Genomic DNA, 57,671 nt, shown 5'->3' on the forward strand with positions numbered 1-57,671 from the left:
TCCGCAAAACAGGCGAAATGAGGAGCCAAAAGCAAGTCGTGTCATCAAGCTTCCTCTATTCGCATGGGAAAAGCTAAAACCCCTGTCGGAAAGGGGGAATAGAGGGACGAGGATGCCACAAAGAGGCTGAACACAATGAAAAAGAGCAAATAGAGGACCGAGGAACCGCACGCGTAAAAAGGGACTCCTCATTCCGCAAAACAGGCGAAATGAGGAGCCGAAAGCAAGTCGTGTCACCGAGCTTCCGCTATTTACAAAGGGAGAGCTAAAACCCCTGTCGGAAAGGGGGGATAGAGGAACGAGGATGCCGCAAAGAGGCTGAGCATAACGAAAAAGAGCAAATAGCGGACCGAGGAACCGCACGCGTAAAAAAGGGACTCCTCATGCCGAAAAATCGACAGAACTAGGATACCGCATGCGCAAAATCAAGTAGCTTACAGTTGCTCTCTCTCTCGCAGGTTTACGTAGTCAATTGGTAAATGGCATAACCCCATTTATCTATCGTAACCGTTTCTTCAAATGAAACCGGATCATTAGTCCATAAATCGATCGCGCTCTGACCGTTGTAATGTGGCGGGAGGGGAATGGTTATTGCTCGTTCCTGTCGATTTAAGATAAAAAGTAGATCCTGCTTCTCGTAAACAATGACATCCAACTTCGCGGCGTCTGTATAAAAGCGAAGACCTTCATTACTACGGAATGCTTTGTGTTCTTTACGCAATGAAATTAATGTCTTCATAAACGTAAGCATGTCTTGATCTTGGTTTTGTTCCTCCCACTGCATACATTTCCTACAGCCTGGATCTTGATCTCCTGTCATCGCAATTTCATCACCATAATAAATGCAAGGTGTGCCTGCCATAGAAAAAAGTAGGGTCATTTGTAGCTTAACGAGTGACGTACGTTCATCGCTAACGGTTAAAATTCTTGGTGTATCATGGCTGCCTAATAAATTGAATTGAACGTCATTGACAGTCTCTGGATATGAATTTCGTACCGCATGAATTGAATGCATTAGCTGATTGGCATCAATTGTTTGATGAGCAAAATAGTCGATGATCGATGAAGTGAAGCGGTAATTCATAACAGCATCAAATTGATCACCTTGAAGCCATGGCATCGAATCGTGCCAAATTTCACCTAGTATAAAAAGTTCAGGCTTGATGGCGCGAACCTCTTTGCGAAAGTCGCGCCAAAAGGCATGATCGACTTCGTTGGCCACATCAAGCCGCCACCCATCGATATCAAACTCCTCAATCCAGTAACGAGCGACCTTTAGTAAATAATCTTTTACATCTTTATTTTCTGTATTGAGCTTAGGCATAGTTGGAACGTAGGCGAATGTATCATAATTTGCAGGTTCGTCAGCTTGGACTGGGAACTCGTGAATATGAAACCAATCTTTGTATCGTGATGCTTCCCCTTTTTCAAGTACATCTTGAAACGGTGGAAAATAGAAGCCGCTATGATTAAAAACGGCATCTAGCATGACGCGTATACCGCGTTGATGGCATTCGTTGATTAGTCGTTTAAAGGTGTGTTTATCACCAAATTGTGGGTCAATTTCTAAATAATCAATTGTGTCATATTTATGATTTGAATATGCTTTAAAGATTGGTGTGAAATAAATTCCTGTTATACCAAGTTCGTGTAGATAATCGAGATGGTCGATTACCCCTTGAAAATCCCCACCGAAGAAATTCGTTGTCGACGGCTCCTCTGACCCCCAGTCAAGTGTTTCTGGTGGATTAATCGAAGTATCTCCGTTGGCAAATCTTTCAGGAAAAATTTGATACCACACAGTGTTTTTTACCCAATTGGGTGCTGAGAAAACATCTATCTGATTTAAAAATGGAAAACAAAAATAATAGCTTGCATCTAAAGGTTCTTCACGATAAAAGCCTTTTTCTGTATAGACTAAAGCGTCTTGACTATTTACTAGCTTAAAGCCATAACGTAGTCGTCGGTGCTCTGGTTCAATGGAAACGAGCCAATAATCATATAGGTCATCATTTCCGTTATGAGTCATTTCCTTCTCCTTCTTAATCCAGCATTCCTCTTTTGCGTTATAATCGTAAGGATCTCCGTGGATGAGAATGGCTTGCTGCACATCCTTTTTCTTCGTACGTATACGAATGTGGATCGTTCGTTCGTCAATTGCATAAGCAAATTCATTTTTAGGCCGATGATAAATGGCTTCCTTTAACATGGAATCACGCTCCTGTTCATATGAGATTAATCAGCTTTCTTCAATATCGTACTTCCGTTATCATTAAACATACTAATGAAAAAAACAAGTGTCAAGCGTTTGCATGAGTTGCACGATTTTGTCGAAAAAATAACTTGGGAGTATATAAGGAGTTAAAATTATTTTAAAAAAAGTGTTGATAATAATATAATATGCTTATATAATGAGTGTAATCAATCAAGTGCAATCGCTTTCACAAATAAGAAATGAACGGTTGTTCTTTTTTATTATTGATTGTGCAAACGATTGCTCTTTATTGCGCTGATTTCCCCTAAGTAATGACGTTCGAATGAGGTGTTAGGAAAAGGGGGAACAGTAAGTTTATGAAAAAACATTCATTTTGGGGGGATACGAACATGTTACGAAAAAACAAATGGTTGATGATGATTGCAGTAGTCGTGATGATCGCTTTACTGGCAGCTTGTGGTCCTGATCGTGATGAGGAACCAACTCCAGCACCAGAGGATAGTGGCGAGGAGACAACAGGCAATGGTGAAGAAGCGACAGCGGATAAGCCTGAATTGTTAAAAATGTGGGTGAATGATGAGGAATCACAGTTAGATGCCTATGAAGAAATTACGGCACGTTATGAAGAGGAAACAGGTATTGCTGTAGAGATCATTCCGTTTTCGATGTTAGAGCAAATTGATGCATTGTCGTTAGATGGCCCATCTGGTACAGGTCCTGACCTGTTCTTCCAGCCTCATGATCGTTTAGGGGAAGTGTATTTGCAAGGTCTTGCTGCTGAACTTGAATTAACGGCTGAACAGTTAGATGGTTACACTGAGGGTGCAATTGATGCTTTTTCATATGAAGGAGGTCAATATGGAATTCCGGCTGTAACGGAGACGTATGGACTCTTTTATAATAAGGCTCTTGTTCCAGATGCACCAGAAACAATGGATGACTTAATGGACATTGCTGAACAATTAACAAATGCCAGCAGTGATGAGTATGGCTTCTTAATGGAAGCGGGGAACTTCTATTTTAACTACCCATTCCTAACAGCTCATGGTGGTTACGTATTTGGTGAGGATGCGGATGGTGCGTTAAATGCTGATGATGTTGGCCTTGCGACGGATCCGGTTGTTGAAGGTGCTGAAATGATTCAATCTTGGTATGAAAATCAGTACATTCCTCAAGGGATTAATATGGATATCATTAATGGTTTATTCCAGGATGGAAAAGTAGGAGCTGTTGTAACAGGTCCATGGGCGATTCCTGATTATAGCGGAGCACTTGGTGATGACCTTGGTGTAGCACCGCTTCCAACGATGAATGGTCAAGCGCTTAACTCCTTCTCAGGTGTGAAAGGCTGGTTAGTATCTGAGTATAGTGAGAATAAAGAGTGGGCAACTGACTTAGCATTATTTATTACAAATGCAGAAAATTCATTTACGTATTATGAGACAGCGGGTGAATTACCAGCTCGTACAGATGTTGAAATAGACGATGAATTCCGTGCGCCGATTTTAGAGCAAGCTGAGCATGCCATTCCGATGCCGAACATTCCTGAGATGTCTCAAGTTTGGGATCCGATGGCAGATGCTTTTGAGTTTATTTCGCAAGGTGAAGATGTAAGAGAGGTATTAGAAGAAGCGGTTGAAGATATCGAGTTACAAATTTCTTCAATGGGATCCGGAGAATAAAGGGATCGTTCTCGCATTGGGTTTGTCTTGAAGGGTTGGTTTGACCTTTTAAGACAAACCTTCAATATTTAAGCAGGGGGAAGCTGAAATGGCTAATAAGCAAGATCAATCAATAGCTGTTGAAAAAACACAGCGACATCATAATCCGAAAGTAGCAACATTCCTTTCGGTTATTCCGGGAATCGGACAAATGTATAATCGAAGGTTTATAAAAGGTTCTATCTTATTTATTCTCTTTGCTGCTTTTTTTATTGTATTTATGCAGTTTTTGGAAATGGGATATTGGGGACTGCTTACTCTTGGGACTCACCCTGGACTTGATGATTCTCGTGTTTTACTGTCTCAAGGGATATTAGCTCTGATCTTAACAGGGTTTGCTGCGACGTTTTATGTGGCGAATTTGATGGATGCGTATAAGGACGCGAAGAGAATACAGGAAGGTTGGACTGTTACGACACTGAGAGAAGGGTTTCGTAACGCGTGGGATAAGGGGTTCCCGTACTTAATTGTTGGACCGGGACTTTTATTGCTTATTTTTGTTGTTGTGTTTCCGTTGTTGTTTATGTTTTTCTTAGCATTTACAAACTATAATCTATACAATGCCCCGCCGCGTAATGTACTTGATTGGGTCGGTTTTGAGAACTTTATTGCGCTCGTTCAAGTGCCGATTTGGCGTGATACGTTTTTCTCTGTTTTAGCTTGGACATTAATTTGGACGTTTTTCGCAACAACTTTGCAAATTGCGCTCGCTTTATTTCTGGCGTTAATTGTGAATGATCCACGTGTGAAGTTTAAACGCCTGATTCGTACCGTATTCATCTTACCGTGGGCGGTGCCTGCTTTTGTAACGATCTTAATTTTTGCGGCATTGTTTAATGATAATTTTGGTGCAGTTAATCGAGATATTTTAATTCCGTTATTCGGCTCTGGTTTGCCGTGGATGTCTGATCCATTTTGGGCGAAAACAGCGCTTATTATGATCCAGACGTGGCTCGGTTTTCCATTTGTATTTGCTCTATTTACAGGAGTGTTGCAAAGCATTTCTTCAGATTGGTATGAGGCAGCTGATATGGACGGGGCTTCTCGTTGGCAGAAGTTCTTAAATATTACGTTCCCACACATGATGTTTGCAACGGCACCACTATTAATCATGCAATATGCGGGGAATTTTAATAACTTTAATATTATTTATTTATTCAATCAAGGGGGGCCGCCGGTACGAGGACAGAATGCTGGTGGTACCGACATCTTAATTTCATGGGTGTATGGCTTAACGTTTGAAACGCAGAACTATAATATGGCTGCAGCGATTTCAATTATTATTGGGTTAATGGTTGCTACATTTGCTTTCTTCCAGTTCCGTCGTACGCGTTCCTTTAAAGAAGAGGGGGAAATCTAATGTCAAGCAAATTGAAAAATAGATTAGAGCTTGCGGGTATTTACTTGATCATTATCGCGATGTTTGTCGTCATCGGCTATCCGTTGCTATGGACAATAGGTCTTTCATTAAATCCAGGTACAAGTTTATATGGTGCGAGTATGATTCCGGAAAATTGGTCGTTTGATCATTATAAGTGGTTGTTCCTTGATCCGCGAAGTAATTATTTGACATGGTACAAAAATACGCTAATTGTCGCAACGGCGACTTCGTTGTTATCGGTCGTGTTTGTTTCATTAACGGCTTACGCGTTTTCACGCTATCGTTTTGTTGGAAGGAAAAACGGCTTATATGCCTTTTTGCTTTTGCAAATGTTCCCGGTTTTAATGGCGATGGTTGCGTTGTATATTCTCCTTAATACGGTGAATCTATTAGATACCTTAACAGGGTTGATCATCATTTATGCCGGTGGGGCAATTCCGATGAATGCCTTTTTAGTAAAAGGCTATTTTGATACGATTCCTCGCGAATTAGATGAATCGGCTAAAATTGATGGTGCTGGGCATTTTCGAATCTTATTTACAATTATGCTACCATTAGCGAAGCCTATTTTAGCTGTTGTTGCGTTATTTAATTTTATGGCACCTTTTATGGATTTCATCTTACCGCGGATTATTTTGCGCAGTCCGGAGAATTTCACGTTGGCGCTAGGTCTGTTCAATTTTGTGAATGACCAATTTGCGAATAACTTTACGCGTTTTGCAGCAGGCGCTATCTTGATTGCCATCCCAATTGCAGCTGTATTCTTATTCTTGCAACGTTATCTCATTTCAGGACTAACAGCTGGAGCGACAAAAGGATAGAAAAACAGTGGAAAAGTTGTTTAAGGAGATTGAGGCTGGGACATAACAAAAGTGTTTAGCAGAGAATCCGAACACCTAAAGAATGCAGAGAAGTATATTTTGGCAGCGGCTTATTTGCATCGCTAGTATTTGTCGGATTCTTATTGGTTAAAGCATTTTTGTCCTAGCCTCTTCTCCTTTGTCGTGAATCAAGGTGATGTCGTCTTTGTGTGTTTACACGTTATTCTTTTAAAGAAGTTCCAAGAAAAGCTATTGTGTTTATAAGGGGACATCGTTAAAATAAATGACAAATGGTTGAATGTGAAGGAGGTCGATACCGATGGCGGTAACCATAAAGGAAGTCGCTAAACGGGCTAATGTTGCACCGTCCACGGTATCTCGAGTTATCGCAAATAGCTCAAGAATTAGTGAGAAGACGAAGGAACGTGTCCGAGAAGCAATGACGGAGTTAGGCTACCATCCTAACTACAATGCAAGAAGTTTAGCGAACAAAAGCACGAAAACAATAGGGATTGTCATGCCGAATTCAGCTAAAGTGTCATTCCAGAATCCCTTTTTTCCTGAAGTTATTCGTGGCATTAGTATGAAAGCGTATCAATCGGGATACGGCTTATATTTATCTACAGGTCATACGGAGGAAGAAATTTTAGAAGAAGTGAAGCAAATGGTATTCGGAGGACGTGTTGATGGGATTGTTCTCCTATACTCTCGTGTGAATGATCAAGTGATGCCATTCTTGATTGAGCAAAAGTTTCCATTTGTTTTAATTGGTCGTCCGTATCAAGTGGATGAAAGCCTTGTGACGTATGTGAACAATGACAATTTCAAAGCGGCCAAGCTTGTGACGGAATATTTACTTCTTTTAGGTCATGAAAAAATTGGTTTCATCGGCGGCAACTTAGATTTTGTCGTGACGATTGATCATATGAATGGCTATGAGCAAGCATTGAAGAATGCCAACATTACGGTGAATGAGAGCTACAAAGTGTACCATGATGAATTAAAGGAGGGTGGGCAGGATGCAGTCATTGAATTAATGTCGAATGAGCACCCCCCAACCGCTTTAATTGTAGCTGATGATATTATGACCTTCGGTGTTATTCGCATGCTAGAGGATATGAATATGAAAGTTCCTCATGATATGTCTATTGTGAGCTTTAATAATGTGATGATCTCTGAACTATCTTCACCTCCTATGACAACGGTGGATATTCATATTTATGATCTTGGGTTTAAGGCGACTGAATTGCTCATGCATCAGTTGGAAGATCCGACGATTGGTGTGGAGCATGTGATTATTCCTCATAAATTAGTGAAGCGACAAACGTGTAAGCTGGATCATGGTGCGTCGAGGGGATAGTGAGCGTCCCTCTAAGTATGAAAGCGTACGTGGTTCTTTTTTATCAATAAGAGGGGTATTGGGAAAGTTTGTGTACGGAGGTCGCTGAAGTACAACGACTTTTTCAATACTCTTAATGCTGTTTTGACGGATAAATATAGTAAAAGTAGTTGAAAGTTGGCTAGTTTCGTAGTATGTTGAGATCGAGGAAAGCGTTTGCATTTAAAGAGGGGTAACGACTGAAATCGATAAGCAACATCTATTATTTTTTTATCCTATAGTGCAAACGTTTCCGCAAAAAACGAAAGAAAGGGTGATTGAAGTGATGAGAAACAAACAGTTACAAAAAGGAATGTCAGTCATGTTAGCCGCTTTACTAGTTGTGAGTCTATTCATCGGCTACATACCACAAATGGTCGCTCATAGTGGTCAGGGAAGTCCGGTTGTAAATGAGGATCGCTCGGTAGAGTTTAACTTGGTAGCCGGACAGGCGGAACGTGTACGGGTCGCTGGTAGTTTCACAGAATGGCAGGAGCATGCACTTGATATGGAGCGAATGGACGGACAGAAATGGCATACGATAACGGAACCGCTCATACCAGATGTATATGAATATAAGTTTATTATTGATGGCGATGAGTGGGTTGTAGATCCGTTAAATAAAGAAGAACGTAATGGAAATAGCGTTTTGATCGTACCAGGTTTAAACCTCGAAGGAAATGCTTCTTTCATGTCTGTCGGAAGTGATTATGCATTAAGTGCTACTTATGTTTCTCCAAATGGAGAGATGAATAGAGTAGACGAGGTGACATGGTCATTAATTGAAGCGACTGAAGGAGTAGAGCTTCGCGGCGCAAACTTACACATTGGTGAGGAAGCGAAAGTTAGTTCAACGGTCATCGTTGCGGCTGAATATGAGGATTATGTAGCGACGAAAGAAATTGAGTTAACGGATTTAATGTATACGTTTACAGTTCATTATCATAGATTGAACAATGATTTTGTAGGTTGGGAGGATATGTGGATTTATAATAGTGGATTCGACCCAGCGGCATATCAATTTCAATCGATTTACGGTGAGGATTATCAGTTTACTACAGCTACGCATATGTTTCCAGAAGAAGAGATTGAGCTCATTCCACGAAAAGGAAATTGGGAAGCGCAGGATCTTAATAGAGTGGTCTCCATTCCAAATGGCGAACTAGAAGTGGAGGCTTGGATCATAGAAGGTGATCCAACCGTTTATACAAGTGAAGAAGAAGCGATTGCTTCTTTAATAGGAACAGCTCCAGTAGAACGATATATTCGCTTCTTGTACGATCGCCCCGAGCGTGATTATGATGGTTGGAACTTGTGGGTATGGGGAACTGGGAAGCAGGATGATCAGATTGATTTCACCGATTGGTTAGGCGAGTTAGCGGTTGCTACGATTGAAGTTGGTGCAGCTACTGAACGTGTTGGCTTTGTCTTGAGAGGTTCAGACGATTGGGATATAGCAGAAAAAGATGTCGATGTTGATCGCTTTATTCAAGTAAACCGTCATGATCCAGTCACAAAGGTGGTTGTGAAAAGTGGTGAAGTCGATTTCCATACTGTCCCTGAAGTGATAGGACCTGTTGTAGCGAATGGAGATGTCACCTTCTACTATCGTGACCCTGAGCTATATGTAGCAGATCAGATGGACACGATTGACCATGTGGAGCTTGCCATTTTCGGTGAGCGTTATCCGATGGTTTATGAAGAAAAGAACGAGCGGTACGTCTTTACGTATGAACAAATTGAACATGGGACACATGAATATACATTTTTCGTTACGATAGATGGCCAAGAATATGAGGTGACCGATCCTTATCATACTGTAGATGGGAAGTCGGTTGTTTCTTATATGATTTCAGATGTGACGTTGTCTGGTTCTGCCTATCCACAAGCAGTTGATTACAATGAAAATGCTGTTCTGACCATTGACATCGAAAAGGATGATGAGCTTTCAATTCGAGAGCTCTATGTTGATTTACGTGAGGTTGGTGGTCCAGAGAGAATGGAGGTAGATTTAGAGCTAGAGGAAGTGACGATCGCCATTGATGATTCCACGACAGCAGGCTTGAAAGTGCTGCCTATCGTTGCGGTAGATCAGTTTGGATATACTCATGATGGAGAAATAGAGGTAGAGGTAAAGGCACGACAATTTGTAGGTGAAGCGGATTTTGATTGGGATGAGGCGAGAATTTACTTCTTGTTAACGGATCGCTTCTTTGATGGTGATCCGACGAATAACGATCCGTACGGTATAGGTTACGATACTGATAAGCGTGGATCCTATCAAGGTGGGGATTTTCAAGGGATTACGGCTAAGCTCGATTACTTGGATGAGCTCGGTATTAATACGATTTGGATCAATCCAATAGTTGAGAATATTCGCTATGATGTTCGTCACGACCATCCAGATACACCTTATTATGGTTACCACGGCTATTGGGCGAGCAACTTTGAACAATTAAATCCACATTTTGGATCGATGGAGGACTTCCATGAATTAATTGATGAAGCAGATGAGCGTGGAATGAAAATAATGATCGATGTCGTTCTTAATCATACAGGCTATGGACTTAAACCGGAAGATGCTCTGCTTGATGGAACGATCCCGCACTTTCCAACGAATGCAGAACGTGACCGCTTTGCTGGTATGTTACGAGATGGTGGGACAGACACGATTCAAGGGGAGCTAGCAGGTTTGCCAGACTTTTTAACAGAGGTTCCTGAGGTTCGTGAGCAGGTGATCCAATGGCAAGTGGATTGGATTGAAAGATCACGTACAGAAAAAGGGAACACGATTGATTATTTCCGAGTCGATACAGTCAAGCATGTTGAAGATACGACGTGGATGGCATTTAAAAATGAATTAACGAAAGTGATGCCTAAATTCAAAATGATTGGAGAGTCATGGGGGGCAGGACCGCATGATGACCATGGCTATTTACAGTCAGGAATGATGGATTCCTTGCTTGATTTTGATTTCAAATATCAAGCGCATGATTTCGTCGAAGGGAAAATCGAACGAGTACAGACACAGTTGGAACAACGTAATGCTCAGCTGTCAAATCAAGCAACGTTAGGACAGTTTCTAGGTAGTCATGATGAGGAAGGCTTTCTTTATTCTGTTGGAGGAGATGAAGCAAGCTGAAGCTAGCCGCTGCACTGCAAATAACAGCCAAAGGTCAGCCTGTTATTTATTATGGTGAGGAGCTGGGATTGTCTGGAGCGGATAATTATCCTTATTATGATAACCGTTATGATATGGATTGGGATATAGTCGAGGGAAACCATATTCTCGCACATTACCAAACATTGATGAATATACGTGCGGAGTATTCGCAGATTTTTTCAAAAGGAGATCGTTCTAAGCTGGCTGGTGATGATGATAACGGGTATCTCATCTTTGAACGGTCGTATGAGGGAGAGTCGATTGTTGTAGGATTAAATACGAATGAGGAGGAAGAAACAGTAACCATTCCCGTTCCATTTACAGGTGAGGCTGTCGATCTATACTCAGGGATAACAGCTCCTGTAGAGAGTGGTCAAGTGACCATAGACATACCAAGTATGGCTTATGGTGGAACGGTCGTATTAGCAGAGCTGTCTGAGGAACCGATTGAAGAACCGAAGCCAACTGAACCTGAAGAAAAAGAGAAACAAAAGGATAAGCCTATACAAAAAATAGACGAAAATGATCAAATCGTTGATGATACAGGTTTTGGCGACAATGAAAAAAATCCACCCAATGAAACATTACCACATACAGCAACAGATCTTTATCGTTGGTTATTAGTCGGCATGATCCTTCTTGCTGCTGGACTCATAATGATTGAACTGAAAAGACGACAGCAAGTTGGTTAAATGAAAGACAGGAAAGGGATTTTGACTGAATCAGAATAGTTAAGTGCATCCTTCTGAATGTGTTCTTGTTTGTGGCGTCTCCCCGTATAATCGCATATCGTACGCAGTGGGTCATGAAATATCGTTTGCTGGCAAAAATAATGCAAAATAGTGCAATCGGTTGCATAAAACGATAAAATATGCTATTTTATAAAGTAAGAGGGGGATGCTTTATGAATAAAACATGGTGGAAAGAAGCGGTTGCGTATCAAATTTACCCTAGGAGCTTTAAGGATTCCAATGGTGATGGAATTGGTGATTTACAAGGGGTAATAGAGAAATTAGATTATTTAAATGAGCTAGGGATCGATGTTATTTGGATTTGTCCGATGTATCGTTCGCCTAATGATGATAACGGTTACGATATAAGTGATTATCAAGATATTATGGAAGATTTCGGAACGATGGCTGATTTCGATCAGCTTTTGAAAGCGGTGCACGAGCGCGGGATGAAGCTAATATTAGATTTAGTAATTAATCATACATCAGATGAACATCAGTGGTTTGTTGAATCACGCTCATCAAAATCTAATCCTTATCGTGACTATTATATTTGGCACCCTGGTAAAGATGGGAAAGAGCCGAATAACTGGGAGTCGATCTTCGGCGGCTCAGCATGGGAATATGATAAGGAAACAAAAGAGTATTATATGCACGTATTCTCACGTAAGCAACCAGATTTAAATTGGGAAAATAAGGACGTGCGTGATGCGTTATATGAAATGGTCAATTGGTGGCTTGATAAAGGGATCGATGGCTTCCGGGTTGATGCGATTTCTCATATTAAAAAGGTGGCAGGTTATCCAGATTTACCGAATCCAGACAAGAAGAAGTATGTTCCATCGTTTGAAGGTCATATGAACCGTGAAGGCATTCAAGAATTTCTTGAAGAGCTGAAGCGAGAAACATTTGCGAAGTATGACATTATGACGGTTGGCGAAGCAAATGGTGTAAGTGTTGATGAAGCGGAGCAATGGGTAGGAGAAGAAGATGGCTGTTTTAATATGATCTTTCAATTTGAACATTTAAGTCTATGGGGGAGGAGTGCAACGGGTGGACTTGACCTACCGTCATTAAAGGAAACATTGACGAGATGGCAAGAAGGCTTAGAAGGCATTGGCTGGAATGCCTTATTTCTTGAAAATCACGATCAGCCTCGTTCTGTTTCAACGTGGGGCAATGATGGAAAGTACCGGATTTTATCAGCGAAGTCATTAGCCGCACTTTATTTCTTTATGAAGGGAACTCCTTTTATTTATCAAGGTCAGGAAATTGGCATGACGAACGTCCAGTTTGATTCGATTGATGATTACAATGATGTTGCCATTAAGAATTTATATCGACATGAACGTGAGGAAGGGAAATCACACGAAGAGATTATGAAGGTCATTTGGAAAAATGGTCGTGATAATTCGCGAACACCAATGCAATGGAATGATAAGGAGAACGGCGGATTCACAACAGGCACTCCATGGCTGAAGGTGAATCCGAATTACAAAGAAGTTAATGTTGAGAAGGAAATTTCTGCTCCGAATTCGATCTATCATTTTTATAAGAAGATGATCGAGCTGCGTAAGCAATCAGAAGCGTTGACGTATGGGACATATACGTTAATCGAGAAAGATCATCCATCTGTCTATGCGTACACCCGAACAACGGAGGAGGAAGAGATTCTCGTCATCTGTCATTTATTTGCGACGGAGACTGAATTTGAGTTCCCTCATTTGTGGAAGGAGAGAGAACGTGAATTGTTGCTTCATAATTATGATGTAGCAGAAATCGGTTCGAGCATGAAGCTACGTCCTTATGAAACGAGAGTCTATCGTTTGAAATAAGAATAGAGTGTCAACCTCCTGTAAAATGGGAGGTTGACTGATCATGAAGGTCGCTGAAAAAGGGTTCTTTTTCAGTGATCCTATCATGCATAGGGGGAGCAAAATGAAAAGAATAGCAATCTTTCACACAGCCATAAAAAAGAGGCTACTCGGTACAATGATGAGGAAAATGGCGGTTTTAATGACAATATTATTTATTGTTGCTACATTATCTTGCTTATTTTTAATCACAACGAATTCATCCATTGACCAATCAATCGAACATGCGGATCATTACCTTGAAGTAGAAGAAGAATATCGCGTCATGATGCGTGATTTAAATCGGGTCATGTCTATCCAATACGATATGATGGCAACAGGGTATTCGCGACAGAAAAGTACAACGATCGATCGCATGTTTGAAACCGTATCCGACTGGGAGCGGGCAAGGCAATTTTTAATAGATGAAGGTCTACATACATATGTACAACAGCTAGAAGACACTCGTGATGAATTAGCTATGCTACAGGAAGAATACTTTCAATCGTATCAATCCAATTGGGAGCAAATCGTGCGTAGTGAGATTGAGCCGGTTATAACACCAATTGAATCTCACCTTACCCGCATTGATGATAATGTTAGCCAATACATTCGTGAAGTGAACGAACAAAATCATTTGCAAGTCTCTGAAACGATTGAAACCGGTACAACTCGTATGATTTTCTTAATCGTTCTATTATTTATTGTGCCAACTTTGTCGCTATTTTTATTTGCACGTGATTTGAAACAAGGGGTCTCTCAGTTAAAAAGGAGAATGGCTCTTTATGAACAAGGTGATTTCTCTAGTTCAACTGTTATAAATCGTGTTGATGAAATAGGAGAGCTGGAGCAGGCGCTTGAGCAAATGAGAGAGCGAATTGCTGATAATTTAAAAGAAAGTCAGATGATTAGTCAAGGTGTCGTGCATACATCAAAGGATATTGAACGTGAACGAGAGCAGTTAGCTGTTCAACATCAAGAAATGGATGAAGTCGTTGCGAGGCAGAAAGCGCTTATTGATATTCAACAACAAAAAGCGATGGCTATTTCGGCTGTAACGGAGCAATCGGCAGCCAATGTAATGAGTATTCATCAAGCGTTAGAGCGTTTAAAGAACGGTATGGAAACGATGACAACTTCAGCAGCAACAGGTGTACAATCTATTTCCGAGACTGATGATCAGATGAATACAGTTGCCGATATGCTTCATTTTTTTGCTCGACAGTTGCAAGATGTGAATGAGTGCACGAACGATATTCAAGAAGGAATGCAGCATATTTTTTCGATTTCGAATCAAACGAATTTATTGGCGATTAATGCTTCGATTGAAGCAGCACGAGCAGGAGAACATGGAAAGGGGTTTAAAGTAGTAGCGGAAGAGGTGCAGAAGCTTTCGCAGCAAACCAATTCTTTTTCAGAAACAATTACGAATCAATTAACGCGCATTCATCAAAGTGTAAACAATTCGTTTGAACGATTTCAACAGCTTGAACAATCGATCAAACTGACAAAAGCGCGAGCAATCGATACATCCAATCAATTTCATCAAGTATCAAATCAAAGTCAGCATATGCAGCAGCAAGTGCATGAGGTGACGCAAACGATGGAGGAAATCTCTAAGGGAACGAACGAAATCGTCAGTGAAATTAATGAGTTAGCCGAGCAGGCTTCGATCAATGAAGAAAGTATTGCAGCCATTTCAGAAGTGGCTGTCACTCAAGGTCAAACGACTTATACATTAAAAAATTCAGTCGACCAGCTTATCGAATTAGCGCAAAAGCTGCAAAAACAGGAGAAAAGATTTCAAAGACGTTGATATGAATAGAAGACGCTGAAAAAAGTGAGTAATAAGACTTTTTTTAGCGTCTTTATTAAGGGGAAGTGTGCGTTTTTGCCGAGGCTTGTCATATGAGCGCTTACACTTGTTTTTAGAGCGTTTTTATCCGTTTTAAAGTCATTACCCGAGCGAAAGAAAGCGTATTCACTCATAATTAAAACGCTTTCGCCGAAAAGAAACCTCTCGCAATTATACAATCACTACATAAACCGCTTATCCTGTCTCATGTTCACTTTATGATGTCAATATAGTGCACTTTTTTCGTCAATAGAGTGAGTGTTCAGAGTACGGAGACGCCCTCTATAATAGTAAATATGAAAGCGATTACAAAAGTGAAGGCGGTGATTCATATGAGCACAGTAGCAAAAACAAGTCAGACAGATACAAATGTTCAAGCTGAACGCCAACGTGCGAAAGCGAAATTAAAGTGGAAAAAAGTATTGGCGTACTTAGCATTTGTCGGTCCTGCACTTCTCTTTTTCGTCGTGATTCAAATTATCCCATTTTTCATGGGAGTTTATTATTCCTTTACATCTTGGAATGGCATAAGCTCAGCGAGTGAATGGGTTGGATTTGATAACTATATACGAATCTTTACAAACGATGAGCGTTTCTTTGATTCCTTCTTATTTACGACGAAATTTATGTTAGCGGCAGTGGTCATTAGTAATATCATTGGGTTTTCGTTAGCCCTCTTATTAAATACAGCAATCAAATCAAGAAACATATTAAGGACGGCCTTTTTCTTACCGAATGTGATTGGTGGTCTTTTGCTAGGATTTATCTGGCAGTTCATCTTCGTTCGCGGTTTTGCAGCAGTTGGAGAAATGACTGGGATTCCAGTGTTTCAGCTTGCCTGGCTAGGAGATTCAACGACAGCATTCTGGGGAATTGTCATCGTTTTTGCTTGGCAAATTAGTGGCTACATGATGGTCATTTACATTGCAGCATTGCAAGGGGTTGATACATCGTTACTGGAAGCAGCAAAGATTGATGGAGCCAATGCTTTTACGGTGCTACGACGCATCATCATTCCGCTCATTTTACCAGCATTTACAATTTGCTTCTTCTTAACGATTTCGATGGCGTTTAAGATCTTTGACTTAAACCTTTCCTTAACAGGTGGTGGGCCGTTTAACTCGACCCAATCTGTTGCGATTAATATTTATCAAGAAGCCTTTACAAACAACAACTATGGAGTTGGTTCAGCGAAAGCGAATATTTTCTTCATTGTTGTGATGATCTTTACAGTTGTTCAAGTATCGTTGACAAAGAAAAAGGAGGTTGAAGCGTAATGAACAAATACACGAAACGCACATTTACACTTGAGATATTTGCGATTTTGCTTGCAATCTTCTTTCTCATTCCGTTTTACTTTGTCATCGTTAACTCATTAAAAAGCTTTTCAGAAATTTTAATTGATGCTGCGGCTCTACCGACAGAAATCATGTTCTCGAACTATGCGGAAGTATGGCGCATACTCGATTTTCCGAAAGCGTTCTGGAACTCTTTTCTAATTACCGTATTTAGTAATATCGGCATTGTCATCATTAGCTCGATGGCAGCATGGAAGCTTGTACGAACTCCATCAAAGATAAGTAAATTTTTATTTTTATTCTTTGTGGCAGCGATGGTCATTCCGTTTCAAACGGTGATGATTCCACTTGTGAAAATTGGTGGAATGTTAGGGCTCATTAATAGTATTCCTGGCATCATCATTATGTATTTCGGCTTTGGTGTTCCGCTTTCGTTGTTCCTTTATCATGGATTTGTGAAAACGGTGCCAATTGAAGTCGAGGAATCAGCGCAAATTGATGGCTGTTCACAGTTTGGATTGTTTTGGCGTATCGTCTTCCCGTTGTTGAAGCCGATTACGATTACAGTGATTATTTTAAATACATTATGGATTTGGAATGATTATTTACTTCCATTACTTGTCTTGCAGGATGCATCCTTACGAACAATTCCACTAGCAACAAGCTCATTCTTTGCACAATATACGAAGCAATGGGATATGGGGCTTGCCGCACTTGTTCTTGGGATTACGCCTATTATTATTTTCTTCTTATTTTTGCAGAAGCATATTATTAAAGGCATTGCCTCAGGTTCGATCAAATAACGTTATTCACTTTGCAGACTAGCACTGCAAATAAAAGATATACTAAAAAAGGGGAATAAAAGGAGGAGCAATTTCATGAAAAAAGCATGGATTCTTTGGTTATCATTACTTCTATTTGTTGGGATTTTAGCAGCTTGTGGATCAGACGATTCGAGCAATGAGCCATCAGAAAATGATGTGTCGAGTGAAGAAACAAATGACGATGCAGTAGCAGGTGGCGACGACCCTGAGGAAGTCACATTGAACTTCTTCCAATTTAAAGTCGAAATTGCCGATGAACTACAAGCGATGCTAGATGAATTTGAAGCAGAGCATCCTCATATTACAGTTAACCTTGAAACAGTAGGTGGAGGTGCTGACTACGGTGCGGCATTACGAGCGAAATTTGCTTCAGGAGAAACACCAGACATTTTCAATAATGGTGGCTTTAATGAATTAGAGCTTTGGAAAGAGCATTTAGCTGATTTATCTGATGAGCCTTGGGTCGAGAATCTACTTGACATTGGTCGTGTGCCGATGACAGATGAGGACGGTACATTATACGGTATGCCAGTAAACCTAGAAGGATATGGTTTCATTTATAATATTGATTTATTCGAAGAGGCAGGTATTACGGAGCCACCAACGACGTGGTCTGAGTTAGAGGAAGCAGTTCAAGCGTTAGAGGAAGCAGGAATTACAGCCTTTTCAGCTGGATACGGTGAATGGTGGGTGATCGGTCAGCATTTGTTAAATATCCCATTTGCGCAGCAGGCTGATCCTGTGGCATTCATTGAGGAGTTAAATGCTGGAGAAGGTTCGTTCACTGGAAATACTCAATTTGAACAGTTTCAACAAGTGATCGATTTAGAAATCGAATACGGCAACCCGAATCCGTTAACGACAGATTATAATACACAAGTGACGTTATTCGCATCTGGTGAAACAGCCATGCTCCAACAAGGAAACTGGACAGAGAATATGATCTATGAAATTAACCCAGATATGAATATGGCTTTCTTACCGATTCCATTAAATGATGATGCTGATGCAGGTCGCATTCCGGTTGGAGTACCGAACAACTGGGCTGTAAACAAAAATTCGGAGCACTTAGAAGAAGCGAAATATTTGCTTGAATGGATGGTTTCTTCTGAAACAGGACAACGTTATATGACAGAGGAATTCGCTTTTATTCCAGCGTTCGATAACATCGAGCCAGCAGGACTGGGTGCATTAGGTGAGTCAATCCTTGAGTACTCAGTAGCAGAGCAAACGATTCCATGGACATGGTTTAGATGGCCAGATGGTGCCAACCAAGATTTTGCAGCAGCCATTCAAGAGTACGTAGCTGGGCAAATCAGCTATGAAGAAATGCTTGAAAAAATGGAGCAAACGTGGGAAAGTTTAAAGTAAACAAATAGAGAGGAGCAGCCCAAAAGAAGTGTTATGCATTCTTTTGGGTTCTCCTGTTTCATAGGGGAGTTAGCCTCAGAGCTGAGAGAAATCCATACATGTCAAGCACCTAAAAAAGGGGGTTACCAAATGAAAATGAGCATCCGCAATAAATTAATTATACTTTTATTACTTATAACGGTCATTCCATTTGGAAGTTCCCTTGTTGTGACGTTTATGTACACGAAGGAGTCTTTGAAGGATCAAGCGATTCAGGAAAATAAGCACCTTCTCTATCAAGGGAAGATGAACATGGAAACGTATTTGCGCGATCTAAGTTTTGGGATGATTGCTCTTTATAATAATAGTGATTTTATGAACTATTTGCGCAAAAGTGAGGCCAATAATTATGTCTCGCGTGGAGTTGTACACAATGTTATCAATACGCTTTTGTATAGTGATGAAAGTGTTTTTCAAATTTCGATGGCTCTTGTCAATACCGGAGAACGCCTAACTGCTTCAAGAAGGTCTACCGTTGTGTATACGTATGATATGGATGACATCGCCTTTTATGAAGAACAGTTAATGAAAAGTAAAACGAATCTTTATATTGAACCTCCTAATGAGGCAGGACGATTGACGATTCACCGGGCATTTAAAGATATACCGTCTGATGATGACTTAGCATTTATTACAATGGAAGTATCTATGAATAAGATCGATGAGCTTAGTCAGCATTTGTATCATGATGGTCAGGAGGAGCTTTATATTTTTACAAGGGAAGGCGATCTGATCTTTCGCTCGACAGTGGTACAGCCTGGAGATGATTCAATACAATGGATCGCTAATTTGCTGGATCGCGATGAATTTAGTGGCACAATGGTATGGGAGGATGAATCCTTTGACGGGGTGATCGTCTATGATACATTAGCGGAGTCAGCTGGAGGCTGGGTGCTTGCGAAACGCATCCCTTCACCGACGTTATACGAAAGTGCGTATGGTGTGGCGATGATCAATATATTCTTTGGATTAATTGGCTTATCGCTTGTCATCATGGCGACACTGTTTGTCTCTTTCAAAATTACATCACCGATTCGGGTACTCGTCCAAAATATTAAGCAAATTGAAGCAGGGAATATGAAGACGCAATTCGGCTCTCTTGGGAATGATGAAATTGGTGTACTTGGGGAACGATTCAAATCAATGATTGCAAAAATCAACATGCTTATTAATCGTGAATATAAGCTCGAGCTAGAAAATAAAACGAATCAATTAAAAGTGCTTCATTCACAAGTGAATCCGCATTTTCTCTACAATACATTACAATCGATTGGGACGACAGCGTTGAAAAAGCAAGTACCTGAAGTATATACATCGTTAACAGAGCTATCCCATATTATGCGTTATAGCATGAATATGGAGGAGGATGTTGTTAGTCTTGAGCAAGAATTAAATTATACGAAAGCTTATTTGCTATTGCAGAAGCAGCGCTTTGATGATAGCTTTCATTATCAGGTTGATGTCGCAAGTGAGGTTATGTCGTGGCGTGTGCCGAAAATGATTTTACAACCGATTATTGAAAATTACTTTAAGCATGGTTTCGATATGAGGGAGCAGGCTGGTTCACTTATGATCGAAGGGCTTAAGGAAGAAGCAGAGCTGACATTGAAGGTGTCTGATAATGGAGCGGGCATTTCGGAGGAGCGATTGACGGAAATTTGTTCTTATATTTTTTCAAATCAAAAGCCTGAGGAAGATGGTTCAAACATCGGATTGAAAAATATTTATGCACGATTGCAGTTATATTATGGAGGAAGAGCAGAGCTGCTGTTGGAAAATCACACTGAAGGTGGTTTTGTTGTGAAAATGAGGCTTCCAAAGGAAATGGAGGGGTGGCAATATGAAAGCGATGATCGTCGATGATGAGAAGCATGTTCGTGAAGGTTTACGCTTACTGGCGGAGTGGGAACGTTTTGGCATTAAGACAGTGCTTGAGGCCGAAGATGGTGAAGAAGCGATGCAGGTTATTGCGAAGGAGCACCCACAAATTATTTTTACGGATATGCGTATGCCGAAAAAGGATGGTGTTGCTTTAATGAAATGGTTGTACACCTCCAATTGGAAGGCGAAAACGATTGTCGTGAGTGGCTATGATGATTTTCGTTATTTAAAGGAAACGATTACGTACCAAGGGTTTGACTATTTGCTTAAGCCGATTAACCCGACCGAACTCAATGAAACGTTGCAGCGAGCCGTAAGTGCATGGAATGAGCAGTATGGCGACGATTTGCAAACGTTCATTGATGAATCGAACTATCAAAAGGAGCCAAGCACGGTTCACACGATTGCCGACTATCTTCGCAAAAATTATAAACAAGAGTTGAAGCTTCAAGATATTGCCGATCGTTTTTATTTAAGCCGTGAATATATATCTCGCCGCTTTAAGCAGGAATATCATCAAACGATTACCGATTTCATAACGAGCATTCGAATGGAGAAGGCGAAGGAGCTGCTACGTAACCCCGATTTAAAAGTTTACGAAATCGCCGATGCGGTTGGCTATCCTAACGATAAATATTTTGCTAAGCTCTTCAAAAAGCAGGAAGCATGAGCCGAAGGAGTATAGGCAGCAGAATAGATAGATGTGCGAGAAGTGATGTAAGAGGGAGGAGAGCTGGCAGGTTGTCACAAATTGTGTCGGTAAATGTCAGGTGAGCGTTTTTATAAAAAAATGAAGCGTTTTCAATGATATAACGCTCACTCTGGAGATGAAAATGAGCGTTTTCACCAATAAAAAGAGCGCTTACAACATTTTCTCTCCTCTTTCAAAAAACTTCTCACTTTCTCTATTGTCATCTTACGTATTATCCAGTAAAATAAAAATATAGGTAATGAGAAAGCGTTACCACATGAGAGGAGGGACTATGGCGACGATAGAGGATGTAGCGAAATTAGCTGGGTTGTCTCGGTCGACGGTTTCTCGTGTGATTAACAACCATCCATATGTCACTGAAAAAAAGCGGCAGCTCGTATATGATGCGATGCGGCAGCTAGAGTATCATCCGAACTCTTCGGCGCAGCGGTTACGAACTCAGAAAACGAATACGATTGCGGTATTAGTACCACGTCTAACGAATCCGTTCTTTCCATTATTAGTGGAAGGTCTTGAAGAGGTTGCAGTCGAAAATGGCTTTCAATTGCTCATTTGTCAGACGCAAGCAAACGAAGAGAAGGAATTAAGTTTCTTGCATATGTTAACGACCAAACAAGTTGATGGGCTTATATTCACCTCGATTGAGAATGAATGGTCGACAGTTGAGCCATATATGCAAAGTGGTCCAATGGTGCTTTGTAATGAGTATAGGTCAGATGTAAATGTGTCGATTGTTCGTCTGGACCAAGTGAAAGGAAGCTATTTGGGGGCACAATATCTTATTGATAAAGGCCACCAAGCGATTGCGTATTGTGGTGCAACAACCAGTGAGCTCGGTCGGGATCGTGAAAAAGGATTTATTCAAGCGTTAGCAGAAGCTGGTCTATCCTTGAAGAAGGAATGGTATTTTGATAATTTGTACAGCATTGATTGTGGAAAACGAGTGCTACGTAACATCTTGGAAATGGATCCGAATGACCGACCAACTGCGGTTTTTACCGGTAGTGATGAGGTTGCTGCTGGCATCATGAAGGAAGCAAGGCAAAAAGGACTATCGATACCTAAGGACTTAGCGGTTATTGGTTTTGATGATCAGCCGATTGCTGAATTGCTGGAGCCGTCATTAACGACGATTCGCCAGCCGACGAAGGATATGGGAAGACAGACGATGGAAGTCATGCTGTCGATGCTTACGAATGAGCAGAAGAAACACCCTTATGAACGAAAGGTTGTCGAATTACCTATTGAATTGATTAAAAGAGAATCAGTATAGTGGTTATGAGAACGATCTCATATTCAAATGTGAAGTTAACGTCCCTTGATATGACATGATTGGATGAAAGAGTTCCTACTTTCATCCAACCTTAAAGTCATAGGGTCAAGTAAGGGAAGCATGTCAAGGACTCTTTATGAGATCGATTTCAGGTCGCTATTTTGATAGAGTTGACTAACAAGAAGGGGGAATAAATAATGACAACAAGAGTAACGGTATGGAATGAAAACCGCCATGAAAACAAAAATCCCGTCGTTCGTGACATTTATCCAGAAGGAATTCACGGAGCAATCGCGAATGCATTAAAAGGTGCGGGCTACGATACGAAAACAGCAACGTTAGATGAGCCTGAGCATGGTTTGACAGATGAGGTTTTAAACGAAACGGACGTTCTAATATGGTGGGGACACCTTGCTCATCATGAAGTCGCTGATGAGGTCGTTGAAAAGGTGAAAAAGCGCGTGCTAGAGGGGATGGGATTAATCGTTCTCCATTCAGGGCATTTTTCAAAAATTTTCAAAAGCTTAATGGGAACATCATGTGATTTAAAATGGCGTGAAGCAGATGATAAGGAGCGATTATGGGTCGTTGATCCGAGTCACCCGATTGTCAAAGGGGTGGGCGAATACATCGAGCTTGAAAAAGAAGAAATGTACGGGGAGCATTTTGATATTCCAGCACCAGACCAGCTCGTATTCATTAGTTGGTTTGAAGGCGGAGAGGTATTCCGTAGTGGCTGCACATATCAGCGCGGTAACGGAAAGATCTTTTATTTCCGCCCAGGGCATGAAACATATCCAACGTATCACAATGAACAAATTCAACGTGTTATTAGTAATGCTGTTGAATGGGCAGCGCCAGTTGGTCGTAAGTATCCTCAATACGGTAATGCAAAGCCGTTAGAGGCGATTAAGGATAAATAATCACTTTAAAAATTGAGAGGAGAATGTCAAATGAGTAAAGTAAAAGTTGGAGTCATTGGTTGTGGGAGTATTTCAAAATATCGTCATATTCCCGAGTATGCGAATAATGAACAAGTAGAAATTGTTGCGGTATGTGACGTAATCGAAGAGCGTGTGAATGAATTTGCCGAACAGTATGAAGCTAAAGCATATACGAGCTATGAGGAATTACTTGCGAATGATGAAATCGATGCAGTAAGCGTCTGCTTACCGAATGCTCTGCATGCACCAGTGTCAATTGCTGCATTACAGGCTGGCAAGCATGTGCTTTGTGAAAAGCCAATGGCAACATCAAAGGAAGAAGGAGAGGCGATGATTGCCGCAGCGAAGGAAAGCGGTAAGAAATTGATGATTGGACATAACCAACGCTTCGTTCCTTCACACCAGAAGGCGCGTGAGATGATTGCTAACGGTGAGCTAGGAAAAATCTATAGCTTCCGTACGGCATTCGGTCACGGTGGTCCAGAACGCTGGAGTGTGGACGGTAAGGATAGCTGGTTCTTCCGGAAAGAAGATGCCTTCATTGGTGCAATGGGAGACTTGGGCGTTCACAAAACAGATGTAATTCGCTATGTTTTAGGTGAAGAAATGACAGAAGTCGGTGCTTTTGTTGAAACGGGCGCTAAGGAAAACTCGGATGTCGACGATAATGCTGTATGTGTGTTAAAAACAGAAAGTGGAATCATCGGTACGCTTGCAGCGAGCTGGTCTTACGTACCGAAAGAAGACAACTCAACGATAATTTATGGTGAAAAAGGAATCATTCGTTTAGAAGATGATCCGGTGAACTCGATGGTTGTTCAATATAAAACAGGTGAAGTCGTGAAATATGAGCTTGGTGGCATTCAAACAAATGAGTCAGGTGGTCAAACGAGCTCACAAGTGATTGATCACTTCGTTGATGCAATCATAAATGATACTGAGCCTTTAATTACGGGTGAAGAAGGATTGAAATCATTAGAGGTTGTTCTTGCTGCACTTGAATCAAGTGATACGAAGAAAATAACATCTCTATAAGATGTAGGTATTGAGAAAGGCACTGAAAAAGTAAAAACCAAACTTTTTCAGTGCCTTTGATATAGAAGATAAGAGAGATAAGTATGGCAGAAGTGGGATGCAAAGATTACGTGCTCGATGCGGTTCCTCATTCCTCTATTTCTCCTCTTATTCTCTGTTTCATGTCGTTACGGTATCCTCATTCTTCTATATTAGGCAAAATGAGTCCAAAAGGAGCCAAAAAAGCAAAATAACGGAATGAGGACTACCTTTTCATCCAGAAAGCGTTTCTTCTCTGATTTAGAGGAATGAGGATTACATTTGTTAGTTGGGACTGTGCAAGTAGGTTCGTGTAAGCTGTCGTCTACACTTGATACACGTACTTATGAGCTAAACCCTATTAACAGCTTCGCACACACCATTAAGAAAAGACGCTATCGCGTTATTTTTACATAGAGAAGAACGTTCTGCATAGAAGGCACGTTGTAACGACTATGCTGATCAAATTCATCAAAAAGGTGGGATAAAATATGAGTCAGTTACGCATTGGGGTAATCGGCGCTGGTGGAATTGCTCAAGATCGACATATTCCAGCATTAGCAACATTAGAGGAAGCGACGTTAGAGGCCGTATATGATCTGAATGAAGCGACTGCGCAATCCGTGCAGAAACGTTTCGGTTTTACTCGTGTCTGTGGCGATGTCAATGAACTACTTGACCAAGTCGATGCTGTGATCATTTGTACGCCAAATAAGTTTCATGCGAATTTAACTGTGCAGGCACTTGATGCAGGAGTCCATGTGTTCTGTGAGAAACCGATGGCGATGAACGCAATAGAATGTGAACAAATGATTCAAGCGTCCAAAAGAGCAGGAAAGGTGTTAACGATTGGCTACCATTATCGCTCAACAACAGAGGCGCAGGCGGCGAAAAAGCTCATTGAAGCAAATGAGATTGGTGAACCTCTTGTCGCGCGTGCCCATGCGATGCGGCGGCGTAAAGTACCTGGATGGGGTGTGTTTACGAATAAAGAACTGCAAGGCGGTGGCAGCTTAATCGACTGGGGCTGTCATTTCTTAGACTTGACGCTCTGGTTACTCGGTAACCCGAAACCTGTTTCTGTCAGTGGAAAGACGTACAATACGTTAAGTAAAATGACTGATCAAGTGAATGAATGGGGCAAGGTTGACCCTGCTACCTTTAACGTCGATGATCATGTGACAGCGTATATTACGTTTGAAAATGGCTTAAGTTTGTTGTTTGAAACGTCATGGGCAGCGAATGTCAAAGAAGACTCAGAAGGTGTTAGTATTTCTGGTACGACAGGGGGAATTGATCTGTTTCCGCTTGAAGTGAACCAAGCGAAACACGGACTTCTCCTTAATAGCCAGACAAATTATACACCAGGCGAAACGGATACAGGAGTGGCTCAACTTACGAATTTCCTCAGAGCGTGTCAAGGAAAAGAGGAGTTAGTCGTAAAGCCTGAACAAGCCGCGCAGGTGACGCAAATTATTGATGCCATTTATCGAAGTAGTGAAATTGGAAAGAGTGTAGAACTGTAAAAATCGCTTAAGACCAGGACTTAAATCCTGGTTTTAAGCGTTTTTTTTGCATGGCTGGTATCTTGGGATTATTCAAAAAAGACAAAAAACTCAAAAATTCGATTTTTTCAGCCGATATTTCATGTATACTAGTCCTTAAGAGAAGGGCACTGAAAAAGTTTGGTTTTAACTTTTATGCTGTCCTTTCAACAATGTGCGAAACCGTTGCCTATTTTGAAGGGTTGATACGAGTGGGTTTCTCGTATCAGGAGAGCAATGAGTGAAGCCATTGTTTGTCAAATTAAAGCCACTGTAAAAGTTGATTTATACTTTTTCAGTAGAGAGAGGTGAGGCAAATGAAGGACGTCATGAATTGTCCGAAATGCGGAAGTATTTTTGTTAAGGCATTTCGCCCTATTTGCTCGAATTGCTATCGAGAACAGGAAGCAAATTTTGAAAAGGTATCGAAATTTTTACGTAAAAAACAAAATCGAACGGCATCGGTCCAAGAGGTGCATGCCAAGACAGAAGTGCCCCTTGATTTAATTCACCAATTCGTTCGTGAAGGTCGTATATTACGAAGTCATTTTCCTAACTTAGGTTATCCGTGCGAGTCATGTGGAAATGAAATTCAACAAGGGCGCATTTGCGATCATTGTCGGGACAACATTACAGACGGACTTGATTCTATAAAGAAAACGGAACAGCTTAAAGAGCAGATAGCAGATCGTGAACGAGAAAAAATTCACACATACACAACATTACAAGATCGAATTGAGAAAAAAGATTAACAAATGATAGTAACGTGCCGATATATACTATGATATAGTCGGTACGTTTTTTTTTGTTACAGAATAAGAATTGAAAAAATTCGAGGAAAAGACATGTGGGAAAAGCATAGAGAATGTTGGCAAACGCAAAGGAGAGCGACGGCTTCGTACATTACATGTTTTTTTGAAAGAACTCCACTTTTAGAAAAACTGAAAACCGCTGTAAAGGTTCCGTATGCCGCTTTAAAGAATAGACGCTGTCGCGTTTTTCTTAATATGATAAAATACATGTCGTTTTAAATAGCATCTTAGTCATGATTGAAGTAGAACGTACGAAAGTAGTTTGAATTAAAAAAGAGGTGTAACGATGAAAGTCAACCCGTATCAATCCATACAACAGAATGTATATAAAAAACAAGTTGATAAGGTCGGAAAAGATGCAAATTCAAATAAGAAACAAGATGCAGTACAAATTTCTCGAGAAGCGTTACAGATGCAGCAAGAGACACAAGATCCAGAACGTATGAAGAAAGTTGAAGCGTTAAAGGAACAGATCGAATCAGGTAAATATAAGGTAGATCCGAAGGCTGTTGCTGCAACCTTTTATGATTATTGGAATCAATAAATTTAGGGGAGAGATTAAGCTATGTCGTTAAAGGCTCTCATTCAACTGATGGAACGTCTGGACGAAATCCAACAACAATTATTGATCATAGCAAAGCAAAAGGTGGAGCCGTTAAAAAAGGGAGAAATGAAGGCAGTTGAAGCGCTCGTGCGTGAAGAGTCTAAATGGATACATCAGCTTGAAATGACAGAAACATTAAGAACAAAAAAAGTAAGTGCTTTTTTACAAGAACAAGGTTTTGAAGATAAGGACGCAAGGATGGTCGATTTAGTACCATATGCGAATGAAGATGAGCAACGAAGGATGACCGAGGTTCAACAGTCTTTAGTTGACGTAACAGAACAGTTAAAGCAGCAAAATCAATTTAATCAGCAATTAATAGAAGAATCGCTTAAATTAGTGAGGACTTCACTTGATTTAATGATTCCAATGAAGGAAGACATCAGCTATAGTCCGAACGAAAAGCAGGAATCTCCGCTAGGTTCAGGACATTCATTATTTGATTCTAAAGCATAACGTTAGGGAGGAAGAAAATCAATGACATCAACCTTTCATGGGCTTGAAACTGCGCGCCGAGCATGATGACACAGCAATATGCACTTCAAACAGTAGGTCATAATATAGCAAATGCGAACACGGTAGGGTATACGAGGCAAAGAGTGAACCTCACTCCGACAGAGCCATTTCCGAATGCGGGAATGAATGCCCCTCGTATTCCTGGACATATCGGAACAGGGGTGAAGGCAGGCTCAATCCAACGAGTTCGCGATCAATTTATCGATGTGCAATTTCGTAATGAATATAATAAATTTGGTTATTGGGATACTCGCTATAAGTCGTTAGAGAAAATAGAAGATATTTTAAATGAGCCGTCGAATGAAGGGTTAAGTAACCAAATTGATGAATTTTGGAAAGCGTTGCAAGAGTTATCACTAGATCCTAGTGATTCAGGTGCTCGTCGAGTTGTCCAACAACAGGCCGTTGCTGTTGCTGAAACATTCAATCATGTTCATGATTCTCTTGTGAAAATCCAAAATGATTATAAAAATGAAATTGAAGTGACCGAAAAGAAGATCAATACATTATTAAATGAACTAGACAACATTAATCAGCAAATTCGCGAAACAGAACCACATGGCTATGTGACGAATGATCTATATGACCAACAGGACAATATTTTGGACCAACTTTCTCAAATGATGAACATTAAAGTCACTCGTGAGAAAAGTGGGGGGAATGCCAATTCTGTAGCTGAAGGTGCTGTAACGGTTACACTTATTAATGATTCTGGACAGCCGATGACCGATGCAAATGGAGATCCTATTGTTCTCGTTGACGGTACAGGACAAAGTGGACATAAGTCATTAGCGATTGAGTTTGATGAGGATGATCCGTTTGTGAGTGGTTTTACGTTCTTGGATGAAGACGGGGAGGTTGCTGTAGAGATTGATCTTGATTCGATGCCAAGAGGTGTGATGAAAGGTTTGGTTCAAGCTTATGGCTATGGCGAGGATGCTGATAGTGTTCAAGGTGTTCTTCCTGATATGATTAGTGAAATTAATGAAATGGCATTTGTCTTTGCGACAGAAATTAATAACGTTCATCAAATTGGATTCACTAAGCCTGACATCAATGGAAATGTTGCATTAGGTGGCTTGTTCTTCGATTTATCTGCGATGGCTGGCGGAGCAGGTGCAGCTAAAGCGATTAAAATCCATGATAATATTAGAAATCTAGATAATATTGCGGCTTCTGGTGTGAGTCTTGATCATATCGTTGATGGCCAGAAGGAAGTATATAAAGATCTTTTAAATGCAGATCGAGATGAAGATTACTATGATAATATTCGCAACTTCTTAGAGGATGGCTCGAACTTTGTTAATGGACAGCCAGTTGCTTATGAAGGGGACGCTACGAATGCGAGCCGTCTTGCTGATATTAAGGATTCTAAGCTATCATTTGGCGAAAGTTTTACAACAATTGGAAGCTTCTATCAATCGGTGATTGGTGATATGGCTGTTAATACGTCAGAAGCGAAGAGTATGAGAAATAACTCAGAAGGACTTATGCATAGTGTCGGCTATCATCGAGATGCGATTAGTAGTGTGTCCTTAGATGAGGAAATGACGATGTTGATTCAATTCCAGCATGCATATAATGCAGCGGCGCGGAACATAACGACGATTGATGAAATGTTAGACCGTATCATCAATGGTATGGGTATTGTCGGAAGATAAGATTAGGTAGGGGCTTGGGTTTGATTCTTTAATGTCTCTCAGATAAGAAGGGTAGGAGTTTCGTATGCGAGTCACACAATCAATGTTAACAAATAATACATTACGATATATTAATCAAGGCTATAACCAAATGGCGCGACTGCAGGATCAACTCGTCACTGGTAAAAAGATTACTCGTCCTTCACAAGACCCCGTTGTGGCAATGAAAGGGATGCGCTATCGTACAGAAGTGACAGAAATTGAGCAGTTTAAACGAAACATGGGTGATGCTCATAACTGGTTGGAAACAGCTGATTCAGCACTCGATCAAGCGAACCAAGTTATGCAACGAATTCGCGAGTTAGCAACGCAAGCTTCAAACGACTCGTATGATGCAGCAGAGCGAGCTAACATTTCCAAGGAGATCACGCAGTTGAGAGAGCATCTACAATCAATTGCGAATACAAAAAATAGTAATAAATATATTTTCAATGGGACAAATACAATGAATCCACCTGTGATTGATATGGAAGAGATGATGTATTTGCCTGAAGATTTGTTGAATGGAACGATTGATCCAGAGGAAGCGGATATAGTCTATAACGGACAAATCTATCGGTATGTTGGCGAAGTTGGTGGCGAACAAATTTATCAAGATGTCAGACAAACAGAGCCGGCATTTGGTGATCCGCAATTTGAAGAAGGGGCGTTTCGATTAACAGTAGACGGCAATGGAACGGTGAGACACATTAGACCGAATCCTACCGATGGTGGAGACCCGACGGTTAGCAAGACGTTAAGAGCGAACGATGTCGTTGTCGCTAATCGCCAAGCTGTGTCATTTAATACGCAAAATATTGATATTGAACTGACAAAAGGTGTGAAGATTCCGGTTAATGTCAACCCGGGTGAAGTGTTTAATAACGCCATCTTTGGAGATATTATTCGATTAGAGCGCGCCCTACAGGATGAGTCGGTAACTGGTGATGAGCTGACTTCCTATATTGATAATATGTTTGGACACGTCGATACGATTGTGTCGGTGCAAGCAGAGGTTGGTGCTCGAGTAAATCGACTTGAAATGATGGAAAATCGTATGTTAGATCAGGAAATTACGGCAAAGAGAATTATGTCGGATAATGAAGATGCAGATATTGAAATGGTCATTATGGAGCTGATGATGCAGGAAAACGTCCATATGGCTGCCCTTGCTTCTGGATCTAGAATTATTCAGCGATCACTAGTCGATTTCCTACGTTAATGGTGTAAGGAGAGGGTATAGATGCAGCTTGCTCAATTAAATATCTATCAAACCTTCGCTCAAACAGGTCTGCAAACGATACAGCCTACGATGAATGTAAAGCAACATCATGCCGATTTGCGAATCCAACAAGAGCATGCGAATCTTGTAGAAATTAGTACAACAGGACAACGACTGTACATTGATCAAACAGAGGCATTTGCCGATGCCCATTTAAAAAGTCCTCTTCGTCATAGTCTTGAATTTTACAATTCAACTAAGCAAAAAACGATGCAATATATTGCCAAAACGGCACAAGAAGGTGAGCAATTAAAGCGAATTGATCGAGGTGTTGATGCCATTCGTTCAATTGCGAAACAAAACTACGGTCCGTCACACCCTAGAGTCAACATTGCTTATATGCCTTCTTCGATGTCGAAAGTTGTGATCGATTACGAGCCAAGCGAAGTACACTATCATGTTCGAAAAAGTGAACCGAAAATTCAAATTATACGAAGAGAACCCGATATTACTATTCCGCGTTGGGAAACAAACGTGTACATACAACAAAAGAACGCGATTGCATTTGAAGCGACCGGTACAGCCATTGATCGGAATTTATAGAGAGTGCTTCAAAGGTTACAACACCTTTGAAACATTCTCTTTCTTTATAAAGAGAAAGAAACTAAATCATGCAAACTGGGTGTATCATCGTTTTGATTGTATGATACACTAACGACAGTTGTGATAATGAATGAAAGTAAAGCGAAATAATGAGGTGTGAACAATGAAAGTAGAAACAAAATACATTGGTGAGATTGATGTGAAAGAGGAACAAATCATTACATTTCCTACAGGAATCCCAGCATTTGACGATGAAACATCTTTTGTCCTTCATCCATTTGACGAGCAATCGCCCTTTCTCGTTTTGCAATCAACGAAGTCAGTCGAGATCGCCTTTATCCTTGTCAACCCATTCGATTTTGTTCAGCATTATGAAGTGAAGCTCCAAGATGCTACCAAAGAACAATTAAACATTGAAAAACCAGAAGAAGTCGCTACATATGTCCTGTTAACGGTGAAAGATCCATTCGAAGAAACGACAGCCAATCTCCAAGGTCCAATTATTATTAACGTCCGTACAAACAGTGCAAAACAAATTTTGATGAGCGACAGTAGCTATACGACGAAGCACCAAATCTTCAAACAAGCTACGAAAACCGGAAAGGGGGAGTAACGATGCTCGTACTCTCTCGAAAAGCCAAAGAAGCACTGAAAATTGGGGATGAAATTGAAATTAAAATCCTGTCGATTGACGGTGATCAAGTCAAAATAGGAATCGAGGCACCAAAGCACATAGACATTCACCGCAAAGAAGTATACATCCAAATTCAAGAAGAAAACCAAGCTGCGGCACAAACGGTATCGCTTGATGTGCTGAAGGGATTTGGGAAGAAATAATAAGTCACTCATTGCTTAAAAGGCACTGAAAAAGTTGATAACTAAACTTTTTCAGTGCCTTTGTTACGTCTTATTCATTCTTTTCGCAATAATCACCTAATTGCCCTAAGTATTTTGCTTGATTCCATTTCGTAATTAAGTCTTCCTCTGCTAGTTGCCCTAACCAATCATAAAATGGTGTTTGCCACGTTTCCTTTTGTTCTCTAGCTTGAAGGAAGTACCTTGATAAATAGTCATGTATATGAGCAGGTATCGAACAAACACGTAAGTGGCGATACACGATTTTCGCGTGAGCGTTAACATCTAACCTCATAAAGGTGATTAGGCGATGAGCGATCCATTTGTCGACAAAGAGTTCATCTACTTTTGAAGAAGGGTTTAATGGATAGCTATACACAAAGCTATCCTCCCCTTTGCCGATTTTAAAGAGGGGAATGAGAAAATGCTCTGTTTCCGTCTTCTTTTCAAATACAGCAATTTCGATCGGAGAATGATAAAGAACCTCTTCTCCCCTCTTTGACAATCCCTCTTCATATAGCTGAATAATCGAATAAGGCTCACTCTTGATTCCGACGAGACTGATCGTGTGATTCACAAATTCCGGGGGGATGTTACTGTTGTCCAAACATATATGTTGATTTACTTGTTCGATTTGCATATATAAGCCTCCGTATTGATGATAAAAATTGCTAAATTAGGCGTATAAATTTCCATGAACATAAGCAGAACGCCAAAGTTCTACATTTGAATGACAGCTGACGAACTCCAAAGCTTTTTGTTGTTTTTTGTTGAATTCACTTTCGCTTAATTCGACAAATCGTTCGATGATTTGAATAAACGAGTGTCGAACGCGATTTGGTATAACCATAAACCGAAAAGATTGAAACAGAGGAGCTCTTCGCCATTACCTGCTGAGTCATTGGCTGTGTGACTTACAATGATTAAATCGCATCTCACTAATTTCATAAGAAAGCTCTTGAGCTTTTCTACTGATTTAGGAATAAAATGATAATATTTTTCATCGGCTGCTTGACCGATTTTTAAGAGGAAAATGAGACTCTCTTTATCATCGCGATGTTGCTGACCAAGATGAATGCCTAATTCAATACTTCCCTTTCGCACCTCTTGATGCTGCTGTTCGTTTAACTGATTATCGTAAAGAGTCACCAATGCAACGGTGTCACGAGGACTTTCAATTGAAAAGGAGCCCTGCTCCACCACGTGTAAAGTCGGTTGTTTAATATGAAGATATGGATTAACCTTATGCACTAACATACAACCACCTCTAGAACTTATTTACTATGCAATATATCATACAAATGATAAAAAATCATAAAAAATTTAAAATATGGAAAAAGCGTAAGGAATAAAAAGGATATAAGAATGGAGTGAACCTTTGTTTAATTGCTATTTCTCCTTTTTGGTTACGCTTATTTTTATTAAGTCACAATGCTCACGAAAAAAGAACTATATTTTTTTAAAAAAACTATTAAACATCATAAAACATCTGCCGATATAATAAATAAGCGTGAAGCAAAGGGTGGACGGCCGCCATTTTTTGTGGATCTCTTATACTTATCCAACCACAAGGACGTGGGCGGAAACACATTCAAGGAGGAAGTTATATTATGATTATTAACAACAATTTATCTGCAATGAATGCACACCGTCAACTAGGTATTAACCAATTTGCTGGTGCGAAAGCTCAAGAAAAATTATCTTCAGGTCTTCGTATTAACCGTGCTGGTGACGATGCTGCTGGACTTGCAATCTCTGAAAAAATGCGTGCGCAAATTCGTGGTTTAGACCAAGCTAGCCGTAACGCACAAGATGGTATCTCAATGATCCAAACAGCTGAGGGAGCTCTTCAAGAAACTCACTCAATTCTACAACGTATGCGTGAGCTTGCTACACAAGCAGCGAATGATACGAACGTTGATGTAGACCGTGGTGAAATCCAGAAGGAAATCAATGCATTAACTTCTGAAATCAACCGTATTTCTAACACTACTGAATTCAACACTCAAAAGCTATTAAGTGGTGGCTCAAACGGTGGTGGATCATTTACTGCTAACTTCCAAATTGGTGCGAATCATGGACAAAGCATGCAAATCGAAATCTATAACATGAGTGCTGCTGCTCTTGGTTTAGAAGGTCAAGAGGGAACAGTTAATTTTGATGGTACAGTTGGTGCTTCAGTAAGTGGTTTAACTGGTAATGGTGCTGTAGGTAATGCTCAGTTCAGTGGAAATGGTGTTAATAACGGAACGAACAATACACCAACTGGTTCTGCACTAAGTGTATCTACTCATGAAAATGCAGCAGCTGCTATTGAGCAAATCAACCACGCTATCGAAACAGTTTCAGCGCAACGTTCTTCACTTGGTGCGTTCCAAAACCGTTTAGAGCACACAATCTCTAACTTGGACAACTCTTCTGAGAACTTACAAGCAGCTGAATCACGTATTCGTGACGTTGATATGGCGAAAGAAATTATGGAGTACACTCGTGCGAACATTCTTTCTCAAGCTTCTCAATCAATGCTTGCACAAGCAAACCAACAACCACAATCAGTTCTTCAACTTCTTGGATAATCGATTATTGGTTGAAAAAGACTCTGTATTTTTACAGGGTCTTTTTTTATGCAATGAAGTGTCCAGTAATTGACAGGAAGTCCTTTTCGTTAAGGCTAAACTTCTAAGTCTAAATGACGATATAATAGGTAGAAGAGTGTAGAAAGTTGAGGGTTATTTTATGAAATTGAAGATTTATGACGAAACGTATCAATATCATAATGAAATATCGGTATTAGAGGATGTTTTTAAAAAGATTAATGACATGATTGAACAATCGGACGAATTTTTTAGTCATTTAGAAGTAGATCAAGTTGAAGTTTATGAGAATCATGATGCTTATTTAGTGGAACATATTGCTACAGTCGAAGAAATTACAGTCATTATGAAAACGAAAATCGAAATATTAATCGAAACGATTCAAACGACAGAAGTCTATCTAACGGGAGCATTACCAGAGGTTGAAGCATTATCTGAAGCATTTTATCAAAATCCAACAGAGCAAACATGGGATACATTCGGACAATTAGTCGAAGGAATGAATTGGTTAATTCAATTAGTACAATCTATTAAACAAATTGATTTGGAAGTACCGTATATGGAGGAATATGTCGAATCATTAACGACGATGGAATCAGAGCTTCCTACTTTATTAGAGGCTGTAGAAAATAAAGATGCGATTTTGATTGCTGATGTTATTCATTATGAGGTGCTGCCTGCTTGGCAACAATTGAAATCGACAGCAACGAAGACGATTGATGAGATTGGCACTCGTCCTGAAGCTAACTAGAAAGAAGTGTTACGTATGTATAAAGGAAAGAAACTATTAATTATAGGTGGTACGGGAACAATTGGCCAGCATTTACTGCAGGAATTGTTAACGCATAACCCTGAAGTGATTAGAATATTTAGTCGGGATGAGTATAAGCAATTTGAAATGCAACAACAATTTCAAGAGTATCGGAACATTCGTTATCTTATCGGTGATATCCGCGATGCAAAAAGGGTCTCAAGAGCAATGGAGGATATTGACTATGTGTTCCATCTTGCGGCGATGAAGCATGTTCCGGCATGTGAATATAACCCTTTTGAAGCGGTGAAAACAAATGTGTTAGGTACTCAAAATGTCATACAAGCAGCATTAGAAAATGGTGTGAAGCGTGTCCTATTTACAAGTACGGATAAAGCGATTGCTCCATCCAATACATATGGGGCGACAAAGCTCACTGCTGAACGGTTGATTTCCGCCGCTCAATATCAAAAAGGACCGAAAGAGACGGTTTTCTCATCTGTTCGTTTTGGAAATGTGATGGGCTCTAGAGGTTCAGTTATCCCGCTATTTAAAAAACAAATTGTCGAAAAGGGACGAATTACGCTTACAGATGGTTCGATGATTCGCTATATGATGACTCCTTCGCAAGCGATACAGTTAATTTTAAAAGCGAATGAAATCGCTCAAGGTGGAGAAGTATTCGTATTGAAAATGCCTATTATTAAATTAAATCATCTAGCGGAAGTGATGATTGAAGAAGTAACAAAGAAATGCAGAATAAATAATAAAGTGGAAATAAAAGAAATAGGCTTACGACCTGGTGAGAAGCGGTATGAAGAGCTGATGACAGAGGATGAATCGAGAATCGCTTCGGAAATCGAAGAAATGTACATTCTTCCACCACCATATGGAGCAAAAAACAATTCGTATCAAGGTGAACGAAGCACCAATCATTACCAGCTTCCAAATGATTCGGAAGCTATCCCGAAGGAAACGGTTCGAAAATGGCTTATAGAGGAACAATTGATATAATTTTGCAGCTGATGAAGTGTACGGGAGGTTTAACATGTTAGTAGATAATATTCAATACTTACGAAAGCATTATCGTCACATTCGAGAATTAATACAAAAGTATGAACCTCAATTGAAGAAAGAAAAAATGGAATCGATCCAATCTCGTAAAGGATATCCTACCTTACAAATAACAACAAATGAACGTAAAACGTTCCTCCATAGTAAATATGATCCGTTAAATGAAGCGAATAAGTGGATCGAGCAATATGCTGACCAAGTTGATCAATATGAGCATGTTTTATTTTATGGAGTTGGATTTGGCTACCATATAGAAGAGTTTATGAAACGATGGCCACAGAAAACCTTCTCTTTATATGAACCAAGCCCAGCTGTTTTCTACCATTTTATGAACCAGCGAAAGCTAATAGATTTACCTATTCAACAAATGAGGCATCTATATATTGAATGGACACAAGAAAGTGGTAGTCAATTTGTTCAGCAGTTTGCAACAGAAGTAAGTGATAAAGTTCTCTTAATTCCATTACCAAGTTATGAACGGTTATTTCCAATTCAATACGAACAATTTCTAACAAATTATAAAAACTACGTACAGATGAAAAGCTATTCTCGTAGTGCAAGCTATTTCTTTGCTAAGCGATGGACAGTTAATAGCTTCATGAATCTACCTACTACGTTAAACACGCCTAATATTTTCGATAAGAAGGATGTGTTTAAAGGAAAACCAGTTCTGATTGTTTCTGCCGGGCCTTCATTACAGGATGAGTATGGAAATTTGCGCTATATTAAAGAAAATAAACTAGCGTATATAATCGCGGTAGGCTCTGCCAATCGAGCATTAATTGCTCAAGACATTATGCCTGATGCTGTTTGTACATATGATCCACAGCCTCATAACTTTACTGTTTTTAAACCTATGTATGAAAAGAATATGACCTCTGTACCGATGATCTATGGTACGACCGTTGGGTTTGAAACGTTAGATTATTACCAAGGCCCTAAGCTACACTTTGTGACAACACAAGATGCGGTAACCCCTCGTATTATTGGAGATGAGGCGATACCGAAAATAGAAGATGCTTTCTCTATTGCGATCGTAACATTACAATTAATGGCGACATTAGAGGCAAGTTCAATCATTCTAGTAGGACAGAACTTTGCATTTAGAGAGAACCTTTATTATTCCAAGGATATTAACCGTGGAAATGAAACTGCAGAGCTTCAAGAGAAGGATGTTAAAGAAAGTCTCTGCGTTGAAGATGTTTACGGCGGACAAGTGAAAACGAACGCAGCATTTAACCAAATGAGACTTTCGATGGAATCCTACATAAAACGATATACTGACGTGGAAATTGTAAATGCAACGAAGGATGGAGCGAAAATAGAAGGGGCATCTTTCACCCCACTTGAAAAGATCATACACGAAAGGCTCACAACGGCAGTCGTGAATGAAAATTGGTATGTAGGTGAGAACCATTACGAGGATGCAACGATTGCAGAATCCGTTCAAAGTATGTACCAATCGATTGACGATTTTATGGATGATTGTTCCAATGTGTTCACTTCCCTAGAAAACATTCAAAATAGCTTGAAGCAAAAGAGCCGTCCAAAGATAGAGCAAGCGTTTATAGAATATGACCACGCCTTTAAACAATTCATATCAAATCAGTACGGTCAATTGATCATCCAGCCGGCTACACGTGACGTATATAAAACATTTGTTGAACGTTTACAAACAATAAAACATAACCCTGATATTTTTAGTAAAGCAACTTCATTGCTAAAAGAATCTAGTTTGTATATGAGTGCGAGTCGCCAAATGTTTAATGAACTGACTCCATTTGTTAAAAGGCAGGTGCATCGAGGTCAAAATGAAGCAGTCACGTACCAAAGTAATTGTGGAGTCTTCAGCTATTCGAGTCGTTGGGAACGAGATTATTTATCTATAGTTGATGTAAACAGAAAAAAAGCAACTCATCTACCTATTGAACAGGCAACAAAAACAGGTGAAACGATAAAGTTTAACTTTAAAGGAACAACTCTTAAAGTAAAGGCATGTACAAGAGAGGATTATGCAGCAAATATACTCATTAAAATTGACGGTGTAGAAGAACCTTTTTCTACTAAAAACAAAGAGGTAAAGCAAAGCTATGTGTGTGAATATGATGAGGTTGTATATGATTGTGGGGAATTAGAGGATCAAATGCATCAGGTAGAGATTGAACTACTTGAGGATATGCCTTTTGTATTTACAGGAGTGGAAGTAGGAGAAGGACGAGTCTTTCATATTGATGAAGTAATAGATGTTGAGTCATTAGAAGTAGGAAAACGAATTCGATGTCATTATAAAGCTACTTATAATAAAGTAGGGGAGTTTTCTGACCTAGGAAAAGCAGTTGGAGCATTTATTCCACCAGAATCGTCAGCTTATCCAGATGGTGATTTTTATTTTATTATGGTTGATTTCGAAGATGGGAAGAAGAAGCTGATTGCGGATCGGAATGTGCAGCATAGTATTTCGTGGGATACGTTAGAATATTTTGGAATTCCTAAAGGGAAAAAACTGAATTTAGATCGTGAAGAAGCATTTATAAGATTACTTTTGGGAGGAAGTGCTTTTATAGATCAAAATAATAACAAAAGCTATGGCAATCAGCAATTAGGCGCTTGGCCACATACAAATGAGTGGGATCAATTTGTAAATATAAATGATTTTAATATAAAAGAGATTGCAAGTTGGTGTAAAGATAAGGCTGAGATAGGACTAGAAAATACATGGTATATTGGTAATGAATTTACTACAACGATCATTACAGAAGAAAAAAGACAAAATGGAAGAATTCTTAGAGGGAACATTGATCACAAGTATTTATTATCATTAAATCGAAAGTTAATAAGAGAAAGTGAAGGTTTTAGACCTTTGATTTTAATACAGGGGCAATGTAATAAATAAAAGGGAGTTGAGTCCAACTGAAAGGTGTAATACTTGCTGGGGGAAAGGGAACAAGGCTTTATCCTTTAACTAAAGTGACAAACAAACATTTATTACCAGTCGGTCAAGAGCCAATGATATACAATCCAATTAAGCAGCTTATTTCAGCAGGAATAAATGATATTTTAGTAGTTACAAGTACAGAGCATATGGGACATGTAGTTAACCTGCTAGGAAGTGGCAATCAATTTAAATGTGAATTTACTTATAAAGTTCAAGAAGAAGCGGCTGGAATTGCAGATGCTCTATTATTAGCAGAAGGTTTTGCAAACGGAGAGAAGATTGTAGTGATTTTAGGAGACAATATTTGTGACACTTCGATAAAAAGAAATGTACAAGCTTTTGAAAAGCAAGATAGGGGAGCGAGGGTATTACTAAAAAAAGTAGGTGATCCTGAGCGATATGGGGTAGCGGCTATAGATGAAAGAAAAGTTATTCAAATTGAAGAAAAGCCAATGGCTCCTAAATCTGATTATGCAGTAATTGGTTACTACATGTATGATGGTAGTGTGTTTGATTATATAAGAACAATCGAACCATCTGGTAGAAATGAATTAGAAATAACTTCAGTAAACAATATATATATCCAGGACAACCAGTTAGAATACGACATTCTAGAAGGAAACTGGACAGATGCTGGGACTATTGAATCGTTGCAATATGCTAATGAGATCATGTATCGAACAAGTAATAAAATACTAGATATTTAAGATGCAGGATAATGGGATTAAAGGAGAAGTAGGATGCTTTATTTTATAACAGGCGGTGCTGGTTTCATTGGAGCAAATTTTATTCACTATATGTTTAATAAATATAAGGATAAGATAACTATAGTGAATATTGATAATCTAACTTATGCAGGTGATGAAAAAAATTTAAAGAATATAGACTCTGTTTCTAAGGATGGTCAGTATTTTTTTGAGAAAATTGACATTTGCAATAATGAAATGATAGAACGCTTATTTCATAAATATAGACCTGATTACGTTATTAACTTTGCGGCTGAGTCTCATGTCGATCGAAGTATTAAGACACCGCAAAAATTTTTGCAAACAAATATTTTAGGTACGCAAGTTTTATTAGATGCTTCATTAAAGTATGGTGTTAAAAGGTATCATCAGGTTTCTACGGATGAGGTCTATGGATCCTTAACTGATGTAAATGATTTCTTTACTGAAACTACCTTATTGGACCCTAGCTCTCCTTATTCAGCTTCAAAAGCATCAGCTGATTTAATATGTCAGGCGTACTATAGAACCTATCAGCTACCTATTACAATTAGTAGATGCTCTAATAATTATGGACCGTACCAACATCAAGAAAAGCTGATACCTATGATTATTCATAAAATTATAGAAAGAAAAAGAATACCTATATATGGTGATGGTTTAAATGTTAGAGATTGGTTATATGTAGAAGATCATTGTTCTGCATTAGATATAATTTTACATCAAGGGGAAGATAACCAAATTTATAATATTGGTGCTAATAATGAAAAAACAAATATTGATGTTACCTTGTGCCTAATCAATCAAGTAAGAGAAATTCTATCTATAAACGATGGTCATTTAGAGAAATTGATAGAATTTGTAGAAGATCGAAAAGGCCATGATAGAAGATATGCAGTAGATAGCAATAAATTAAAAACATCGTTTAATTGGAGTGCTACTGTTGATTTTAATGAAGGAATCAAGCGTACTGTTCACTGGTATTTAAAAAGGCTTCATTTAATATAACGATAAGGAGTTAACAAATGGCTGAAAGGTTGATAGAAAACAAACCTATCCCTGTAACAGAACCATCCTTTCCACCTTTAGAGGAGTATATGGAATACCTTAAAGAAATTTGGGAAAGCAAACAACTAACTAATAATGGTTCAATGGTGCAAAAACTCGAAGCAGAACTGAGAAAGTACTTAGGCGTAAAGCATTGTTATTATGTAACTAATGGCACTTTGGCATTGCAGTTAAGTATTAAAGCCCTAAATCTAACTGGTGAGATTATTACTACACCATTTTCATTTGTTGCTACTACTTCGGCTATAATCTGGGAACAATGTACTCCAGTATTTGTAGATATAGATCCAAAAACTTTAAATATAAATCCCGATTTAATAGAAGAAATGATTACAGAAAAAACCGAGGCTATTTTAGTAACCCATGTTTTTGGAAACCCGTGTGATGTGGATCGAATTGAAGAGATTGCAAATCGGTACAAATTAAAAGTGATCTATGATGGTGCTCATGCTTTTGGAGTGGAATATAAAGGTCAATCCTTGCTATCTTTTGGTGATATTTCCACTGTGAGTTTTCATGCTACTAAGCTATTTGGTACAGTTGAGGGCGGCGCAGTCATTACAAACAACGATGAAATAGCACACAAAATCGAATATCTGAGAAACTTTGGAATGAGTAATGGGGAAATATGGGGATTAGGTATTAATGCGAAGAACTCTGAATTGCACGCTGCGTTTGGGTTGTGTATGTTACCGAAAGTAAATGAGTTTATCTCTAACAGAAAAATCGTTAGTCAAACGTATGATAAGCTATTTTTGATTAGAAATATAGGTATTACAAAGCCGTCATTAGTGATGAACGCTAGATATAATTATGCATACTATCCAATCGTCCTATCAAATGAAAAAATGTTGTCAAAAGTTATGAACGATCTTCAAACAAAAAGTATTTTTCCTAAAAGATATTTTTATCCGTCTTTAAATACATTGTCATATGTAACTTATCGATCAAAGGCCATTTCTGAAGAAATTTCAAAGAAGATCCTGTGCCTTCCTTTATACAATAACTTAACTATTGAAAATGCAGAGGGAATTGTGAATAACATTATTGAAAGTATATAAATTATGTTTCTAATTTGTGGAGGGTTAGGTGTGGATAAGAAAATAAAAATTCTAGTAACAAGTATCGGCAGTTTAGTTGGTCAAAATATTCAGGAATCTCTTGAATTTAATGCTTCAATTAGACGAGATAAAGTAACTTTAATTGGAACAAATAGTATTGCGGAGAGCCCTAATAATTATAAGTGTGATTATTGTTATTTAGTCCCTAATACAAGTACTAATGAGTATGAATTAATCATAAAAGAAATAGTTCGTGAAGTTGAGCCTGACCTAATTTTAAGTGGTAGGGATGAGGATACTGAAGCTATATACAGAATAATGGAATCTAATCCAGACCTAAAAGGGAAAGTACCTTATGGTAATTTAGATACACTATTATTTGCACTTGATAAAATGAAAACATGGGAATTTTCTAAAAAGTACAAGCTGCCCTTTGCTGAATCAATTGAAGTAAAGAAAAATAGTGACAAAAAAAGCTATTTGGATTTTGTTAAGAAAGTAGGTTTTCCTTTGATAGCAAAACCGGTAAGAGGTTATGCTTCAAAAGGTGTATTCTTTATTAGGAACTATGAGGATATCAATTTTGTTTTAGAATTGGATGGATACATGTTACAAGAGTATCTGGGAGATCCCGAGTTACTTGAAACTTACTTTAAGTTAATGGAAGGTCCGATTCCTTTATTCTCTCATGCACCAAATGTTATTCACTATTCATGTCATACAATACTAGCGCCAAATGGTGAAATTGCTCCCGTATTTATTTCAAAAAATGAGCATGATGCAGGAAGGACTCTAGGATTTACAAGAGTTGAAAATAAAGAATTGGAAAAGTTGACATTAGATTATGCTAATGCATTATTCAAAGAGGGTGGAGCAGGCCCTGTAACTGTGCAATTTAGAAAAGATAGAAATGGAAAGTGGAAGGCTCAGGAAATGAATATGAGAACTAACGGTAATACATTTCCACGATTAATGTTAGGTCAAGATGATATAGGATTAATTATTAAATATTTTGTTAGCGACTTTGATTTCCCGATTCTAAATAATAAAGATGAAAATAATTATCTAGTCACTAAAAGTCTGCTGAGTAACTTTCTAAATAGTAATGAAATAGAAACATTAAGAACAACAAATAAATGGACAAAAAACAAGTGAGGAGATCGAATGAATTCATCTGATAAAATAGCTCAACTTGTCTGTAATACTCATTATGATGATTTGCCAGAGGAAATTATCTTAAAAGTCAAAAGAGCAATCATTGATACTATAGGAGTTACATTAGTAGGATCCCAAGATCCAATTGGACACAAAATGAGGACATTTGTCAAGGGTGAATCTCTATCCCCATATTCAAGTGTTATTGGGGGAGGATTTAAGACTAGCTTATCAGCAGCAACTCTTGCAAATGGCACAATGGCACATATTTTGGATTATGATGATTCAGGAGCAAACACTCAAGGACATCCAAGTGCACCGATTTTACCAGTATTATTAAGCTTAGCTGAACACTATCATATTGGTGGGAAAAAAATAATAGAGTCATACGTTGTTGGTGTTGAACTTTTTTCGTGTTTATCTAAAGCAATGCCGATGTTACATATGAGAGGTTGGCATCCCACGAAGGTGTTAGGTACTTTAGCTGCCACGGTTTCAGCGGCAAAAATCTTAGATTTAGATTATTCACAAGTTAAAATGGCAGTAGGTATTGCTGGATCTCAAGCATCAGGGTTAACTATGAATTTTGGAACAATGACCAAAGCATTACATGTAGGGAACGCTGCTCAAAGTGCGATTACTTCAGTGATGCTAGCTAAAAGTGGTTTTACTTCATCAGATAATATATTTAAGAATGATGGAGGGTTCTTAGAAGTATACTCGGATCGAGAAGAGGAAGATTTAATAAGAAATTTAGAGTTATGGGGGAAGCCGTATTCAATCATTCAACCTGGAATTAGTGTGAAAAGATATCCCTCTTGTGCATTAACGCATAGAGCAATAGATGGTGTAATTGATATGAAAAATAGTCATGAATTTACTTACCAAGATATTGGAGAACTAGAATGTCGTACCTCTCCTAGAGCATTACATGTATTGAAATATACAAAGCCTCAAACTATTTTGGAAGCAAAGTTTAGTATGCAGTATGTATTATCTGCAGCTGTAATATTTGGTAAAGTAGGCTTGAGCGAATTCACTGAGGAGAAGCTTAACAACTCCGAAGTCATCAGATTAATGGAGAAGGTGAAGGTTAGAGTTCATAATGATTGGGAAGAAGGAGACAACCTTAGGGAAGATGAGGTTGTTATTACTTTATACTCTGGTCAAACAATTAAGAGAAAAATTAAATTTGCTAAAGGATCGGCACTGTCACCTATGAGTCTAGAAGATCTAATTGATAAATATGTTGACTGCGCTAGTTGTTATCTTAATACAGACGAAATAAATAGTTCATTAGAGCTATTACTCGATTTTGAAAAATTAGATAGTATCAATAGGTTGATGTCGATTATTTCAAAAACAGCGTAAGCGCTCAGTTAAAGGAGTGACAATATGAAAAAATTGAATTCAACAGGTCCAACTATACACGAAACTGCTAAAGTTAGATTTAGTCAAATTGGAAAATGGACTGAAATTGATGAACGGGTTCGAGTTACGGAAAGCAATATAGGAGATTATTCATACGTGTTACATGATTCAGAAATGATATACACTAACGTTGGGAAATTTTGCGCGATTGCCCCTTTCACGAGAATAAATGCTGGGAATCATCCAATTTCAAGGCCTGCTCTTGCCAATTTTACTTACAGATCTTCTCAGTATGATCTTGGTGAAAATGATCAAAACTTTTTTCAGTCGAGAAGAGAGCAAAAAGTTACAATTGGTCATGATGTTTGGATAGGACAAGCGGCTTTAATTATGCCTGGTGTGTCTATTGGTACGGGTGCAGTAGTTGGAGGTGGGGCTGTAGTAACGAAAGACGTTGCGCCCTACACTATTGTTGCTGGAGTTGAGGCAAAACCGATACGAAGGAGATTTAGCAGTGAAATTGAAAATGCATTATTAAGGATTGCCTGGTGGGATTGGGATCATAGTAAGATTAAAGACTCTATGGCTGACTTTCGAAATCTGTCAATAGAAGAGTTTTGCGGAAAATATGATCCAATAGAATAATGAAGGAGGTTTAATGTTGTTGTGGGGAGTTCTCATTGTAACAAACCTATCATCAGTGTTTGTTGTATGACTTATAATCATGAGAACTTTATCTCTGATGCGATTGAAAGTTTTTTGATGCAAAAAACTGATTTTGATTTTGAGATAATAATACATGATGATGCATCAACAGATAAAACAAAAGAAATAGTTGAATATTATGAAAGAAAATACCCAAATTTCATTAAGCCCATTTATCAAAATGAAAATCAATACTCTAAAGGTATTAGAAGGGTGACAGCACAATTTTTAATCCCTAAAGCAAAAGGAAAATATATAGCTTTATGTGAAGGGGATGACTATTGGACCGATCCATATAAGTTGCAGAAGCAGTTTGATTATATGGAAGCGAATCCTACATGCTCTCTTTGTACTCATGCAACAAAGGTTATAACTTTTAATAAAATGATGAATGAAGAAGAAGACATTCGAAAACCATCAGATAATAATATAGTTAGGTCTAATGATGAAATAATTATGCAGGGGGCTGAAATAAACCATACATCATCATTTTTTTTCCAAAAAAGAATATTTAATGACCTCCCAAATTGGTACTTTTATTCTACAGGTGATGATGCTTTAAGGCTATTATGTATATCTCATGGATATGTTAGTTATTTAGATGGAATCATGTCCGTTTATCGGAAAGGCGTAGTAGGTTCTTGGTCTAACCGTGTAAGGAATCATAAAAGGAATCGTATTAAACTATATGAAAATAAGTTAAAATTGCTTGAGGAATTTAACAAAAGTACATTGAAACTACACGATGGAATTATAACTAAAAAAAAGCAAAAAGTATTATATACGTTGGAGTTCTATAAAAAGGTAGCAAATGATGGGGGAATATGGGCAAGGGCGATTATTAATTACATGCATAAACAAAAGGAGAAATCAATTAAAGTTGCTATTTTTGGAGTGGCGGATACAGCTAAAGAAATAAAGAAACATCTTAATGATCATAATGTTGGCGTATCGCTGTTTTTAGATAATTATCATTATGGACAGACTGTGGAAAACGTACATATCGTTCATCCAGAAAGCTTAGTCGAAAATAAAAACGGTATTAATTTAGTAGTTATTACTGTTTGGGGAAAACAATATGTAGAAATAAAAAAACAATTACTAGATTATAATCCAGCTTTAAATGTACTAACTATGAATGATATTAGCGAATATTAGATTAAGGTAACTTAGTTTATCAATACTTCAAAAAAGGTGAGTAGATGAATAATAGTAAAGCCATTGACTTTTTTGCTTGGAAACATCATTACTTCGAACATTTATTTCCTATATGGGATTCGCTTCCTCCAAAATATAAAGGGAATTTTTATGTGAGTACTCACATACATGAAATAAACCAGTTTTTTATACCTACAATTGATGATCATTTTAAGATATCTAGTAATCTACAGCACATAATTCATGAGTTATCTAACAGAAAAATAGACTTCTTGTTATTCCTAGTATGTATGGTGATTTTATTGATACAATTAATAGACCTATTGCTTTAGTTAGTCATGGCGCTGGTCAAACCTATAAAGAAAAAGAGTATACGTTAGTTCCGTTTCGAAAAAATGTTATTCTTGACATCCTTCCAAATGATCATATTGGACAAGTTTTTAAGGAAAGGTATCCTAATACCACAATAGAAGTTGTTGGTTGTCCTAAGTTAGATGAATGGTATAGAAGTTTTGAACCACCTCAAAATCCAAGGCCGGTAATAGCTCTATCGTTTCACTATGATCGTAATTTTGTACCCGAAACGAGAACGTCGTTCCCGCATTTTAAAGAGTCTTTAAAATGCTTAGCCGAAGAAGCTGAAAAGAAAAATTGGTGTGTATTAGGTCATGGGCACCCTCTAATGATTGAACACTAATTCCGTACTATGAAGAATACGGATTTGAAGTTGTTAAAGATTTTAATGAAGTCATGAATAGAGCTGATTTATATATATGTGATCATATGTCTACATTATATGAATTTGCAAGTACGGGAAGGCCTGTAGTGGTGTTAAATGCTCCATGGTATAGACGAAAAGTAGAGCACGGCTTACGATTTTGGGAGTTTGCTAATGTTGGTATAAACTGTGATGAACCTAATCAATTCATTTCCTCGATTGAAAAGGCTTTGGAAGATCCGTTAGAGCAGAAAGAATTACGAAAAAAGGCTGTTCAAGGAGTATATAAGTATACTGATGGCAGGGCATCAGAAAGGGCAAGCAAGGCATTGGTGAAATTTGTCGAAGCCAATAAAGTTCACTTACCATCAAGAAGACAGACTCAGGTAAAAGGTTATTCCGGAATTAATACCCTTTTGAAGAAGCAAATAGATACAAGTAATAGCAAAATTATTATATATGGTGCTGGAGATCATACAACAAGGTTATTGAATAAATTGGAAAGTATTAATGTTATTGCCGTTGTCGACAAGGATCCTAGCAAGGTCGGAACGTACATTAATGAAATTCCTGTGCATTCTAAAAATATGATCAATCAATTAGGAGCAGATGTTATTTTAATTTCATCCCAAGCTTACGAAGAAGAGATATATGAGGATTTAATCAAAGAATTTAAAGATTTGAAAATTTACCCTTTATACAAAAGTAATCAATCCTTTGAAAAAGAGATTTTCCTAGAAATATACTCATGATAGAGAAGGGGATAAGAGATGAATATATCTGCAATTGTTCCTGCTTACAATGCAGAAAAATATTTAAGGTTTGCATTAAATAGCTTAATAAACCAAAGCTATCCACTCGCAGAAATTATTATTATAGATGATTGTAGTCAAGACGATACTCTTAAGATAGCTAAAGAGTTTCAATCAAGGTTCAATGGATTGAAGATCATTCATCAAATAGAGAATAAAGGGGTTTCTTCAGCGCGAAACATAGGTATAAAAAGGGCTACAGGTGATTGGATATTATTTTTAGACGCAGATGATATAGTTGATAAGAACTTGTTAAAAAAGCAAGTAGACATTCTTTTAAGTCAATCCAAAAGTAATGTTGATAAGTGGGGAGCGGTTTATCCTTCTTATCAACAGATTGAAAAAGAAGGTCAATCATTAGGAGACCTTATAAAAGGGAAACAAGTCCCTGCGAAGGAGTCATTTGGGTATTTCTTATTAAGAAACCAAATAATAACTCCTTCTGGACTATTAGTAAAAAAAGATAAGGTACTCGATTTAGGAGGGTTTGATGAATCCCTAGCTTTAAATGAAGATTGGGATTTATGGTTACGAATGTCCAAGCACTATGGCTTTTTATATGTAGAGGATGCAATAGCTAAAGTAAGAAGACATGAAAATAATACAACAAATGAAATAAGAAATGCTGTACATGGAGAAAATTCAATTTTAAACAGATTTAAGTTAGAAGAGATTAGGAATGCAATATTTAAACGGAGCCTGCCTTATACTCTTAATAAACTTGAATATACTTCTATGCTTTATCGTTTAGGCCATTGGGTTGACGGATACAACGAGATACAAAATATAAACGATAACGATTATGCTGCTGACCTGTTCTTTTTGAAAGCACTTTACAAAATAAAGAAAAAAGAATATGTTCATGCTAAACACGATTTAGAATTAGTAGTAGCTAAGAACAGCAGTAATGGTGCGGCATTAAATAATTTAGGAGTTTTACAAGCTATTTTGGGTGATGTAAAAAGTGCAAAAAAGAATTTTGAAAAGGCGCTTGAATTATTTCCTGGATACTTAGATGCATCATATAATTGTGAGTTGATAAATCAAAATAAACATAATCTTGAATATAAGTTTACCTGGAGAATGTTAAGGAAATCATTATTAAGATATAGTAAATAATACTATTAGGTTATTCCCCAATGCTTTCATTTGGGGAATTTTGTATGTTTGTTAATTATATCATATGCTAAAATAAATCAATAATAAGCCGATATTACTAATAGTGATTAAAAGAGGGGTTAGATAACATGAACACAGAAAAACTACGCACTATCTTCGCAGAAAGTCTAAATATAGATGAATCACTTGTTACAGATGATCTAACTTATAATAGCATCCCTGAATGGGATTCGATTGCTCATATGGCACTTGTGGCAGAAATCGATGATCAATTTGACATAATGCTTGATACAGATGATGTTATTGATATGAGTTCATTTGCTGAGGCGAAAAGAATATTAACGAAGTATGAGGTTGAATTTTAATGTTATTGAAAAAAAAAGTAGCATTTGTTACTGGAGCATCTAAAGGTATAGGTCGAGCCATAGCTTTAGTATTTGCTGAACATGGTGCTAGCGTCATTATAAATGGACGTGATGAAGAAGCATTACGTCATTTAGACCGGGAAATTCAAGATAGGTATGGATGCTCCAGCTTAGTCCTTCCCTATGATGTAACTGATCAAGATGAGATTAAGTCTGCTTTTCGCATGGTTAAAAAGGAGTATGGTCGTCTTGATGTGCTTGTTAACAATGCAGGTATTCTTTCTGATGGATTAATTGGAATGATTCAACCGAGCCAAATGAATCAGGTAATGGATGTGAACGTGAATGCTGCTCTTTATCATATGCAATATGCATCTCGTCTAATGATGAAACAAAGGAGCGGATCGATTGTTAATATTAGCTCCATTATGGGGGTAGTAGGAGAAGTTGGACAGGTCGTTTACGCTGCAAGTAAAGCCGCCATTGTGGGAGCAACTAAGTCTGCTGCTAAGGAGCTAGCCTCAACTAACATAAGAGTTAATGCTGTTGCACCGGGTTTTATTGATACGGATATGACTCGCTCATTGGATGAGGAGAATTATAAGAAACGTTTATCAACTATTAAAATGAAGCGAGCCGGTCAACCAGAAGAAGTGGCGACCGGAGTATTGTATTTAGCTTCAGATATGTCTAGTTATGTGACTGGTCAAGTATTGGGCATTGATGGGGGAATGATTGTTTAAAGAAAGGGATGAACGTATGAAATTCTGGGAATTACAGCCAACGGGACAAATTGCCATCATTGAACAGAATGGACACACTCATACGTACGATGATTTACAAAAACAAATAAACTATTTTACAAATGAGATCGCATCGAATGATAAGAGACTTGGACTTATCCTGTGCCAAAATAGGTTACAGGATATTGTTGCTTATCTTGGTGCATTGCAAAGTGGAGATGCGGTCATGTTGCTAGATGAGAAGGTTCATAAGCCCTTAATAGACACAATCGTTACTACGTATAAGCCAGATTGGATACATGCGGATATACAAGGTGTTCATGCTGACTATGAACAAATAAAACAAAATTTGTTCATTCGAAAAGAAAATGAGGGCCTATCGATTTATCCAGAGCTTGCTGTTTTGCTAAGTACGTCAGGTACTACAGGAAGTGTGAAATTTGTTCGTTTATCCTATTCTAATTTAGAAGCGAATGCAGCATCTATTGCAACGTATTTGCAATTGAATCAAACAGAGCGCCCGCTATTAAGCTTACCTATGCAATATTCTTATGGGCTTTCAGTTATTAATAGTCATTTGAAGGTTAGAGCTACGATGCTTATCAATAATGAAAGTGTGATCTCTAAGGAGTTTTGGCAGAGGTTCAATCAATATGAAGCTACTTCATTTGCAGGTGTTCCATATACATATCAAATGTTACACCGACTTCGTTTTAATCAAATAGAGCTTCCTACATTACGTTCTTTTACTCAAGCTGGTGGCCGACTCTCAGCTAAACTGATTAACTATTTTCAGGAAAGCGCAAAACAAAAAGATGCTCGTTTCTACGTGATGTATGGACAAACCGAAGCGACTGCGAGAATGAGCTATATGCCACCAGAATACCTTCAAAACCATATAGGTTCTATTGGAATATCAATACCAGATGGTGAATTTTCAATAGATGAAAACTCGAAGGAACTCATTTATAAAGGGCCGAATGTGATGTTAGGTTATGCCTTTTCTCGTATGGATTTAGAAAAGGGAGACGAATGTAATGGAGTCCTTTTCACAGGTGATTTAGCTGAGGTTACTAACGAAGGGTTCTATTCTATTATTGGACGAAAGAATCGGTTTGTGAAGCTTTTTGGTTTACGTATTAGTCTAGATGATGTAGAAAAGACGATAGAACAGAAATTTCAACTTGTAGTAGCCTGCACAGGGACAGATGAACGGATGGTCATAGCGATTGAGGAAGGCCATTACCTGGATAAGGTGAAACGATTTGTTGGGGACGTCTATGGTCTTCATCATTCTTCTTATAGCGTCATCATCGTTGAAGCGATTCCGCGTCTCGCGAATGGAAAGGTTGACTATAAACAATTAATGGGGTGATCATATGGGCATTCATAAAGAGCCTTTTATGCTGAGGGCTAATGAAAAGAAAAGAGCATTATTAAATGAATTAAATGAACGTACACATGACCATTTGCAAAAATGTCTGCCCTATCGTAATATGATTCACCATATGTCAGTGTTTCCATGTGCTCACCTGAATGAGCTTCCTTTTTTACCTGTTCAAGTATTTAAAATGCTTGATTTATATTCTGTGCCTAAAGAAAGCATTGTAAAAACCTTAACTTCAAGTGGGACAACAGGCCAACAAGTATCAAAGATTTTTTTAGATAAAGATACATCTGTTAAGCAGACAAAAGCGTTAGCTTCAATTATGACGTCATTATTAGGAAAGAAACGCGTACCGATGATTATTATAGATAGTAAGGGTGTAATTAAGAACCGTCAAGCCTTTAGTGCGAGAGGAGCAGGGATTGTAGGCTTTTCAAACTTTGGAAGAAAGCACTTCTACTTATTAGATGAAGAAATGAATATTGATTGGGGCGGATTAGAAGAGTTTTTAAGGGAGCATAAAGGTGAGGAAATCTTTCTATTTGGATTTACTTTTATCGTTTGGCAATATTTTTTACAAGCTTGTCAGAAGTATAATCGGTTTATTGATTTATCAAAAGGTATTCTTGTTCATGGTGGTGGCTGGAAGAAGCTAAAGGAAGAAGCGGTTTCTAATGAACAGTTTAAACAAGCATTATTTAACCAATTTGGGTTAAAGAGAGTTCATAATTATTATGGAATGGTTGAACAAGTTGGTTCCATTTTTATTGAATGTGAGTATGGTCATTTTCACACTCCAGATTTCGCTGATATTATCGTTCGTGATCCAATGACCTATGACGCTCTTCCCATTGGAGAAAAAGGGCTACTGCAAGTCGTAAGTACGTTACCAAAAAGCTATCCAGGACACAGTCTTTTAACAGAGGATGTTGGTGTTTTGCTTGGAGAAGATACATGCTCGTGTGGTAGATTAGGAAAATTTTTTCAAGTAGAAGGGCGATTACCGAAAGCGGAGGTTAGAGGTTGTAGTGATACAGTTGCATACGACCAGAAGGGAGCGAGAGGATGAACGTTTTATTTCCAAAGGAATTAAATATAGATTGGAAAGAATATATTCAAGAAATGTCCTCTATCCCTGTATTGAAGCCTTTTTCTCCGGTTGTGTTAGATTTCTTACAGGACTTATCTCGTGTTTTAATGAAAGATACTGTGATGAGACAATATCCTGACATGGTCGCTTTAGGTTATTGGTTGAGAAAAGCTCGAATTTATGAAATGAGGAAAGAATTCTACAAACAAAATGAAAATAAAGTAATAAAAGCAAGAGGTGCTGTCTTGCACTTTGCTCCGTCTAATGTGGATACTATTTTTATTTATTCTTGGGTGGTTTCTCTATTATCAGGGAACACAAATATAATAAGAGTTTCAAGACGAGAAAATGTACAGCTTGAGCGATTGATTGATCTATTAGTTCATTTACTAGATCAAGGAGATTACGAAGCAATTAAGAAAAGAACATGTATATGTCGATATGAGCATGATGTAAATGTAACTGCATTTTTATCTCAGTATTGCCATTGTCGAGTCATTTGGGGAGGGGATGATACAGTTCGTACGATTCGCTCGATTCCTCTTGCCCCTCTTGCAACAGAACTCGTCTTTGCAAACAGGTTTTCAAGTGCGGTTCTCTCGGCAGAGTCTGTTTTACACCATTCAGAAGAGCAACTAGGGAAGTTGGCACACAATTTTTATAACGATGCATTTTGGTTTGATCAGTTAGCTTGTTCATCACCTAGATTAGTGGCTTGGGTAGGCAAGGATCGAGATATTCTAGAGGCGAAAGATCGTTTTTGGAAAGCTTTGCTACATGAAGTCCATGTGCAAGGATATGCCATTTCTCCAGCTTCTAAAATGCTTCGTACTTCAACAGCTTATTTCTTTGCTGCAACGGATGCGATAGAGAAACTTGAAACTCCTCTTTCAAGTGAAATTATGCGTCTACATACGAGTGATTTATCAGCTACGATCAGAAGTCGACATTGTGGTATGGGGATGTTTATAGAAACAGACCTTGCTCATTTGGATGAATTGATTCCATACATTAGAGATGAAGATCAGACGATTACACATCACGGCTTTGAAAAAGAAGAACTAGTGCAAATGATTGAAAAGTTAAATGGCAGAGGTGTGGATAGACTTGTTCCTATTGGACAAGCCCTGCAATTTAATCATGTTTGGGATGGTTATAATATGTTTATGTACTTCACAAGGGAAATTGATATTTCAATTTAGATAGGAGCGATTTTGTGGAGTTTCTAACGATAAAAAAAGAAGACTTAGAAATGATTCTACGCTGGCGGAAAAGTGAATTTGTAACACGTTATATGTTTACCGATATCGAAGGAGATATGAAGCAACAAGAAAGGTGGTACCGAAACCTACAAAAGGATAGAAATAGTATGTATTGGATTGTTGCTTCGAAAGGCAAGAAGCTAGGTCTTGTATCACTTAATGATATACATTGGTCGCATAAACACGCCAGCTGGGCATTTTATATAGGTGAACCTAAGTATAGTATGATAGCAGGAATGATCGGCCCTCACTTATATAATTACGCTTTTTATGAATTAGGACTCTTAAAGCTAACAGGTGAGGTAATGGAAGGAAATGATGCTGTTCGAAAGATGCACCAATCTCATGGATGTAGAGAGGTCGGTTGCTTGAAGAAGCATATATATAAATACGGTACGTTTCATGATGTATATATATATGAAATGTTAGCAGATGAATGGGAGATGAAGCAAGAAAGGTTCAAAAAATTATTTCCTAAAGTAGAACAAATTTCACCTAATTAATTGGAGAGGGATCCGAAATGAAAACCATCATCATCATCCAAGCTCGCATGGGCTCAAGCCGATTGCCCGGGAAAATATTAAAACCATTAGGGAAGCATCCTGTATTAGAGTATGTCGTTAACCGCTGCAAACAAGTCAATGCGAATAAAGTTATCGTCGCAACATCTACTCTTCCACAGGATGATAAGATTGAACAGTGGTGTAAGCAGCAGCAAATTGATTGCTTTCGTGATTCAGAGCAAGATGTTCTTTCGCGTTATATGGAGTGTGCCAAGTTGTATGAGCCCGATTATGTGATGCGAGTCACTTCTGACTGTCCGTTTGTTGATTATGAAATGGCAAATGAAGTGATTGAGCAGATGAAGCTAGAGCCGGCTGATTACGTGGAATTAAAAGGTGAATTGCCACGGGGATTAGCGGTGGAGCTATTTGCTTGGTCGGCTTTACAATATATTAATCAACACGGTACAGCTGACCGGCATAGAGAGCATGTGACTTATTATGGGTATGAATATGCTGAGCAATTTAATGTGACGACTTATGAAGTGCCTGTAGATAGATGGAAGCCTGAACTACGTATTACATTAGACACGGAAGAAGATTATCAGCTTTGTCAGAGGGTAGCAGAGCATTTTAATGGAGATATGCTTGTTTCAGCAAAAGAAGTCGTGCGTTATTTAGATGAGCATCCCGATGTGGCCAAGTTAAATGCCCATATTGAACAAAAGCCGGTTGTTTAGAAGGAAGTGGGAGGCAAATGAAGGTATGCATACGAGTGGATAGTTCTGAACAAATAGGAACAGGTCATGTATTTCGTTGCCTTACTTTGGCGAAACAACTGCGTGATCAAGGCTCTCATGTGACATTTGCGCAAAGGGTACAGAATGGAGCTTTGCTTTCTTATTTACGTGAGCAGTCATATGAAATCATTGAGCTTGATGGTGCAAGTGATTGGGATGAAGAGAAGGATGCCGATCATTTTTTACAACAGATTGATAAAGATTTCGATTGGATTATAGTCGATCACTATCAGCTATCTCATGTTTGGGAGACGAGAGTAGGAAATGGTTTACAGGCTCGAATAGCTGTCATTGATGATTTAGCAAATCGAAAGCACGATTGTGAACTTTTATTAGATCAAAATTATTTTCGTCATTATGAAAATCGCTATATGAAGCTCGTTCCAGATCATTGTAAGCTGTTTTTAGGACCTGCTTACCTTTTATTACGTGATGAATTTAAGCATGTGAAGCATAGCTCTTTCGGCGATAAGCGGATATTAGTCTTCTTCGGCGGAAGTGATCCAACAAATGAGACAGAAAAGGTTCTTCTTGCGTTAGAACAGAGTGAGGTAGAAGGTTGGGGAGTTGACGTTGTCGTTGGAACGGCTAACCCAAATCGAGACAAGATTCAAAAGGAAGTAGCTCGTCTAGGGTATCATTATCACTGTCAAATTGATTATTTAGCTGACTTAATGAGTCGGGCGACGTTTTCGTTTGGTGCTGGTGGAGTTACGATGTGGGAGCGTTGCTATGTTGGTCTTGCGTCCTATGTGACAATCGTAGCGGAGAATCAAAAGCAATCAACAATGGACGTAGATGCTTTTGGAGCCGTTAAGTTAATCGGCTGGCATGATGACGTAGGTGTCGAGGAATATGTTCATGCACTACGTGAGGCTTTTAACCACGAAGAAGGTTTAAAGGACATACGGCAGAAAGGCTGGGACTTACTTAAAAGTTCGCGCAAGAGTGATATCCATCCATTTGTTGTTGAAATGTTGAAATGGAAATCGAATGAGAGGTGATGAGAATGAAACAGTTTCATATTAATGGCCGGGAAATTGGTTCACATACAGCGCCATTTATTATAGCTGAAATGTCTGGTAACCATAATCAGTCGCTTGAAAGAGCTTTATCGATTGTGGAAGCGGCTGCCACCGCTGGCGTTGATGCTGTGAAGCTTCAGACGTATACAGCAGATACGATGACTCTTGATGTAAAGGAAGGGGCCTTTTGGATTGAAGATGATTCAAGCCTTTGGAAAGGCAATTCTTTGTATCAGTTGTATCAAGAGGCTTATACGCCATGGGAATGGCATGAAGCGATCTTCAAACGTTGTGAAGAGTTGGGGGTCATTGCATTTAGTTCGCCTTTTGATGAGAGTGCGGTTGATTTTCTTGAATCGATTGGAGCCCCTGCTTATAAAATTGCCTCGTTTGAAAATGTTGATTTACCGCTTATACAAAAAGTCGCAGCAACAGGTAAACCTGTCATCATATCAACAGGAATGGCAACAGCAGCGGAAATTGATGAAGCTGTTCGTACAGCAAGAGAAGCTGGATGTGAGCATTTAGCTTTATTAACGTGTACGAGTACATACCCAGCGACTCCAGAAAATACGAACTTAAAAACGATGCCACATATGAAGGATTTATTTCAATGTGAAGTGGGACTCTCAGATCATACGATGGGTGTAGGAGTTGCGGTTGCAAGTGTTGCGTTAGGTGCAACAGTAATTGAAAAGCACTTTACATTGTCACGAGCGGATGGTGGAGTCGATTCTGCATTTTCTATGGAGCCGGATGAAATGGCGTTGCTAGTATCTGAGACGAAGAAAGCATGGCAAAGCTTAGGTGTGATTCATTACGGGCCGACGACAGCTGAAAAGCCGTCCTTAAAGCATAGGAGATCGTTATATTTTGCTGAAGATCTGAAGGTTGGAGAAACA

The 57,671-nt window shown here is 38.7% G+C and carries 51 protein-coding genes (1 of these 51 running past the window's edge); 48 read left to right on the forward strand and 3 right to left on the reverse strand.

Annotated features, from left to right (window positions below; genetic code table 11):
* Window positions 1-460: 460 nt before the first annotated feature.
* Window positions 461-2,209, reverse strand: coding sequence for a glycoside hydrolase family 13 protein (locus tag JCM9152_RS16455; RefSeq protein WP_035346376.1), 1,749 nt, complete (start codon window positions 2,207-2,209; stop codon window positions 461-463).
* 395 nt (window positions 2,210-2,604) lie between these two features.
* On the opposite strand from JCM9152_RS16455, the gene JCM9152_RS16460 reads away from it, so the two are divergent.
* The 25 genes from JCM9152_RS16460 (at window position 2,605) to csrA (ending at window position 32,330) form a co-directional block, all read left to right on the forward strand.
* Window positions 2,605-3,897, forward strand: coding sequence for an extracellular solute-binding protein (locus JCM9152_RS16460; protein WP_035346463.1), 1,293 nt, complete (start codon window positions 2,605-2,607; stop codon window positions 3,895-3,897).
* A gap of 88 nt (window positions 3,898-3,985) precedes the next feature.
* A complete protein-coding gene (locus tag JCM9152_RS16465; RefSeq protein WP_035346378.1) occupies window positions 3,986-5,296 on the forward strand; it encodes a sugar ABC transporter permease in 1,311 nt (436 codons plus the stop codon).
* Window positions 5,296-6,138: a sugar ABC transporter permease gene (locus JCM9152_RS16470; RefSeq protein ID WP_035346380.1), complete on the forward strand. Its 843-nt coding sequence runs from the start codon at window positions 5,296-5,298 to the stop codon at window positions 6,136-6,138. The genes JCM9152_RS16465 and JCM9152_RS16470 overlap by 1 nt, the downstream gene beginning before the upstream one ends.
* Window positions 6,139-6,457: 319 nt before the next feature.
* Window positions 6,458-7,498 (forward strand): LacI family DNA-binding transcriptional regulator, encoded by a 1,041-nt coding sequence (locus tag JCM9152_RS16475; RefSeq protein ID WP_035346382.1) that lies wholly within the window; start codon window positions 6,458-6,460, stop codon window positions 7,496-7,498.
* Between the two features lie 304 nt (window positions 7,499-7,802).
* Complete coding sequence (locus JCM9152_RS16480) at window positions 7,803-10,658, forward strand: alpha-amylase family glycosyl hydrolase (protein ID WP_268870749.1); 2,856 nt, start codon at window positions 7,803-7,805, stop codon at window positions 10,656-10,658.
* A 68-nt stretch (window positions 10,659-10,726) separates the two neighbouring features.
* Complete coding sequence (locus JCM9152_RS23450; protein ID WP_235715743.1) at window positions 10,727-11,371, forward strand: LPxTATN C-terminal sorting signal domain; 645 nt, start codon at window positions 10,727-10,729, stop codon at window positions 11,369-11,371.
* A gap of 212 nt (window positions 11,372-11,583) precedes the next feature.
* Window positions 11,584-13,245, forward strand: coding sequence for a glycoside hydrolase family 13 protein (locus JCM9152_RS16485; RefSeq protein WP_035346384.1), 1,662 nt, complete (start codon window positions 11,584-11,586; stop codon window positions 13,243-13,245).
* Window positions 13,246-13,348: 103 nt separating this feature from the next.
* On the forward strand, window positions 13,349-15,079 hold the full coding sequence (locus JCM9152_RS16490) for a methyl-accepting chemotaxis protein (protein WP_158318454.1): 1,731 nt from the start codon (window positions 13,349-13,351) through the stop codon (window positions 15,077-15,079).
* Window positions 15,080-15,450: 371 nt separating this feature from the next.
* The gene (locus JCM9152_RS16495; RefSeq protein WP_035346465.1) at window positions 15,451-16,395 is read left to right on the forward strand and encodes a carbohydrate ABC transporter permease; all 945 of its coding nucleotides are present in this window, start codon (window positions 15,451-15,453) and stop codon (window positions 16,393-16,395) included.
* Window positions 16,395-17,219 (forward strand): carbohydrate ABC transporter permease, encoded by an 825-nt coding sequence (locus JCM9152_RS16500; RefSeq protein WP_035346388.1) that lies wholly within the window; start codon window positions 16,395-16,397, stop codon window positions 17,217-17,219. The genes JCM9152_RS16495 and JCM9152_RS16500 overlap by 1 nt, the downstream gene beginning before the upstream one ends.
* 75 nt (window positions 17,220-17,294) lie before the next feature.
* On the forward strand, window positions 17,295-18,611 hold the full coding sequence (locus tag JCM9152_RS16505; RefSeq protein WP_035346390.1) for an ABC transporter substrate-binding protein: 1,317 nt from the start codon (window positions 17,295-17,297) through the stop codon (window positions 18,609-18,611).
* Between the two features lie 129 nt (window positions 18,612-18,740).
* Window positions 18,741-20,513: a cache domain-containing sensor histidine kinase gene (locus JCM9152_RS16510; protein ID WP_035346392.1), complete on the forward strand. Its 1,773-nt coding sequence runs from the start codon at window positions 18,741-18,743 to the stop codon at window positions 20,511-20,513.
* A complete protein-coding gene (locus JCM9152_RS16515) occupies window positions 20,491-21,201 on the forward strand; it encodes a response regulator transcription factor (protein ID WP_235715741.1) in 711 nt (236 codons plus the stop codon). Before JCM9152_RS16510 ends, JCM9152_RS16515 begins: the two co-directional genes overlap by 23 nt.
* A 313-nt stretch (window positions 21,202-21,514) precedes the next feature.
* Complete coding sequence (locus tag JCM9152_RS16520; protein ID WP_035346394.1) at window positions 21,515-22,516, forward strand: LacI family DNA-binding transcriptional regulator; 1,002 nt, start codon at window positions 21,515-21,517, stop codon at window positions 22,514-22,516.
* Between the two features lie 197 nt (window positions 22,517-22,713).
* Window positions 22,714-23,439, forward strand: coding sequence for a ThuA domain-containing protein (locus JCM9152_RS16525; protein WP_035346396.1), 726 nt, complete (start codon window positions 22,714-22,716; stop codon window positions 23,437-23,439).
* A 30-nt stretch (window positions 23,440-23,469) separates the two neighbouring features.
* Entirely contained in the window at window positions 23,470-24,495 is a 1,026-nt protein-coding gene (locus JCM9152_RS16530) for a Gfo/Idh/MocA family protein (RefSeq protein WP_035346398.1), read from the forward strand.
* A gap of 509 nt (window positions 24,496-25,004) precedes the next feature.
* A complete protein-coding gene (locus JCM9152_RS16535; RefSeq protein WP_035346401.1) occupies window positions 25,005-26,039 on the forward strand; it encodes a Gfo/Idh/MocA family protein in 1,035 nt (344 codons plus the stop codon).
* Window positions 26,040-26,374: 335 nt separating this feature from the next.
* Window positions 26,375-26,809 (forward strand): TIGR03826 family flagellar region protein, encoded by a 435-nt coding sequence (locus JCM9152_RS16540; protein ID WP_035346403.1) that lies wholly within the window; start codon window positions 26,375-26,377, stop codon window positions 26,807-26,809.
* A gap of 346 nt (window positions 26,810-27,155) precedes the next feature.
* Window positions 27,156-27,413 (forward strand): flagellar biosynthesis anti-sigma factor FlgM, encoded by a 258-nt coding sequence (flgM, locus tag JCM9152_RS16545; RefSeq protein ID WP_035346405.1) that lies wholly within the window; start codon window positions 27,156-27,158, stop codon window positions 27,411-27,413.
* A 21-nt stretch (window positions 27,414-27,434) separates the two neighbouring features.
* The gene (locus tag JCM9152_RS16550; RefSeq protein ID WP_035346407.1) at window positions 27,435-27,929 is read left to right on the forward strand and encodes a flagellar protein FlgN; all 495 of its coding nucleotides are present in this window, start codon (window positions 27,435-27,437) and stop codon (window positions 27,927-27,929) included.
* Window positions 27,930-27,991: 62 nt separating this feature from the next.
* Complete coding sequence (gene flgK / locus JCM9152_RS16555) at window positions 27,992-29,650, forward strand: flagellar hook-associated protein FlgK (protein WP_235715742.1); 1,659 nt, start codon at window positions 27,992-27,994, stop codon at window positions 29,648-29,650.
* A 64-nt stretch (window positions 29,651-29,714) separates the two neighbouring features.
* Window positions 29,715-30,890, forward strand: coding sequence for a flagellar hook-associated protein FlgL (gene flgL, locus JCM9152_RS16560; protein ID WP_035346409.1), 1,176 nt, complete (start codon window positions 29,715-29,717; stop codon window positions 30,888-30,890).
* A 21-nt stretch (window positions 30,891-30,911) separates the two neighbouring features.
* Window positions 30,912-31,493 carry a DUF6470 family protein gene (locus JCM9152_RS16565; RefSeq protein ID WP_035346411.1) on the forward strand — a complete coding sequence of 194 codons (582 nt, stop codon included), beginning with the start codon at window positions 30,912-30,914 and terminating at the stop codon, window positions 31,491-31,493.
* Between the two features lie 163 nt (window positions 31,494-31,656).
* On the forward strand, window positions 31,657-32,106 hold the full coding sequence (fliW, locus tag JCM9152_RS16570) for a flagellar assembly protein FliW (protein ID WP_035346413.1): 450 nt from the start codon (window positions 31,657-31,659) through the stop codon (window positions 32,104-32,106).
* Between the two features lie 2 nt (window positions 32,107-32,108).
* A complete protein-coding gene (gene csrA, locus JCM9152_RS16575; protein WP_035346415.1) occupies window positions 32,109-32,330 on the forward strand; it encodes a carbon storage regulator CsrA in 222 nt (73 codons plus the stop codon).
* 70 nt (window positions 32,331-32,400) lie between these two features.
* Here the strand turns inward: csrA and JCM9152_RS16580 are convergent, their stop codons facing one another.
* Together JCM9152_RS16580 and JCM9152_RS16585 are read right to left on the reverse strand one after the other, a co-directional pair.
* On the reverse strand, window positions 32,401-32,988 hold the full coding sequence (locus JCM9152_RS16580; RefSeq protein ID WP_035346416.1) for a hypothetical protein: 588 nt from the start codon (window positions 32,986-32,988) through the stop codon (window positions 32,401-32,403).
* Between the two features lie 146 nt (window positions 32,989-33,134).
* Window positions 33,135-33,605 carry a hypothetical protein gene (locus JCM9152_RS16585; protein ID WP_035346418.1) on the reverse strand — a complete coding sequence of 157 codons (471 nt, stop codon included), beginning with the start codon at window positions 33,603-33,605 and terminating at the stop codon, window positions 33,135-33,137.
* Window positions 33,606-33,958: 353 nt separating this feature from the next.
* Here JCM9152_RS16585 and JCM9152_RS16590 point away from each other — a divergent pair, with 353 nt between their 5' ends.
* The 23 genes from JCM9152_RS16590 to pseI all read left to right on the forward strand — a co-directional run.
* Window positions 33,959-34,924 carry a flagellin N-terminal helical domain-containing protein gene (locus JCM9152_RS16590; protein ID WP_035346420.1) on the forward strand — a complete coding sequence of 322 codons (966 nt, stop codon included), beginning with the start codon at window positions 33,959-33,961 and terminating at the stop codon, window positions 34,922-34,924.
* A gap of 160 nt (window positions 34,925-35,084) precedes the next feature.
* The gene (locus tag JCM9152_RS16595; protein ID WP_035346423.1) at window positions 35,085-35,693 is read left to right on the forward strand and encodes a DUF8042 domain-containing protein; all 609 of its coding nucleotides are present in this window, start codon (window positions 35,085-35,087) and stop codon (window positions 35,691-35,693) included.
* 15 nt (window positions 35,694-35,708) lie between these two features.
* Window positions 35,709-36,707, forward strand: coding sequence for an SDR family NAD(P)-dependent oxidoreductase (locus JCM9152_RS16600; RefSeq protein ID WP_035346424.1), 999 nt, complete (start codon window positions 35,709-35,711; stop codon window positions 36,705-36,707).
* Window positions 36,708-36,741: 34 nt separating this feature from the next.
* Entirely contained in the window at window positions 36,742-39,660 is a 2,919-nt protein-coding gene (locus JCM9152_RS16605) for a motility associated factor glycosyltransferase family protein (RefSeq protein WP_052016042.1), read from the forward strand.
* Window positions 39,661-39,677: 17 nt separating this feature from the next.
* Window positions 39,678-40,409 carry a sugar phosphate nucleotidyltransferase gene (locus tag JCM9152_RS16610; protein ID WP_035346426.1) on the forward strand — a complete coding sequence of 244 codons (732 nt, stop codon included), beginning with the start codon at window positions 39,678-39,680 and terminating at the stop codon, window positions 40,407-40,409.
* A gap of 33 nt (window positions 40,410-40,442) precedes the next feature.
* Window positions 40,443-41,435: a dTDP-glucose 4,6-dehydratase gene (gene rfbB / locus JCM9152_RS16615; RefSeq protein ID WP_035346427.1), complete on the forward strand. Its 993-nt coding sequence runs from the start codon at window positions 40,443-40,445 to the stop codon at window positions 41,433-41,435.
* A gap of 17 nt (window positions 41,436-41,452) precedes the next feature.
* On the forward strand, window positions 41,453-42,556 hold the full coding sequence (locus JCM9152_RS16620) for a DegT/DnrJ/EryC1/StrS family aminotransferase (protein ID WP_035346429.1): 1,104 nt from the start codon (window positions 41,453-41,455) through the stop codon (window positions 42,554-42,556).
* A 30-nt stretch (window positions 42,557-42,586) separates the two neighbouring features.
* Window positions 42,587-43,711, forward strand: coding sequence for an ATP-grasp domain-containing protein (locus JCM9152_RS16625; RefSeq protein WP_035346431.1), 1,125 nt, complete (start codon window positions 42,587-42,589; stop codon window positions 43,709-43,711).
* 9 nt (window positions 43,712-43,720) lie between these two features.
* Window positions 43,721-45,082 carry an MmgE/PrpD family protein gene (locus JCM9152_RS16630; protein ID WP_035346433.1) on the forward strand — a complete coding sequence of 454 codons (1,362 nt, stop codon included), beginning with the start codon at window positions 43,721-43,723 and terminating at the stop codon, window positions 45,080-45,082.
* Window positions 45,083-45,106: 24 nt separating this feature from the next.
* The gene (locus JCM9152_RS16635; protein WP_035346435.1) at window positions 45,107-45,727 is read left to right on the forward strand and encodes a DapH/DapD/GlmU-related protein; all 621 of its coding nucleotides are present in this window, start codon (window positions 45,107-45,109) and stop codon (window positions 45,725-45,727) included.
* A gap of 21 nt (window positions 45,728-45,748) precedes the next feature.
* Complete coding sequence (locus tag JCM9152_RS21500; RefSeq protein ID WP_052016044.1) at window positions 45,749-46,945, forward strand: glycosyltransferase family 2 protein; 1,197 nt, start codon at window positions 45,749-45,751, stop codon at window positions 46,943-46,945.
* Between the two features lie 286 nt (window positions 46,946-47,231).
* Window positions 47,232-47,642: a hypothetical protein gene (locus JCM9152_RS16645; RefSeq protein WP_035346437.1), complete on the forward strand. Its 411-nt coding sequence runs from the start codon at window positions 47,232-47,234 to the stop codon at window positions 47,640-47,642.
* On the forward strand, window positions 47,642-48,415 hold the full coding sequence (locus JCM9152_RS16650; RefSeq protein WP_268870751.1) for a CDP-glycerol glycerophosphotransferase family protein: 774 nt from the start codon (window positions 47,642-47,644) through the stop codon (window positions 48,413-48,415). The genes JCM9152_RS16645 and JCM9152_RS16650 overlap by 1 nt, the downstream gene beginning before the upstream one ends.
* An 18-nt stretch (window positions 48,416-48,433) precedes the next feature.
* Window positions 48,434-49,594: a glycosyltransferase gene (locus JCM9152_RS16655; RefSeq protein WP_035346442.1), complete on the forward strand. Its 1,161-nt coding sequence runs from the start codon at window positions 48,434-48,436 to the stop codon at window positions 49,592-49,594.
* A 128-nt stretch (window positions 49,595-49,722) separates the two neighbouring features.
* Window positions 49,723-49,959, forward strand: a complete 237-nt coding sequence (locus JCM9152_RS16660; RefSeq protein WP_035346444.1) for an acyl carrier protein — start codon at window positions 49,723-49,725, stop codon at window positions 49,957-49,959.
* Window positions 49,959-50,702, forward strand: coding sequence for an SDR family NAD(P)-dependent oxidoreductase (locus JCM9152_RS16665; protein ID WP_035346446.1), 744 nt, complete (start codon window positions 49,959-49,961; stop codon window positions 50,700-50,702). The genes JCM9152_RS16660 and JCM9152_RS16665 overlap by 1 nt, the downstream gene beginning before the upstream one ends.
* Before the next feature lie 16 nt (window positions 50,703-50,718).
* On the forward strand, window positions 50,719-52,077 hold the full coding sequence (locus tag JCM9152_RS16670; protein WP_052016046.1) for an AMP-binding protein: 1,359 nt from the start codon (window positions 50,719-50,721) through the stop codon (window positions 52,075-52,077).
* 4 nt (window positions 52,078-52,081) lie between these two features.
* Window positions 52,082-53,158, forward strand: a complete 1,077-nt coding sequence (locus JCM9152_RS16675; RefSeq protein WP_035346447.1) for a LuxE/PaaK family acyltransferase — start codon at window positions 52,082-52,084, stop codon at window positions 53,156-53,158.
* A complete protein-coding gene (locus JCM9152_RS16680; RefSeq protein ID WP_035346449.1) occupies window positions 53,155-54,381 on the forward strand; it encodes an acyl-CoA reductase in 1,227 nt (408 codons plus the stop codon). Before JCM9152_RS16675 ends, JCM9152_RS16680 begins: the two co-directional genes overlap by 4 nt.
* A gap of 14 nt (window positions 54,382-54,395) precedes the next feature.
* Window positions 54,396-54,944 (forward strand): UDP-4-amino-4,6-dideoxy-N-acetyl-beta-L-altrosamine N-acetyltransferase, encoded by a 549-nt coding sequence (gene pseH / locus JCM9152_RS16685; protein WP_035346451.1) that lies wholly within the window; start codon window positions 54,396-54,398, stop codon window positions 54,942-54,944.
* 17 nt (window positions 54,945-54,961) lie between these two features.
* Window positions 54,962-55,684 carry a cytidylyltransferase domain-containing protein gene (locus JCM9152_RS16690; RefSeq protein ID WP_035346453.1) on the forward strand — a complete coding sequence of 241 codons (723 nt, stop codon included), beginning with the start codon at window positions 54,962-54,964 and terminating at the stop codon, window positions 55,682-55,684.
* Between the two features lie 17 nt (window positions 55,685-55,701).
* Window positions 55,702-56,748, forward strand: coding sequence for a UDP-2,4-diacetamido-2,4,6-trideoxy-beta-L-altropyranose hydrolase (pseG, locus tag JCM9152_RS16695; RefSeq protein WP_035346455.1), 1,047 nt, complete (start codon window positions 55,702-55,704; stop codon window positions 56,746-56,748).
* 5 nt (window positions 56,749-56,753) lie between these two features.
* Window positions 56,754-57,671: the 5' portion of a pseudaminic acid synthase gene (gene pseI / locus JCM9152_RS16700; protein ID WP_035346457.1), read on the forward strand. It continues 156 nt past the right edge of the window; 918 of the gene's 1,074 nt are visible here — the first part of the coding sequence; it begins with the start codon at window positions 56,754-56,756; its stop codon lies beyond the right edge, outside the window.

The sequence above is a fragment of the Halalkalibacter hemicellulosilyticusJCM 9152 genome, from assembly GCF_000513115.1.
GTDB classification, from domain to species: domain Bacteria; phylum Bacillota; class Bacilli; order Bacillales; family Bacillaceae_D; genus Halalkalibacter; species Halalkalibacter hemicellulosilyticus.

What these genes read in the sequence shown, in the direction of transcription:
- pseG (WP_035346455.1), top strand. Translation starts at nt 55,702, where the DNA reads ATGAAGGTATGCATACGAGTGGATAGTTCTGAACAAATAGGAACAGGT.
- JCM9152_RS16465 (WP_035346378.1), top strand. Translation starts at nt 3,986, where the DNA reads ATGGCTAATAAGCAAGATCAATCAATAGCTGTTGAAAAAACACAGCGA.
- JCM9152_RS16655 (WP_035346442.1), top strand. Translation starts at nt 48,434, where the DNA reads ATGAATATATCTGCAATTGTTCCTGCTTACAATGCAGAAAAATATTTA.
- JCM9152_RS16580 (WP_035346416.1), bottom strand. Translation starts at nt 32,988, where the DNA reads ATGCAAATCGAACAAGTAAATCAACATATATGTTTGGACAACAGTAAC.
- rfbB (WP_035346427.1), top strand. Translation starts at nt 40,443, where the DNA reads ATGCTTTATTTTATAACAGGCGGTGCTGGTTTCATTGGAGCAAATTTT.
- JCM9152_RS16500 (WP_035346388.1), top strand. Translation starts at nt 16,395, where the DNA reads ATGAACAAATACACGAAACGCACATTTACACTTGAGATATTTGCGATT.
- JCM9152_RS16540 (WP_035346403.1), top strand. Translation starts at nt 26,375, where the DNA reads ATGAAGGACGTCATGAATTGTCCGAAATGCGGAAGTATTTTTGTTAAG.
- JCM9152_RS16600 (WP_035346424.1), top strand. Translation starts at nt 35,709, where the DNA reads ATGTATAAAGGAAAGAAACTATTAATTATAGGTGGTACGGGAACAATT.
- JCM9152_RS16515 (WP_235715741.1), top strand. Translation starts at nt 20,491, where the DNA reads ATGAAAGCGATGATCGTCGATGATGAGAAGCATGTTCGTGAAGGTTTA.
- JCM9152_RS16585 (WP_035346418.1), bottom strand. Translation starts at nt 33,605, where the DNA reads ATGTTAGTGCATAAGGTTAATCCATATCTTCATATTAAACAACCGACT.
- JCM9152_RS16630 (WP_035346433.1), top strand. Translation starts at nt 43,721, where the DNA reads ATGAATTCATCTGATAAAATAGCTCAACTTGTCTGTAATACTCATTAT.
- JCM9152_RS16635 (WP_035346435.1), top strand. Translation starts at nt 45,107, where the DNA reads ATGAAAAAATTGAATTCAACAGGTCCAACTATACACGAAACTGCTAAA.
- JCM9152_RS16470 (WP_035346380.1), top strand. Translation starts at nt 5,296, where the DNA reads ATGTCAAGCAAATTGAAAAATAGATTAGAGCTTGCGGGTATTTACTTG.
- JCM9152_RS16605 (WP_052016042.1), top strand. Translation starts at nt 36,742, where the DNA reads ATGTTAGTAGATAATATTCAATACTTACGAAAGCATTATCGTCACATT.
- JCM9152_RS16675 (WP_035346447.1), top strand. Translation starts at nt 52,082, where the DNA reads ATGGGCATTCATAAAGAGCCTTTTATGCTGAGGGCTAATGAAAAGAAA.
- flgM (WP_035346405.1), top strand. Translation starts at nt 27,156, where the DNA reads ATGAAAGTCAACCCGTATCAATCCATACAACAGAATGTATATAAAAAA.
- JCM9152_RS16550 (WP_035346407.1), top strand. Translation starts at nt 27,435, where the DNA reads ATGTCGTTAAAGGCTCTCATTCAACTGATGGAACGTCTGGACGAAATC.
- flgK (WP_235715742.1), top strand. Translation starts at nt 27,992, where the DNA reads ATGATGACACAGCAATATGCACTTCAAACAGTAGGTCATAATATAGCA.
- csrA (WP_035346415.1), top strand. Translation starts at nt 32,109, where the DNA reads ATGCTCGTACTCTCTCGAAAAGCCAAAGAAGCACTGAAAATTGGGGAT.
- JCM9152_RS16495 (WP_035346465.1), top strand. Translation starts at nt 15,451, where the DNA reads ATGAGCACAGTAGCAAAAACAAGTCAGACAGATACAAATGTTCAAGCT.
- flgL (WP_035346409.1), top strand. Translation starts at nt 29,715, where the DNA reads ATGCGAGTCACACAATCAATGTTAACAAATAATACATTACGATATATT.
- JCM9152_RS16595 (WP_035346423.1), top strand. Translation starts at nt 35,085, where the DNA reads ATGAAATTGAAGATTTATGACGAAACGTATCAATATCATAATGAAATA.
- JCM9152_RS16690 (WP_035346453.1), top strand. Translation starts at nt 54,962, where the DNA reads ATGAAAACCATCATCATCATCCAAGCTCGCATGGGCTCAAGCCGATTG.
- JCM9152_RS16665 (WP_035346446.1), top strand. Translation starts at nt 49,959, where the DNA reads ATGTTATTGAAAAAAAAAGTAGCATTTGTTACTGGAGCATCTAAAGGT.
- JCM9152_RS16490 (WP_158318454.1), top strand. Translation starts at nt 13,349, where the DNA reads ATGAAAAGAATAGCAATCTTTCACACAGCCATAAAAAAGAGGCTACTC.
- JCM9152_RS16565 (WP_035346411.1), top strand. Translation starts at nt 30,912, where the DNA reads ATGCAGCTTGCTCAATTAAATATCTATCAAACCTTCGCTCAAACAGGT.
- JCM9152_RS16460 (WP_035346463.1), top strand. Translation starts at nt 2,605, where the DNA reads ATGTTACGAAAAAACAAATGGTTGATGATGATTGCAGTAGTCGTGATG.
- JCM9152_RS16475 (WP_035346382.1), top strand. Translation starts at nt 6,458, where the DNA reads ATGGCGGTAACCATAAAGGAAGTCGCTAAACGGGCTAATGTTGCACCG.
- JCM9152_RS16480 (WP_268870749.1), top strand. Translation starts at nt 7,803, where the DNA reads ATGAGAAACAAACAGTTACAAAAAGGAATGTCAGTCATGTTAGCCGCT.
- JCM9152_RS16485 (WP_035346384.1), top strand. Translation starts at nt 11,584, where the DNA reads ATGAATAAAACATGGTGGAAAGAAGCGGTTGCGTATCAAATTTACCCT.
- JCM9152_RS16520 (WP_035346394.1), top strand. Translation starts at nt 21,515, where the DNA reads ATGGCGACGATAGAGGATGTAGCGAAATTAGCTGGGTTGTCTCGGTCG.
- JCM9152_RS16535 (WP_035346401.1), top strand. Translation starts at nt 25,005, where the DNA reads ATGAGTCAGTTACGCATTGGGGTAATCGGCGCTGGTGGAATTGCTCAA.
- JCM9152_RS16590 (WP_035346420.1), top strand. Translation starts at nt 33,959, where the DNA reads ATGATTATTAACAACAATTTATCTGCAATGAATGCACACCGTCAACTA.
- JCM9152_RS16670 (WP_052016046.1), top strand. Translation starts at nt 50,719, where the DNA reads ATGAAATTCTGGGAATTACAGCCAACGGGACAAATTGCCATCATTGAA.
- JCM9152_RS16620 (WP_035346429.1), top strand. Translation starts at nt 41,453, where the DNA reads ATGGCTGAAAGGTTGATAGAAAACAAACCTATCCCTGTAACAGAACCA.
- JCM9152_RS16510 (WP_035346392.1), top strand. Translation starts at nt 18,741, where the DNA reads ATGAAAATGAGCATCCGCAATAAATTAATTATACTTTTATTACTTATA.
- JCM9152_RS16505 (WP_035346390.1), top strand. Translation starts at nt 17,295, where the DNA reads ATGAAAAAAGCATGGATTCTTTGGTTATCATTACTTCTATTTGTTGGG.
- JCM9152_RS16525 (WP_035346396.1), top strand. Translation starts at nt 22,714, where the DNA reads ATGACAACAAGAGTAACGGTATGGAATGAAAACCGCCATGAAAACAAA.
- JCM9152_RS16645 (WP_035346437.1), top strand. Translation starts at nt 47,232, where the DNA reads ATGTATGGTGATTTTATTGATACAATTAATAGACCTATTGCTTTAGTT.
- fliW (WP_035346413.1), top strand. Translation starts at nt 31,657, where the DNA reads ATGAAAGTAGAAACAAAATACATTGGTGAGATTGATGTGAAAGAGGAA.
- JCM9152_RS16455 (WP_035346376.1), bottom strand. Translation starts at nt 2,209, where the DNA reads ATGTTAAAGGAAGCCATTTATCATCGGCCTAAAAATGAATTTGCTTAT.
- JCM9152_RS16530 (WP_035346398.1), top strand. Translation starts at nt 23,470, where the DNA reads ATGAGTAAAGTAAAAGTTGGAGTCATTGGTTGTGGGAGTATTTCAAAA.
- JCM9152_RS16680 (WP_035346449.1), top strand. Translation starts at nt 53,155, where the DNA reads ATGAACGTTTTATTTCCAAAGGAATTAAATATAGATTGGAAAGAATAT.
- JCM9152_RS16660 (WP_035346444.1), top strand. Translation starts at nt 49,723, where the DNA reads ATGAACACAGAAAAACTACGCACTATCTTCGCAGAAAGTCTAAATATA.